Below are 54,839 nucleotides of genomic sequence, written 5' to 3' on the forward strand. Positions count from 1 at the left end.
TGCTTGCCTTTCAGCATGTCGCTGAGCGATTTCAGCGGACGCTTGTTGGCCCCCGTGATCACCCGACCACGACGGCCGTTGTCGAACAGAGCATCGACGGATTCCTGCAGCATCCGCTTTTCGTTACGGACGATGATGTCAGGTGCGCGCAGTTCGATCAGGCGTTTCAGACGGTTGTTCCGGTTGATCACCCGACGATAGAGATCGTTGAGGTCGGAGGTCGCAAAACGGCCACCATCCAGCGGCACCAGCGGGCGCAGCTCTGGCGGGATCACGGGGATCACGGTCAGCACCATCCACTCCGGGCGGTTGCCGGACTCGAGGAAGGATTCAACGACTTTCAGACGCTTGATGATCTTCTTGGGCTTCAGCTCGCCTGTCGCCTCTTTCAGATCAGCACGCAGCTGCTCTGCTTCGGCTTCCAGATCGATCGCCGCCAGCATTTCACGGATCGCCTCAGCGCCAATATTGGCGGTGAACGCGTCCATGCCATAGGCGTCCTGCGCGTCCATATACTCTTCTTCGGTCATCATCTGACCGTAGGTGAGGTCCGTCAGACCGGGTTCGATCACGACGTAGTTCTCGAAATAGAGCACCCGCTCCAGATCCCGCAGCGTCATGTCCAGCATGAGGCCTATCCGGGAGGGCAGTGACTTCAGGAACCAGATGTGCGCCACCGGCGAGGCCAGTTCGATATGGCCCATCCGCTCGCGGCGGACCTTTTGCAGCGTGACTTCCACACCGCATTTCTCGCAGACAACGCCGCGATACTTCATGCGCTTATATTTGCCGCAGAGGCACTCGTAGTCCTTGATCGGCCCAAAGATACGCGCGCAGAACAGGCCATCCCGCTCCGGCTTGAAGGTCCGGTAGTTGATGGTTTCCGGTTTCTTGATCTCCCCGAAGGACCAGCTCAGGATGCGCTCCGGCGAGGCCAGAGACACCTTGATCTCATCAAACACCTTGGGGGGTGTGAGCGGGTTAAACGGGTTGTTTGTCAGTTCCTGGTTCATTTTCAAATCCTTGAAAGGGGTGCGTTGAGAGCGAAGTAACGGGGATCAACCCGTCACTCATCCTCCTCCGCATCCAGGAGTTCCATGTTTAGGCCGAGGCCGCGGACTTCTTTGACCAGAACGTTGAAGCTTTCCGGTACGCCTGCTTCAAAGTTGTCCTCGCCCTTGACGATGCTTTCGTAGACTTTCGTCCGTCCAGCCACGTCGTCCGACTTCACGGTTAGCATCTCCTGCAGGGTGTAGGCGGCACCGTAGGCTTCCAGCGCCCAGACCTCCATCTCCCCGAACCGCTGCCCACCGAATTGCGCTTTACCGCCCAAAGGCTGCTGGGTGACCAGCGAGTATGGGCCGGTCGAGCGCGCGTGGATTTTGTCATCCACCAGGTGATGCAGTTTCAGCAGATACTTGACGCCGACGGTCACAGGGCGGGCAAACTGCTCACCTGTCCGACCGTCAAACAGCACCGACTGGCCCGAGCTGTCAAAGCCCGCGCGGGTCAGCGCGTCGTTCACGTCTGCCTCTTTCGCACCGTCAAAGACCGGCGTCGCAATCGGCACACCCCGTGTGACATTGCCCGCCGCTTCGATCAGCGTTTCCTCGTCGAGACCAACGATACCTTCGTCATAGACGTTCTCGCCATAGGCGTGGTGTAACGCATCGCGCACAGGCGTCAGATCGCCGGAGCGCCGGTATTCCTGCAACGCCTCGTCCACATTCAGACCCAGACCGCGCGCGGCCCAGCCCATGTGTGTCTCGAGGATCTGCCCGACGTTCATGCGCGAGGGCACGCCCAGCGGGTTCAGACAGAAGTCGACCGGGGTCCCATCCGCGAGGAATGGCATATCCTCCATCGGCACCACCTTGGAAATCACACCCTTGTTGCCATGACGTCCGGCCATCTTGTCGCCCGGTTGCAGCTTGCGCTTCACCGCGACGAAGACCTTGACCATCTTCATCACGCCCGGGGGCAGATCGTCGCCACGGCGGACCTTTTCGACCTTATCCTCGAAGCGCGCATCCAGCGCCCGTTTCTGGATCTCGTACTGCTCGTTCAGGGCTTCGACCACCTGCGCGTCAGCTTCGTCCTTGAGGGCCAGCTGCCACCACTGACCACGGGTCAGCATTTCCAGCAGTTCCTCATCGATCACGGCATTGGATTTGACCCCTTTGGGACCTTTCACAGCCACCTTGCCCATGATCATGGATTTCAGACGCGCGTAGATGTTGCGGTCGAGGATGGCGAGTTCGTCGTCGCGGTCACGCGCTAGACGTTCGACTTCTTCCCGCTCGATCTGCAGCGCACGCTCGTCTTTTTCCACCCCGTGGCGGTTGAAGACTCGCACTTCCACGACCGTGCCGAAGTCGCCCGGCTTGACGCGCAACGAGGTATCACGCACGTCGGAGGCTTTCTCACCGAAGATGGCGCGCAGCAGTTTCTCCTCCGGCGTCATCGGGCTTTCGCCTTTCGGGGTGATCTTGCCCACGAGGATATCGCCCGGCTCCACATCAGCACCGATGTAGACGATGCCCGCCTCGTCGAGGTTGCGCAGGGCTTCCTCGCCGACGTTCGGGATGTCGCGGGTGATCTCTTCCGGCCCAAGCTTGGTGTCACGCGCGGCGACTTCAAACTCCTCGATGTGGATCGAGGTAAAGACGTCGTCGCGGGCAATCCGCTCGGAGATCAGGATGGAGTCCTCATAGTTGTAGCCATTCCACGGCATGAAGGCGACGACGACGTTCTTGCCGAGCGCCAGTTCCCCCATATCCGTCGATGGGCCGTCAGCAACCACCTGACCTTTAATGACCGTGTCACCCACTTTTACCAGCGGACGCTGGTTGATGCAGGTGTTCTGGTTGCTGCGCTGGAACTTACGCATACGGTAGATGTCCACACCCGCGTCCCCCAGCTCCAGATCTTCGGTGGCCCGGATCACGATCCGCTGCGCATCGACCTGGTCGATGATGCCCGCGCGTTTCGCCATGATCGCCGCACCGGAATCGCGCGCCACAACCTCTTCGATGCCGGTCCCGACCAGCGGTGCCTCGGCCTGCAGAAGCGGGACCGCTTGACGTTGCATGTTCGAGCCCATCAGCGCGCGGTTGGCGTCGTCATTTTCCAGGAACGGAATGAGCGAGGCCGCAACCGACACCAGCTGTTTTGGCGAAACGTCAATCAGATCAACGCTTTCCGACGGCGACAAGGTATAGTCACCGGATTTCCGCGTGGACACCAGATCGTTCACGAACTTCATGCTGTCATCGAGGTTAGCGTTGGCCTGCGCCACGGTGTGACGCATTTCCTCGGTGGCGGACATATAGTGCACTTCGTCGGTGACCTTGCCGCCTTCAACCTTGCGATACGGCGTTTCGATGAAGCCGTATTTGTTTACACGGGCAAAGGTCGCCAGCGAGTTGATCAGACCGATGTTCGGGCCTTCCGGCGTTTCAATCGGGCACATCCGACCGTAGTGGGTCGGGTGTACGTCGCGAACCTCAAACCCGGCACGCTCACGGGTCAGACCCCCTGGCCCAAGTGCGGAGAGACGACGCTTGTGCGTGACTTCCGACAGCGGGTTGGTTTGGTCCATGAACTGGCTGAGCTGCGAGGAGCCGAAGAATTCACGCACAGCAGCTGCGGCCGGTTTTGCGTTGATCAGGTCCTGCGGCATCACCGTGTCAATCTCGACGGAAGACATCCGTTCCTTGATCGCGCGCTCCATGCGCAGCAGACCCACGCGGTACTGGTTTTCCATCAACTCACCAACGGACCGCACCCGGCGGTTACCAAGGTGGTCGATGTCATCGATATCACCGCGCCCATCGCGCAGATCCACCAGTGCCTTGATGCAAGCCACGATATCCTCGCGCCGCAGGGTCCGCTGGGTGTCTTCGGCATCCAAGGCCAGACGCATGTTCATTTTCACCCGACCAACGGCCGAGAGATCATAGCGTTCGCTATCAAAGAACAGCGTGTCAAAGAGCGCAGAGGCCGCTTCGACGGTGGGCGGCTCGCCCGGACGCATGACGCGGTAGATGTCCATGAGCGCGGTGTCGCGGTTCATGTTCTTGTCCTGCGCCATGGTGTTGCGCATGTATGGGCCGACATTCACGTTGTCGATGTCGAGCAGCGGGATCTCGGTGATCCCGGCATCGATCAGCTCTTTGGCCGTTCCGCCAATGAGCGTGCCGTCCTTGTCGTATTCCAAGGTCATTTCATCACCGGCTTCGACGTAGATCGCGCCGTTTTCTTCGTTGATGATGTCTTTGGCCACGAACTTGCCCGCGATGTGCTCATAGGGCAGCAGCAGTTCGGTCACCTTGCCGTCGTCGATCAATTGCTTGACCGCGCGTGGCGTGACTTTCTTGCCAGCTTCAAAGAGCACTTCGCCGGTTTTGGCGTCCACCAGATCATATGTCGGGCGGGTCCCGCGCACACGGTCCGGGAAGAACGGGGCGACCCAGCCTTTGTTCTTCTTCAACTTGTAGGTGACCGTGTTGTAATAGGCGTCCATGATCGCTTCCTGGTCGAGACCAAGCGCATAGAGCAGCGTTGTCACAGGCAGTTTCCGGCGGCGGTCGATCCGGGCAAAAACGATGTCTTTTGCGTCGAATTCGAAGTCCAGCCAGCTGCCGCGGTAGGGGATGATGCGGCAGGCAAAGAGGAGTTTACCGGAAGAATGCGTCTTGCCTTTGTCGTGATCAAAGAACACACCGGGGGAGCGGTGCATCTGGGACACGATCACGCGCTCGGTGCCGTTCACAACGAACGTCCCGTTGGGCGTCATCAGGGGCATATCGCCCATGAACACGTCCTGTTCCTTGATGTCTTTCACCGATTTGGCACCGGTATCTTCATCCACATCAAAGACGATAAGACGCAAGGTCACCTTGAGCGGCGCCGAGTAGGTCATGTCGCGTTGCTGACATTCCTCAACATCGTATTTCGGCTTTTCCAGCTCGTACTTCACGTACTCCAGAACGGAGGTTTCGTTGAAATCCTTCACCGGGAAGACGGACTGGAAAACGCCCGTGATGCCCTCACCATCGGTGGGGGTGTCGGCATCGCCGGAGTTCAGGAAGAGATCATAAGAAGATTTCTGGACCTCGATGAGGTTGGGCATATCCAAAACTTCACGGATTTTGCCATAATATTTACGTAGACGTTTCTGGCCAAGGAACGATTGAGCCATATCAGGTGTCACCTTTCAGAGTTCTCACCGGTCGAGGGAGCCGTCGGGCCACGGCACCTCGCCCATACGAGACGATACGCTTCGGTCTATTCGTGGTCACCGTCCCACCGGTGTCCTCCCGACCATTGAACCGCATCTTGGGAAAGGCCTCTGAGCCCAAAGGCCCTTGCCAAGACGGGTTAAGCTGGACCCGAAAATTCTCGGGCCCAGCTCATTTTTTGTACGGGGTGTCGGGGTTTGGCCCCCTCGCCGCACGCTAGTCGCGCGCGGCCCCCAGATCCGGCAACTTAGGCCAGCTCGACTTCCGCGCCAGCTGCTTCCAGCTTGGCTTTGACTTCTTCGGCTTCGGCTTTGTCGACGCCTTCTTTGATCTTGCCGCCCGCTTCCACGAGGTCCTTGGCTTCTTTCAGGCCAAGACCGGTGAGGCCGCGTACTTCTTTGATCACGTTGATTTTCGAGGCGCCTGCGTTTTTCAGGACAACGTCGAATTCCGACTTTTCTTCCTCAGCGGCACCAGCACCGTCTGCAGGACCAGCCATCATCACAGCACCACCAGCGGCGGGCTCGATGCCGTACTCGTCTTTGAGGATTGTTTTCAGTTCTTGTGCTTCAAGCAGGGTCAGACCAACGATCTCTTCTGCCAGTTTTTTCAGATCAGCCATGTTTAGCTCTTTCCGTTAACGATATGTGTGTTCCAACGTCGCGCTTAGGGCCCGACGCCAGTTTGACGATGTGCTTCAAGCAGCCGCCTTGTCCTCGATCGTGGACAAGATGGATGCAATATTGCTTGCAGGTGCGCCAATGGCCCCGGCGATGTTCGATGCAGGTGCGCCCAGCATGCCCGCGATGGTGGAGATAAGCTCCTCGCGCGATGGCATTTTGGACACGGCTTCGACACCGGCGACGTCCAACGCATTCTCACCCATGGCGCCACCGAGAATGACGAACTTGTCATTCCCCTTGGCGTAGTCCTGAGCCACCTTGGCCGCAGCCACAGGGTCCTCAGAATAGGTCAGAACGGTCATACCCGACAGAAGGTCAGCAATGCTTGCGCATGGCTTGCCCTCAAGGGCGATCTTGGCGAGCCTGTTTTTGGCAACACGCACAGACCCGCCCGCTTCGCGTGCTTTCGCGCGCAGGTCCTGCATTTCAGCAACTGTCAGACCGGCGTAGTGGCTTACCACAACGACGCCAGAGCTTTCAAAGATCTGGCCGAGTTCGTCGACCAGCTGTTCTTTTTGTGCTCTATCCACAGTTTCACTCCAAAATTGGGCAGGTTTCCCCACCCGGCTCAGTTTAGGAATGCGATGGTCTGCATCCCGTTTCGGGTCCAATTCAGGGTCCCGAGACCAAAACCGCCTTGATAGGCTGAATTTTCTCGTTTCCCATCTCAGGAAGGAATTATGTGAGCTACCTCACACCCTCCGTCTCGGACAGAAGCAAGGCCCGAAGGCCCTGCCTATCTGACGGGTCGCCCCGCCAAATTCTTATTCGGTGACCGCGTTGTCGACGGAAACCGAAACGCCAGGGCCCATGGTCGAGCTCAGCGCGATTTTCTTCATGTATGTGCCCTTAGAGCCCGTTGGCTTGGCCTTGGACACGGCACCGACAAAGGCGCGGATGTTTTCGACCAGCTTGGCTTCGTCAAAGCTGATTTTGCCAACACCTGCGTGCACAACGCCGCCTTTTTCCGCCTTGAACTGAACTTCGCCGCCTTTTGCTGCTTTCACAGCGGCTTCAACGTCCATGGTCACGGTGCCGACCTTGGGGTTCGGCATCAGGTTGCGGGGGCCAAGGACCTTACCCAGACGACCGACGATCGGCATCATGTCAGGGGTCGCAATGCAGCGATCAAACTCGATCTTGCCGCTTTGCACGGTTTCCATCAGGTCTTCGGCACCGACGATGTCTGCACCTGCCGCTGTGGCCTCATCGGCTTTCGGACCACGTGCAAAAACAGCGACGCGGACGGATTTGCCTGTGCCGTTGGGCAAGCCAACCACACCGCGGACCATCTGGTCGGCGTGGCGCGGGTCAACGCCCAGGTTCATGGCGATCTCGACGGTTTCGTCGAATTTCACCTTTGAATTGCCCTTGATCAGCGCAACCGCCTCTTCAACAGTCACATCATCTTTGCCAGCAAATGCTTCACGTGCGGCGCGGGTTCTTTTACCGAGTTTTGCCATCTTACTTCACCTCGATACCCATGGAGCGGGCGGAGCCCAGGATGATCTGCATCGCCGCTTCAATAGAATTGGCGTTGAGATCTTTCATTTTAGCTTCGGCGATTTCACGCACCTGCTTGGAGCTCACGGAGCCAACCATTTCGCGGCTGGGGTTGTTTGCACCGGATTTTACCTTGGCCGCCTTCTTCAGATAATAGGACGCAGGCGGCGTCTTGATATCCATGGTGAAGGATTTGTCCTGATAGTATGTGATCACGGTCGGGCATGGCGCGCCGGGCTCCATGTCTGCGGTCTTGGCGTTGAACGCCTTGCAGAATTCCATGATGTTGATGCCGCGCTGCCCCAGCGCCGGACCCACCGGTGGGGACGGGTTCGCCTGGCCCGCAGGCACCTGCAGCTTCATGCTGCCAACAAGTTTCTTGGCCATTGGCCTTCTCCTTTTCCAACCCCACCCCAGCGCGCCGGTTCGGGTTCATACGCAATCCCATGATCGCGATTGTTGTCGTGGTCCGGTCTGGATGCCGCGGCACCCTCGCCTCCCACGCTTTGAGCGCCGCACCTGCCATGCAGGGTGCAACGGCCACCTCAGGTCTGTTTGTTGACCTGCGTGTATTCCAGTTCGACCGGGGTCTCCCGGCCAAAGATCGACACCGTCACCTTCAGGCGTTGGTTTTCGTCATCCACTTCCTCGACCATGCCGTCGAAATCTTCAAACGGGCCGTCGGCCACTTTAACTTTTTCACCCACTTCAAAGTGAATGAGCGTCCGTGGGGCCTCTTCGCCTTCCTGAACGCGGTTCAGGATGGCGTTCACTTCGGCATCGCGCATCGGCATCGGGCGGCCTTGCGGGCCCAGAAAACCGGTAACCCGGTTGATGGAGTTGATCAGGTGGTACCCGCCGTCGGACATTTCCATGTGCACCAGAACGTACCCAGGCATGAACCGACGCTCGGTTGTCACCTTCTTGCCGCGGCGCACTTCGATCACTTCTTCGGTCGGCACCAGCACTTCGTCGATCTGATCTTCCAGGCCCTGTTCAGCCACGGATGTACGGATTTGTTCTGCGATCTTCTTTTCGAAGTTCGACAGCACACTCACCGAATACCACCGTTTTGCCATCTGATCTTAGGTCCCTGTCTCGTCCGACGCCTGCTCAACGCCGTAAATTTCACTATCTTTCAGACACTTAGCCCGCTGAGTTTAAACAAAAAATCGGCGCGCAACTCGAATCGCCGCACGCCCTGTTTCTGGTCAGGTGTGCGGCATACTCCGCACGGCCAAATGTTTCAAGGGGTTTGGTGCGTTTTTTGAACCGGTTCGTTCAGCCTCAGCCGAACATATTCAGAACCGCCTGAAGCCCGCCCCGGATGATGATATCAACAGTCGCAAAGAAAATCGCCGTGAGCGCCGCCAGGATAAACACCATCACGGTGGTCAACATCACCTCGCGCCGCGTCGGCCAAACAACTTTGGCGACTTCTGCTCGGACCTGCTGAATAAACTGGAGCGGGTTGGTCGTGGCCATGATCATCTTCCTGCACTATCGATGATGGCGACATAGCGAGGCCAGTGCCGGAATTCAAGGGCATGCATGCAGGCACGGAAGACGTGTTATGTGGTACCTTCATCGCGCAACCGGCTCAGGCGATCCGCCATGACCTCTGCATGCAATTTGTCGGCACGGGCAATCTGGCGCAGGTCTGGCGCGCGAAACCCATCTGTCCAGCGTCCCGGCAAGCGGTTCAGACAAGCATCCCACTTGCGCGCGGCGATCAGGCACCCCACGCGAAACCGCCTTGCAGGCCCGGGGCACCAACGCGCAAAAACCGCAAAGACTTCGAGAAGTCGGCGCCAAAATCGATCGCTACCCATTGTGAGATACCCACCCAGAAAGAGGACGGCACTCAACAATAGAGTGCCAAAAACAAGCACAGGCTGGAGCAACAACATCAGGATCAAGCTGGTCCATAGAACAGATTTTGTATTTGGCCGATATGCTCTGACGCGGCGCAGCAGCCGAAACAGAACAGGTCGTAGTACCGGCTTCCTGGTGGTGCGTGGCATTGCGGCTTTGACAGCGACAGGTTTCTCAGCATTGCGCCTCGCAGTCTCTGCCCGTGACTGTGTCGGCAACGTCTTCAGCCGGTTGAATTCCTTTGATGTGTTCTTTGGCACGACCTCGTCAGCCAGTAGTGCGCGAATGGCAACAATGTCCGCGTCAACGTCCTGTGTGTTTCCCATTTCTTCACCCAATCGTCTGGCCCCATCCCCAACACGGCATTTGTAAGGGATGAGTCGGGCGTTTCAGTGGCAGAAACATGGCGTAGATGTGGCGGAAAGGCTGGCAGGGGCTGAGGGACTCGAACCCACGACCCTCGGTTTTGGAGACCGATGCTCTACCAACTGAGCTAAACCCCTATGCCGGTTGCTGGCCTAGTCGGAAAAGCCGCAGGGTTCAAGAGGGATCGCGCCTCCGAGACCGAAAAAGAAAAGGCAACCTGACCTAAAGCGCTTCCAGCGCATCGATATCCGCCCCGGTGATCAGTGCCTCATGCGCCAGGATCTTTTCGATGGGCCAGTCCCACCAGGCGATCATCATCAACCGGGTGATTACATCGGGCGCAAAACGACGCCGAATGACCCGACCGGGATTGCCGACGACCACACTGTAATCCGGGACTGTCCCGCCGACAACGGCACCGGTCCCGATGATGACACCGGACCCGATTTGCGTCCCGGGCAGGATCCGCGCATCTGCGCCAATCCAGACGTCGTGACCGACAACCGTGTCGTTCCCTTTTGGCAGTGACGCCGGGTAGGCCATGAAACGGTCGGGATCATGAATGGCGAAAGGGAAGGTCGAAAACCCGCGCATATCATGGTTGGCGCTGTGGGTGATGAAACGCACCCCATGCGCAAACTGCCCGAACTTGCCGATGATGAGCCTGTCGCTGGACGGGGGAAACAGATAGGGCGCGATCCGCCCTGCCCAGCCCGCAGGGTCCGCCGGAGGATCAAAGTCATTGGCGTAAGTGTAATCGCCCACCTCGATCCGTGGGTGATCGATCACCGCTTTCAAAAACACGTTGTTGGGCAGCGCGGACCCATCTGGCAAAGTGACCGGGTGCACCGTGTCAGGGGATGGAAAAGTCATGAAGCTGTCTCCGCACAGATGCCTGATGGGGCCCTTGTACAGAAACAGCTGACAAAGAAAATGCGGCGTCCCAACCAAAAAGTTAATCAGGTGTGATCCTGTTCACTGACGTTGCGGCACCCGGCGCTTAATCAGGTGTCATGCCGCGCAATTTCGCGCCGCAAACCACCAAAGACCATTTTGATACGAGCCGGTTCAGATTTTCCGGCGATTGCAAGGAACGACGACATGCACATGAAATTCATCTCATTCATCGCGGGATCCGCCATCATCCTCGCCGGATGCGCCGGCCAGAACCATTACCCCCTGACCGGCAACGCCGCCTCGGTCGGCGATTCCGTCCAGTTCATGTCGGCGCCGCGCGTCGCTCGCTATTGAGGTGACGGGTCCCTTTTGCTGAACCTCTTAAGGACCCGGTGTTGCGCTTGACCTCGGAGGCCGCAGCACAAAAAAAGAGCCACCGGTCTGCTGGTGGCTCTTTTCTTTGATAGTCACGAGTTCAGCACGCGTCCGCATCGCGGCGCGTCAACGCTTACTCAGTGATCTTCGACACGACGCCGGCGCCGACGGTGCGGCCGCCTTCGCGGATCGCGAAGCGCAATCCGTTTTCCATCGCGATCGGCGCGATCAGCTCAACGCCAAAGCTCACGTTGTCGCCCGGCATCACCATCTCGGTACCCTCAGCCAGCTGAACCGTGCCGGTCACATCCGTCGTGCGGAAGTAGAACTGCGGGCGGTAGTTGGCAAAGAATGGCGTGTGACGGCCACCCTCTTCCTTGGTCAGGATGTAGGCTTCGGCTTCGAACTTGGTGTGAGGCGTCACCGAACCCGGCTTGCACAGAACCTGACCGCGCTCAACGCCGTCCCGGTCGATGCCGCGCAGCAGCGCGCCGATGTTGTCACCCGCTTCGCCGCGGTCCAGCAGCTTGCGGAACATCTCCACACCGGTGCAGGTGGTTTTCTGAGTGTCGCGGATGCCGACGATTTCGATCTCGTCGCCCACGTTGATCACGCCACGCTCGACACGGCCTGTCACAACGGTACCCCGACCGGAGATCGAGAACACGTCTTCCACAGGCATCAGGAACGGCTGGTCAATCGCACGCTCGGGCGTCGGGATCCACTCGTCGACGGCGGCCATCAGCTTCTTGATGGATTCTTCACCAATCTCAGGGTTGTTGCCTTCCATCGCCGCCAGCGCCGAGCCGGGGATCACGGGGATGTCGTCGCCAGGGTATTCGTAGGAGCTCAAGAGCTCGCGGATTTCCATTTCCACCAGTTCCAGCAGTTCGTCGTCGTCCACCTGGTCGACCTTGTTCATGTAGACAACCATCGTCGGGATGCCCACCTGGCGGCCGAGCAGGATGTGCTCGCGCGTTTGCGGCATCGGGCCGTCGGCGGCGTTCACCACCAGGATCGCGCCGTCCATCTGCGCCGCACCGGTGATCATGTTCTTGACGTAGTCCGCGTGGCCGGGGCAATCGACATGCGCGTAGTGGCGCGCGTCGGTTTCATATTCCACGTGGGCGGTGGAAATGGTGATGCCACGGGCTTTCTCTTCGGGCGCGCCGTCGATCTGGTCATAGGCCTGAAAATCGCCAAAATACTTCGTGATCGCCGCCGTCAACGTCGTCTTGCCGTGGTCAACGTGACCAATCGTGCCAATGTTTACGTGCGGTTTAGTACGTTCAAACTTTGCCTTTGCCATGGTGAGAGGCGCCCTTTTGCTTGCAAGGGGTCATAAGCGACCCGGTCTTTCATATGGCGCGCGATGTATTGTGATCAGCGCAGAAAATCAAGCACGACCTGCAATGGGCCGGTCATTCCGCCAGGGTGGCGTCAGATGGCAGGCTCTGTCCGTCTGCTGAGGCGTCACTCTGGGCCGCGCCGTCCAGCGCTGCATCCATGAACCAGCCTTCTTCGGCGTTCTTCTTAACGATGAAGTTTTCGATGGCCTGTGCGGCATTGCGCGACAGGTTGCGCAGCTGGGTCTCCTTGGTCTGGGTCCAGCCTGTGCCGATGATGCTGTCGCCATCAAGCGTTTCGAGCACGGTCAATTGCTCGGGTTCCTCGTTCAGCTTTTTACCCAGGGCGTCATCCCAGACCGTTACACGTAAGATCATGCCGGATTTCGGGGCCAGCACCACCGGCACGCCGGGTTTGGCCAGCACATAGCCCTCGACGCTCACGCCGAAATGATAGTCCTTGGAGCCGTCGTAGCGGTCAAACCGTTCCGCGATGGCAAGCTTGACGGCATCGGTCAGCTCTTCTTTGGTCACTTCGCGGCTGACGGTCGCCGTGGTCTCGACCTTCGGGGCGACAACGACATTGTGCCCGAGGCTGAAGTTGCCCAACGGTACAGGCGGTTCATTCAGATCTTTCGCGCCCGTGCAGGCCACCAGCCCGAATGCACCGGTAAGAACAATGATTTGCCTGAGCATACTGCACCTTTTCTTTTCTTGACCCTCTGCCTAGCCCAAGCGCCCCTGTCGCGCAATCCATCCTGCGTGTCATTGGTGGAAGCGCGCGCAGGTCGCACTAGATTATCGGTCAGCAAATGAGGGCCCTGATGACCCATAATCGCGCGATCATTGAACCAAACCTGCCGGTGCGCGTCGCTTTGGTACGCGAACCGCAAGGGGTGCTGCGCAGCTTTCAGTTGATGCGGGAAAACATCCTGAGCATCATCCCCGAGGTCGCGACGCAAGAACCCGTTGTTTCGGGCCGAACCGCCAGACGCTGGCACATGATCATGGACCCCACCGCCATCCGCCAGATGCTGTTGGATAGGGTGGAAGACTATCCCAAGTCGGTTGTGACCAAGAACCTTCTACGCCCGGCGGTGGGCGACTCGCTCATCATTGCGGAGGGCGCGCATTGGCGGTGGCAACGGCGCACCGCAGCACCCGCCTTTTCCCACCGGAATGTGCGCAACCTCGCACCGATCATGACCGCGGCCGCGGAACGCAGCGCCGACCGCATCGGACAAGCTGGTGCGCGGGCCGTCAATCTGCTGGACGAGATGACCACGGCAACATTTGATGTGATATCCGAGGTGACATTCAGCGGCGACGGCAGTTTCGATCAAGCGGCGGTGCACCGCGCGATTGATGCCTATATTGCCGAGGCCGGGCGGGTCTCCTTGCTGGACGTGCTGGGCGCCCCTGACTGGGTGCCCCGGCCCGGACGCATGGTCTCAACCGCCGCGATGAGTAATATGAAGGCGGATGCGAACAAGGCAATTGAGGCCCGCGCGGCCCGGGGCCCCGGCCCTATCCCGGACTTTCTGGACCTGTTGCTTGAGGGTCAGGACCCAAAAACCAAGCGCCGCATGACCATCGACGAACTTCGCGACAACCTGCTGACCTTCATTGTCGCGGGCCATGAGACAACGGCGCTGACCCTGGCGTGGTCGCTTTACCTTTGTGCCTTTGATCCATCTGTGCAGGAACGTGCCCGCGTCGAAGTGCACGATGTCCTGGGTAGTCGCGCCGCCACGGGGGACGACGTCGACAAGCTGGTATTTGTGCGTCAGATCATCGACGAGGCGCTGCGACTCTACCCGCCCGCCGGAATTGTGTCGCGCACAGCCCAGAAAGCCGATGATCTGGGCGGCGCGGATATTCAAGCGGGCGATACGGTGATGATCCCGATCTACGCCCTGGGACGGCACCAGAGGCTCTGGGACAACCCGGATCAGTTTGACCCTGACCGTTTCGCGGATCGCAAGTCGATTGATCGCTACGCCTATTTGCCGTTTGGCGATGGCCCCCGCATCTGCATCGGTGCGTCCTTTGCGTTGCAGGAAGCGGTGATCATTCTGGCGACCCTGCTGGGCCGTTTCAGGTTTTCGCCCGTAAAAGGGCGCGACCCCAAGCCGGTCATGATCCTGACTCTGCGCCCGGAAGGCGGTGTGTGGTTGATGGCGGAACCCGTCTGACGACCTGTTGGGGCGTCAGGTGAATTTATTGTCCCGCGGGAAACCGCGTGGGGCCATGCGGCCAGCACTGGCGCGTTTGCCGGTCCATTCCGCCAATTCCGTTTCGGTTCGCGTGCGCCCGGCAGGATCCAGCCAGCTCAGGCCGTCCGTACGGGTAAATGTGGTCGCATCACACAGCCCACCGTCCTTATATTTCTGCAATCGCACGCCCTTGCCCCGGCCCATTTCCGGCAGTTCATCAAGGTTGAAAACCAGTACCTTGCGGTTCTCACCGACCACCGCAATGCTATCGCCCTGAACCGGTTTGCACACCAGCGCGCGGGTGTCGCCGCGCACGTTCAGCACCTGTTTACCTGACCGTGTTTGCGCCACCACGTCATCTTCGGGCACAACAAAGCCATCCCCGGCATTTGACGCGACCAAAAGCTTGCGACCGGCCTGATGGGTCAGGATGGTGACAATCTCCGCTTCATTCGGCAGATCCACCATCAGCCGCAGCGGCTCCCCCATCCCGCGTCCGCCTGGCAAGTTGGCGGCGGACACCGTATAGAAACGGCCATTCGAGCCAAAGACCAACAGACGATCCGTGGTCTCGGCGTGGAAGATGAACCGCGGGCCGTCCCCGTCCTTGAATTTCAGCTCGCGCGTCAGATCGATATGGCCAGTCATCGCCCGGACCCAGCCCATTTGTGAGCAGACGACAGTGATCGGCTCGCGGTCGATCATGGCCTCAATCGGCACCTCTTCGATCACCGCCCCTTCGGCAAATGTGGTGCGCCGCGCGCCGCCCTCGTAATCCTTGCCGAACTGCTTTTTGGTCTCGCGCAGTTGTGCGGTGATGCTGTCCCACTGCAGCTGCGGGTTCTCAAGCAGATCCTCAAGTCCCGCGCGTTCCTCCATCAAGTCGGATTGCTCACGCAGCAATTCCATTTCCTCCAGGCGCCGCAAGGACCGCAACCGCATATTGAGGATGGCTTCGGCCTGCACCTCGCTCAGTTCGCCCTCGCCGTGCGGCGGTGAGACGTAATCCGCCTCGTCCATCGCCCGCACATGCGATTTTCCCCAATCCTCACGCATCAGCGCGGCCTTGGGGTCTTCGTCATAGCGAATGATATCGATCACCCGGTCGAGGTTCAGGAACGCAACGATGAAGCCTTCCAGCACTTCGAGCCGATGATCGATTTTCTCCAACCGGTGCGTCGACCGGCGGATCAGAACCTCCTGGCGGTGATCAAGGAAGGCGCGCAGTACCTCCTTCATCGAGCAGACCTTGGGCGTCAGCCCATCGATCAACACATTCATGTTCAGTGAAAACCGTACTTCCAGATCGCAATTGCGAAAGAGCATGCCCATCAGGACTTCTGGATCGACCGACCGTGAGCGCGGTTCGATGATCATCCGCACATCATCCGCAGATTCGTCGCGCACATCGCCAAGGATCGGGATTTTCTTGGTCTGGATCAGCTCGGCGATCTTTTCGATCAGCTTCGATTTCTGCACCTGATAGGGGATTTCCGTGACCACAATCTGCCATTGCCCACGCCCCAGGTCCTCGACCTCCCAGCGACACCGCAACCGGAACGACCCGCGCCCGGTCCGGTAGGCCGTGGCGATATTCTCAGGCGGTTCAACGATCACCCCGCCGGTCGGAAAATCCGGCCCGGGGACGTAGTTCAGCAGGGTATCATCGCGCGCATCCGGCGTTTTGATCAGGTGAATGCAGGCGTCACAGAGCTCCGCAATGTTATGGGGGGGAATGTTCGTGGCCATCCCCACCGCGATCCCACTGGAGCCATTGGCCAGCAGGTTTGGGAACTGCGCGGGCAGCACGGCGGGCTCGGTCAGCGTGCCATCATAGTTTTCCCGGAAATCGACGGCGTTCTCATTCAAACCTTCGAGCATGGCCTCGGCCACGGCGGTCATCCGCGCCTCGGTATAGCGGCTGGCGGCCGGGTTATCGCCGTCAATATTGCCGAAGTTACCCTGACCATCGACCAGCGGGTAGCGCACGTTGAAATCCTGCGCCAGCCGCGCCATCGCGTCATAGATCGCCGCATCCCCATGCGGGTGGTAGTTACCCATGACATCGCCGGAAATCTTGGCTGATTTCCGAAACCCACCGGTTGAGGTCAGCCGCAATTCACGCATGGCGTAGAGGATCCGGCGGTGCACCGGCTTCAGCCCGTCACGCGCATCTGGCAATGCCCGGTGCATGATCGTGCTGAGCGCATAAGTCAGATAACGCTCGCCCAATGCCCGACGCAAAGGTTCGGACAGGTCAGCGGGGGGCATGTCGGGAGTGTCTATATCGTCGGCCATCGGATGTTGTGTACCCCCCCGATACGCGCCGAACAAGCGCGATATGGCGTAAAACGCATCTCCTCGCCGTGGCACCGCCGCAACAGGTTCAAATTGACGATTGCAGAGCCAGTTTCCCACTCACGGAAACCAATTTGGATTGTTATGGACCCAAATGGCAGAGAAACGTGTTAGTCTGTCAGAAGTTTTACGAGGGTAATTAAATGAAGCGATTCATTCTGTTGAGTTTTGGTTTTATGGCATTGGCATTTTATGAACTAAGCGGCGGGGCCGATTTTGACCCGGTCGCGGCGCGCAACGCAGCCGTTATGGCGCGTACGGATGGCGCACTTCCCGCAGAACCCGTTGAGGTCGCGACGGCCGAGACCAATGCCCCCGAGGTGACGCGTATGTCGCTCAGCCTGACGTCTTTTGAGGATGTGCTGACCGAGAGAGACGTCCCCACACGCCCTGCGGCTGAAACGCCAGCCGCACCCGAGCCACAGGTGGCAGCACTGGAGACGCCGAACGTGATCGGCATCACGGCAGTGACCTTTGACGGTACGCCCGACGCGCAGGGTGTCGTGCCGAGCATCATTTTCCCCGGCACAAGCACGCAAGCCTCCTCTGCCGCTGTTTCCACCCCGCGCGACATCCGGTTTGTCTCGGCGGCGGTGGTGAACATGCGCGGCGGGCCGGGCACGGGCTTTGACGTGGTCACCAAGCTGAACCGCGACACACAGGTCGAAATCCTGCAGGATGACGGTACAGGATGGGTGAAACTGCGCCCGCTCACTGGTGGCCCCGAAGGCTGGATCGCCGACTATCTTCTGACCAACGGATAAGCTTGCGCCCTAGCGCTCAAGTTGCCATTCCTGAGGGTGGCAACAGCGGAGAAGCCCTTGGCACAAAAAACGATACTGATCACCGGCTGCTCATCCGGCATCGGGTATAGCTGCGCGATTGGCCTGAAAGCCCAGGGCTGGCGCGTTTTTGCAGCCTGCCGCAAGCAAGAAGATTGTGACAGGCTGAAAGCCGAGGGGTTCGAAAGCCCGCGGCTGGACTACACAGACAACGGAACAATCGACGCAGCCCTTGCAGAGGTGCTCGCGGCGACCGATGGCACGCTGGACGCGCTTTTTAACAATGGGGCTCATGGCACTCCCGGTGCCGTGGAAGATTTGCCAACAGACGCGCTGCGCGCCATTTTCGAGGCTAATTTCTTTGGCTGGCACCACCTGACCCGCGCGGTGATACCGGTCATGAGGGCGCAGGGGCACGGGCGCATCGTGCAATGCTCCTCCGTCCTTGGTTTCGTGACACTGCCATGGCGCGGTGCTTACAATGCGACCAAATTCGCGCTGGAAGGGCTCACCGACACGATGCGGATCGAAATGCGCGACACACCGATTGACGTCATCCTGATCGAGCCCGGCCCGGTCACGTCCAAAATTCGGCAAAACGCCATTCCACATTACGAACGCTGGGTGGATTGGCGCACCTCTGCGCGGCGCGCGCAGTATGAAACCGGACTGAACAAAAGGCTATACGAAGATCGCGGGCCCGACCCTTTTGAACTACCTGCAAATGCGGTTCTGGCCAAACTGATCCAGGCGTTGAATGCCGCGCACCCTCGCCCGCGCTATTACGTCACAACGCCAACCTACATCATGGGCACATTGCGCCGGATCTTGCCCACACGCGCGCTGGATTGGGTGCTGTCACGCGGCTGAATGACGCCCGTCACAAAAAACCGGTTCGCTTTTTCAGGATGTCCGCCTACATGTGCGGCTGTGGAAGAAAAGGAAAAATGCTGTGGGTGACCCCCTATTCGTGATCGCCGTTCTGGCCTGCCTTGCGGTTGTGGTTGTGTTGATGTTGGGCCTTGGGGGCTTTGCCAAAGGCGGTGCGTTCAACAAGAAAAACGCCAACAAGCTGATGCGCTACCGGATCGGGGCGCAGTTCATCGCCGTATGTCTGATCCTTGCCTATGTCTTTTTCCGCAGCCAAGGGGGCCAGTGAAATGGTTGTATTGAACAAGATTTACACCAAGACAGGCGATGCCGGTGAAACGGCGCTTGGCAACGGCGCACGCGTCGCCAAACACGCGTTGCGCGTCACCGCTTATGGCACGTCGGACGAGCTGAACTCCTTTGTTGGCGTTGCGCGGCTGGAAGCGACGGGTGAGGTCGATGGCGCGCTAAGCCGGATCCAGAATGACCTTTTTGATCTGGGCGCGGACCTCTGCCGCCCCGACATGGAACAGGACGCCGAAGCCGAATACCCGCCCCTGCGGATGATCGATGCGCAGGTGACGCGGCTGGAAAACGAGATTGACGCCATGAATGCCGAGCTTGATCCGCTGCGGAGTTTCATTCTGCCCGGTGGGTCCGCGCTGGCCGCGCATCTGCATGTTTGCCGCACGGTGTCGCGCCGGGCCGAAAGGCTTTGCGTGGAACTCGCGACGATGGAAGCGATCAACACCTCGGCCGTCAAATACCTCAATCGCCTCAGCGATTGGTTCTTCGTTGCCGCGCGCATGGCCAACAATGGCGGCAAGGACGATGTGTTGTGGGTGCCGGGCGCGAACCGCTGAAAGCGGCGCTGCCCCCGGTCGCGACGGCAGGCTTTTGAAAAAGAGAACCACCTATATTGCCACGGGGTGCCCCGGCGAACCGTTCGTGCGCGTGATTTGTCGCCCTTGCATTGCATCTCATCGGAAATTTTTGCTCCAAACCGGGAAATTCGTTAAAAACGCGGCGTTCCTGTGCGCGGGCGTGACGATTTTACACTGTTTCATGCAGCTAAGCTTGGTTAAACCACACCTCAGATAAAAATCTGGCTTGCGCATCGCGTGAGTCGCCATCCTAAGGAGAGAGACGCCAATGAAGGTTCTGGTACCTGTCAAACGCGTGATCGATTACAACGTGAAAGTGCGCGTCAAAGCGGACGGATCGGGTGTTGATCTTGCCAATGTGAAAATGTCGATGAACCCGTTTGACGAGATTTCCGTCGAACAGGCCATCCGCCTCAAAGAAGCAGGACAGGCCGACGAAGTGGTCGTGGTCTCCATCGGCGTGAAGCAAAGCCAGGAAACACTGCGCACAGCCCTGGCGATGGGCGCGGACCGGGCCATTCTGGTGGTCGCCGCGGATGACGTGCATCAGGACATTGAGCCGTTGAGCGTGGCCAAAATTCTCAAAGCCATTGTGGACGAAGAGCAGCCGGGCCTCGTGCTCTGCGGAAAGCAGGCGATCGACAACGATATGAATGCTACCGGTCAGATGCTGAGCGCTCTGATGGGCTGGAGCCAGGCAACCTTTGCTTCCGAAGTCGCGATTGAGGGCGAGCATGCGGTTGTCAGCCGCGAAGTGGACGGCGGCATGCAAACCATTAAGGTGACCATGCCAACCGTGATCACCGTTGATTTGCGCCTCAATGAGCCGCGTTATGCGTCGCTGCCGAACATCATGAAAGCCAAGAAAAAGCCACTGGATGAGAAATCCGCAGCGGATTACGGCGTTGATGTAGCCCCGCGCCTTGAAATCGTGAAAACAGTGGAGCCCGAAGCGCGCGCGGCAGGCATCAAGGTTGGCTCGGTTGAAGAACTGGTATCGAAACTCAAAGAAGCGGGGGCTGTGTAATGGCTGTTCTACTCCTTGCAGAAGTAACCGATGGCGAGCTGGCGATGGATGCCACGGCAAAAGCTGTGACCGCTGCCAAGATGCTGGGTGATGTGACCGTTCTGGCGGCTGGCGGATCTGCCGCCGCAGCTGGAGAGGCAGCATCCAAGATCGAGGGTGTAAGCAAAGTGCTGGTCGCCGAAGATGCAACGCTGGGTCACCGCCTTGCGGAATCCACGGCCGCATTGATCGTTTCGCTGTCAGGCGATTATGAGCACATTGTCGCCCCTGCGACCACCGACGCCAAAAACGTCATGCCGCGTGTGGCGGCATTGCTGGATGTCATGGTGATTTCAGACGCCTCCGGTGTTGTCGATGGCAACACATTCGAGCGCCCGATCTATGCCGGCAATGCGGTTCAAACCGTGAAATCCGCAGACGCCAAGAAGGTCGTGACCTTCCGGACATCGACCTTTGACGCTGCGGGTGAAGGCGGATCGGCTGCCGTTGAAGCGGTCTCGGCTGCCGACAACCCTGGCCTCAGCGAATGGGTTGAGGACAAGGTGGCTGCAAGTGATCGCCCTGAACTGACCTCGGCTGGCGTCGTTGTTTCCGGTGGCCGCGGTGTGGGCTCCGAAGATGACTTTGCCCTGATCGAAAAGCTGGCTGACAAGCTGGGCGCCGCTGTGGGTGCATCCCGCGCCGCGGTAGACTCAGGCTATGCCCCCAACGATTGGCAGGTTGGTCAGACCGGTAAAGTGGTTGCACCCGATCTTTATGTAGCGGTTGGCATCTCGGGCGCCATCCAGCACCTGGCTGGCATGAAGGATTCCAAGATCATCGTGGCCATCAACAAGGACGAAGAGGCACCTATCTTCCAGGTCGCCGATTATGGTCTTGTGGCGGATCTCTTTTCTGCGGTTCCAGAGCTGATCGAAAAGCTCTGATCCCTCGAACATGCTTTTAACAACCAAGGCCGCGCTTTTTTTTGCGCGGCCTTTTCGTTAAATCATATCGTGCAGCACTTCTCCCAGTTGACGGGCAACCTCGCCGTGCGCTTTGGGGCCCAGCATTTCCGCCGCTGCCATGGCTTCCATTTGGCTGAACACCATACCGTCGGTGCCTGCAGCCAAGGCCTCAGGCGTCACAACAACTTCAACGAAGCTGTTGGCCCAGGGCTTCAACTCATCCAGCATTTGCCGGGTCACAAAGAGCGGCGTCTTGGCCTTCGCCGGATCCAGCCCGATCGGTTCTTCGCTTAACGGCGCGTGATCGGCAAACCAAACCAATACCGTTTTGCCGGAAATACGCTTGAGCAAGAGCTGCATGCGGGCCAACCACGCCTTTTGCAGCTCACCGCGCACAACGGCAAAGCGATCTTTGGAAACCTGATAGAGGCAGCTCAGCATGTGTTTGGTAAAATGAAACTCTGCAAAATCGACCTCCGGATACACGGCGGACAAGAGCGGCGAAGCCGTCACAAACCGGTCGTTGCGACGCGGATGTACCGTGTAAAATCGGTTTGAAAGATTCTGCGCGCCGATAACCTGAACGACCGTTGCAACGGACCCGTTGCACGCATCACCGATCAAGGCGTCATTTACGAGCACATCAACACCCGCGTTCGAGACACCGAAATTGACGCAATTCACACCCAAATCGCTTTCCACAAGCGCCGGAAACGGGCTCTTGATAAATTTTCCATATGTTGCAGTGCCACCAAGGAACGCGACATAGGGCGCGTCCAGCCGTCGTTGTGGCCCTCTAAACAACAATTTCGAATTGCCATAACGACATGGCGCATAGTCGAGAGCCCCCGCCCCCAGAACGTCATAGGTCATAAAACCCACCTCTTTTGAATCACCCAATACGCAATGTGCACACCGAACCCTTAGATTCTGTTAAACGGCGAATTTGCCCCGTATTTTAAGCAGCATGCGGCCTTGCGGCTCACCGAGCAGGCACCGTAGAGTGCAGGAAATCTAGAAGGGGCGTCCGATGGACATCAAAGCGATCGGAATTGTGGGTGCGGGTCAGATGGGCAACGGCATTGCCCACGTCATGGCGCTCGCCGGATATGATATTCTGCTGAATGACATCAGCCAGGACGCTCTGGATGCCGCGATGGCCTTGATGACCAAGAATATGGAGCGGCAGGTATCGCGGGGCAAAATAACCGGGGAGGACCAGGCTCAGGCCCTCGCGCGGATCAAGACCACTCAGACCCTGACGGAGCTGGGACAGACGGACCTGATCATCGAGGCGGCGACAGAGCGCGAAGCCGTAAAACAGGCGATCTTCGAAGATCTTGTCCCACATTTGCAGCCGCACACGATTTTGACCTCCAATACATCTTCCATTTCGATCACGCGACTGGCCAGCCGCACCGACCGGCCAGAGAAATTCATGGGCTTTCATTTCATGAACCCTGTGCCCGTGATGCAATTGGTTGAGCTCATTCGCGGCATCGCCACGGATGAGCCAACCTTTACCGCCTGCAAGGAAGTGGTTGATCGGCTGGGAAAGACAGCCGCTTCGGCAGAGGACTTTCCCGCATTTATCGTCAATCGGATTCTGATGCCGATGATCAACGAGGCCGTATATACGCTCTACGAGGGCGTCGGCAGCGTTCAGTCCATCGACAGCTCAATGAAACTGGGCGCGAACCATCCGATGGGACCGCTGGAGCTTGCTGACTTTATTGGCCTGGATACATGTCTTGCGATCATGAATGTGCTGCACGATGGGTTGGCGGATACCAAGTATCGCCCTTGCCCCCTGTTGACCAAATATGTGGAAGCAGGCTGGCTTGGGCGCAAGACTCAGCGTGGTTTCTACGATTACCGTGGCGAAACGCCTACACCAACGCGCTGAACGCAGCGACGGTCGACCATGCGGCCACAGTGTTCGATATTGATTTGGCTTAGCCTTCCAAAGAAAGCGTGTGGTCCCGCAACCAGGCCATGAACCCGCGCGGGTCATCGTCCCATTTGCTCAAGTCCTCATGGGATAACGGGTGTCCCACAATTGGAGCCTGCGGTTTGTTGAGCGAATGCACGATTTCATGCAGCAAGAGCCCCTGCCGCAGCATTGGAGACACCTTGTTGGCAATTTGATAGGCACGCGAGTTCTGCCCCAGAAATTTGATCGGCACGACTGTCGCGCCCGACCGCCGGATCAGCTTTGCGGTAAAGACGTTCCACTCACCCTCGACCGCGGGCCCGAAATAGGTTTCGGACGCGGCAACACCGCCTGACGGGAAGAGCGCAACAACACCGCCCTCTTTCAAATGCGTCATCGCTTTGGCGCGCATTTCGACGCCTTTGCGTTGCGCGTCAGGATCATGCGGAAACGGTACCGGGATCATATAGGACCCGGCGACCTCATCGATCACTGTCAATAACGAGCGGGTCAGGATCCGATAATCCGGGCGCACGCGGCCAATCAGATCGGCAAAGATCATGCCGTCCACCATGCCATGAGGATGGTTTGAAACGACAATCACCGGCCCCGTTTTCGGGATCCTGTCCAACTGCACTTGCGGTGTGAGCAGATCGATCCCCATCACATCCAGCGCCGCGCGCCAGAATGCCTGACCCTTTGGCGCGCCCCGCCGTTCAAATTTCTTGACCAGCCGCAGAATGGTGAGCTTGCCCGTGAAAGCCTCGATTACCCTGATAACGGTCGATTTCCAGGGATCCTCGAAGGTCGACGCATAGGACAGGCTTCTGCGGTCATATTGATTAAAATTGACCGGATCAGCCTCACCTGTGGCTATGTTGACGTCTTGTGTGCTCTCTACCAAGACCCGTTACCTTGTTTCATGCGCTGAACGCCGATGTGTTACGTCACTGACCTTCGCCAAACTTTTCTGCCACAAGCGTTCTCAGCGCAGCTGCCAACGCATCGGCGTCTGGACCGGAGGTCGTCACGTCAATAATGCTTCCCTTGGACGCTGCCAACATCAAAAGTCCCATAATACTGTCACCTGATGCAGTCATGCCATCCTTGGAAATCTCGGCGCTCGCGTCAAATCCTTCGACAACTTCCACCAATTTCGCGGATGCGCGGGCGTGAAGACCCTTTTCGTTTACGATTTCTAGCGTGCAGTCGGTCATAGTCTCGTTTAGCTTTCCTGATCGGCGCTGATATTCTGGCTGTCGATGTACTTCTTACCGGCTTCGAGAGCCAGCCGCACCGCGTCTGATACGGTTTTCTGACGACTCTTTGCCAGTTTAATCAACATCGGCAAATTGGCCCCATAAAGAATGCGCCGATCACCTGGCTGGCATGCTAGAAGGCTCAGATTCGAGGGCGAGCCGCCATAGAGGTCGGTGACAACAACCACGCCACCGCCCTGATCCACAGCATCCGCCGCGCTGCAAATCTCACGCTCTTTGGAGGATCGATCGTGATCTGCTTCGATGGAAATCGCCCTGATCCCGATTTGGCGACCAACGACGTGTTCAACTGCTGCTAGATATTCTTTTGCCAAACCGCCATGTGCAACAATCACGATACCGATCACGGCTTATGCCTCTTCTTTCTTACGCAGGTCCAACTCGCGGTGTCTTATAGACACCTGCCAGCCAGCCTCCGCAAGCTGCAAAGCATGCCTTTCCGCCATAACCACCGAGCGATGCTGGCCGCCAGTACACCCAAAGGCGATTGACAGGTAAGATTTTCCCTCCTCGCGATAAGCAGGCAAAAGCAACAGGCTCAGGTCCAGCACTTTTTCGGCGAATGCGCCGAATCTCGGATCCGCCGTAACATGCGCCTCAACTGCTTCTTGCGTCCCGTTCAATGCGCGCAGCTCAGGGACCCAATAGGGATTTGTCAGAAACCTGCAGTCAAACACTGTATCCACACTGCGCGGCAAGCCACGCTTGTAGGAAAATGACTGTACAGAGACCGTCAACTTGCGTTGCCCGCCCGGCGCAAACCAATGCTCCACCTCGGCGCGCAATTGATGGACGTTCAGGTCACTCGTATCGATCAATATATCTGCCCGCGCCCGCAAGGGGGCAAGTATCTCCAGTTCTCGCATGATGCCTTCCGACGGGCGGTCATCTGGCGCAAGCGGGTGTCGACGCCGCGTTTCCGAAAATCTGCGCAGCAAAACATCCGTCGTGCAATCCAGATACAAAAGTTCGGGCGCAAGCCCTGGAACACCAGTCAGCCGCCCCAGCAAATCGATGATTGTATTGGTAGAAAAATCTCGGTTACGTGGATCAATGCCCAGCGCAAGCGGGCGCTCCTGATGCGCCCCTTCGACCAGATGCGACAAAAGCCGCAGCGGCAGGTTATCCACCGTCTCGAAACCGGCATCCTCAAGGACGTTGAGTGCACTGGACCTCCCGGCGCCCGATGGGCCGGAGACAAAAACAATTCTGCGCGCTGTTGGTTCGCTATCGGCCATTACGGATCTCTTCGCCCGCCCTTTAAGTATTGCAAAATCGCCGCAGGGAAATGGGGGCTGTCTACTTTGTGAAGACAGGGCACTTCGACACCCGCCAAAGTGATCATATGTCTGCTGGGCAGACGCTGCATTTCCTCCCGATCCATATCGACAGCGACGGTCACGGGCACGTTTGTTACGTTCGCGACCTTGAGCAGCCCGACACCCCGCGCCTCGATCAAGCCCTTGATTGTCGGTGGCGGTGACGCAAGCAAAGTGCCGCTTTGCATTGTCAGGACAGTCTGATCATCGGCGACCAACGCGGCACCATATGCCATCATTTGGAGCGCCAAGCTGGATTTGCCGGACCCCGCAGCGCCCAGGATCAGCGCGGCCCGACCGTCATACGCGACGCAGGTTGCGTGAATTGTTATGGCTGCGTCTTCTTTGTAGGGCGTCGACAGACCAGCCTCCATCGGTCAGATCGGGAGCCCCACAACAAACCGCGCACCCAAGGGATCAGAGGTGATATCGGCCTCGGTCGGGCGGATGTTCTCTGCCCAGATCACCCCGCCATGCGCTTCGACAATCTGCTTGGAGATCGCGAGACCAAGGCCCGAATTGTTCCCGAAATGCTCATCCGGGCGCTGTGAATAGAAGCGTTTGAAAATCTTCGCCAAGGCTTGGTCTGGAATGCCCGGCCCGGTGTCTTCGACAACAATCAATACGCGATTTTCCTTGGTGCGCGCCCAAATCCGTATTGCGTCTCCATCCTCGCAGAAGGAAATCGCATTTGTGATCAGGTTGACAAACACCTGTGCCAGGCGCGCTTCCAAACCATGCACCATGATCGATGTGTTGGGGAAATCAGTGATGAAATCGATGCCCTTTGACCGTGCGTCTTCGCCAAGATACTGACCCAGGTTTGACAGGGTCGTCACAACGTCAAATGCCTCTTCTTCTTCTTTGACCAGCTCACTGTCGAGCCTTGAAGCATTGGAGATATCACTGACCAAACGGTCCAGCCTGCGCACATCGTGGTCGATTACATCCAGCAGCTTTTCGCGCTGATCATCCCGTTTGACCATTCGAAGCGTGCCAACCGCGGATCGCAAGGAGGCCAGTGGGTTTTTGATTTCATGCGCTACGTCCGCTGCAAACTGCTCGTTGCCATCGATCCGGTTGTAGAGCGCCGAAATCATGCCGCGCAACGCCCCGCTCAGACGGCCGATCTCATCGGGACGCGCAGTCAGGTCGGGAATACGGATACGACCGGGGTTCATCTTACGAGCGTTCTTGTCGCGTCCCAACTCGGCCGCCGCGGCCAGATCAGAGAGCGGATTGGCAATCGTCGAGGCCAGTACCAAACTCAACCCGACAGAAACCACCGTTGCGATGAGAAACATCTGAAGCACGCTTTCAAGCTCGCCCCGCACAAGGTTGTCAATCTCACCCGCCGCCGTGGCAACAGCCACAGCGCCAATGGCTCGGTCATCCTGCAGGATCGGTGTCACAACGGTGAAGAGCTTGCCGCCTGCGACATCCAGTTCGTTCCGGATTTGTGTGCCATTGACCATGCTGTCAACGATCCAGGGCTTCAGTTTGTCGGTGAGAGGGGTTTGGTCTGCCACAGTAGGCTCAGAAAACGGGCCTGAAATTGTTGACCACAGCCAACCCAGGCCATCGGTCAGATAGGTTCGCGTGCTGGCACCACCGGCGATTGTACCAGCCGTCAGCCTGCCTTCTGTATTTGCCACCAGTGTTTCCGATTGATCAAAAACGAAAACTTCGACACCACCCCGCAAATCTAGGCGATCCAGTGTGGCCAAAACGTCAACGCCATCGCCCGTGGCAAGATTGACCGGGGCGCCCGCAGGCAATTTGGCTTCGATGACGTCAGCGATCAGCTCGGCTTCAGATACAAGCGATGCCGCGCGCTGCAAGGCCAGGCTATCGCGAGAGGAACTGAGATAGGTGAACCCGGCGAACAGGAAAATCAGCGCAATCAGGTTCAAAGTAATGATTTTACGCGTCAGCGGTGACGCGCGCAGAGACAAAAGACCGCGACGCTCGCGGGTGGCGCGCATCTCGGTTTCGGTCGCATTTTCAGGTGCCACCCAGTCTTCACCCAGGACAACATCGCCGTCCCGGGAAGGAGGTGGGGTCAGATCCCGCACAAAGTTCCTCTCGGCCAGAGCCATCTCTCCGGTTATTCTTCGTTATATCTGTAACCGATACCGTAGAGGGTCTCAATCGCGGAAAACTCATCATCAGCGGTACGCATCTTCTTGCGCAAACGCTTGATATGGCTGTCGATGGTGCGGTCATCGACATAGACCTGATCATCATAGGCCACGTCCATCAACTGGTCGCGTGACTTAACAAAACCGGGCCGTTGCGCGAGCGCCTGCAGCAGCAGAAATTCGGTAACCGTCAGCGACACATCCCTGCCCTTCCAGCTCACGGCATGGCGCAACGGATCCATTCGCAAATCGCCGCGTTCCATCACCTTTGTCTCTTCGCTGTCCGCAACCACATCGCCCGCAACCGCATCCTGACGGCGCAACAGGGCTCGGATACGTTCCACCAGCAACCGCTGCGAAAAGGGTTTCTTGACGTAATCATCGGCGCCCATGCGCAACCCCAGAACCTCATCGATCTCGTCGTCTTTCGAGGTCAGGAAGATCACCGGCATCGCGGTTTTCTGACGCAGGCGCTGCAGCAGGTCCATCCCATCCATGCGCGGCATCTTGATATCGAGCACTGCCATGTCCGGCAGTTTCTTGTTGAACGCATCCAGCGCAGCCTGCCCGTCATTGTAAGTTTCGACCTCAAAACCTTCGGCTTCGAGTGTCATGGATACAGACGTCAGGATATTCCTGTCGTCGTCCACCAATGCAATCTTAGACATTACCCGTTTCCTTGTACTGCTCGTTTATTAGATTTTTTTGGGCAATTGATCATTTTTTCGCCCTCCGAATCAATCCTTAAGTGCGAATCAGCACGGCACTCCGCGGTATTTGCATCATAATTTGATTACTAATGGCTAAATTGCCGCACATTCCTGCTGTCGTCATGACGCAGTCCTGACAGGAAAACAGGGGGTCTGAGACCGCCCTGAGACAAAGTTTGCTATGGTGGCGCTAACTGCATCAAAGCGTCCTGTTCAACAACAAAAACGTCATGTTAAGAGGCCTCTGCGCCTATGGCGAAAGCGCTGAAAAGGAGAACGACGGATGACACATGGACGGGTAAACCCGGACTTCACGCTCGAAGATCAAGGGATCAAAGGGGCGGGAACCGTCTATTACAATCTGATCGAACCCGATTTGATCCAATACGCCCTCAAGCGCGGCGAAGGTGCTTTGGGCAAGGGCGGTGCATTTCTGGTGACCACCGGTAAATTCACCGGCCGCTCGCCAAAAGACAAACATGTGGTGAAAACAGACAGCGTTGCCGACACGATCTGGTGGGAAAACAACGCGGCCATGAGCCCGGAGGGGTTTGATGCGCTGCATGCCGATATGCTGGCGCATATGGAAGGGCGCGACTACTTCGTGCAGGATCTGACCGGCGGCGCCGATCCCAAACATGCGATCAACGTGCGCATGGTCACGGAACTGGCGTGGCACGGTCTCTTCATCCGCCATATGCTGCGTCGTCCGGATCGCGAAGACCTGGATGACTTCATCGCCGATTTCACCGTGATCAACTGCCCCAGCTTTCAGGCGGATCCGGCGAAACACAACTGCCGCTCTGAGACCGTGATTGCCATGAACTTCGACAAGAAGCTTATTTTGATCGGCGGCACGGAATACGCGGGCGAAAACAAGAAGTCAGTATTTACCCTGCTGAACTACCTGCTGCCCGAAAAAGGCGTGATGCCGATGCACTGTTCGGCCAACCACGCGATGGGCAACCCGGTGGATACGGCTGTTTTCTTTGGCCTGTCGGGCACCGGCAAGACAACCCTCTCCGCGGATCCCGCTCGCATGCTGATCGGCGATGACGAACACGGTTGGTCGGATACCGGCACCTTCAACTTCGAAGGCGGTTGCTATGCCAAGACCATCAGCCTGAGTGCGGATGCCGAGCCAGAGATTTACGCGACCACCGAAAAATTCGGCACCGTGATCGAAAACATGATCTACGACGAGGAAACCAAGGATCTGGATTTCGAAGACGATAGCCTGACCGCGAACATGCGCTGCGCCTACCCGCTGCACTATATCTCCAATGCCTCCGCCTCGGCGCGCGGCGGGCACCCCAAGAACATCATCATGCTGACCTGCGACGCCTTCGGTGTCCTGCCGCCCATCTCGCGGCTAACCCCGGCGCAGGCGATGTACCACTTCCTGTCGGGCTTTACGTCCAAGGTCGCGGGCACCGAACGGGGAGTGACCGAGCCGGAGCCGACGTTTTCCACCTGTTTCGGCGCGCCGTTCATGCCCCGCCGCCCGGAAGTTTACGGCAATCTGCTGCGTGAAAAGATCGCCACCCATGGGGCAACCTGCTGGCTGGTGAACACCGGGTGGACCGGCGGCGCTTATGGGACCGGCAGCCGGATGCCGATCAAGGCGACACGTGGCTTGCTCACGGCGGCGCTGGACGGATCATTGGCCGATGCGGCGTTCCGCAAGGATCCGAATTTCGGGTTTGACGTGCCGGTGGACGTGAAAGGGGTACCGAATATTCTACTCGACCCGCGTCGCACCTGGGACGATGCAGAGAGCTATGATCGTCAGGCGGCCAAGCTGGTCAAAATGTTCTCCGACAATTTTGAACAATACCTGCCCTTCATTGACGACGATGTAAAAGCAGCGGCGATCAGTTGATCACCGCTGCAAAATGGCTTGGCGCATTTGAAGGCATCAGGCCGCCTTGCGACGACGCTCTGGTACCTCGACAACGTCCACCACAGGCACTTCCAGCATGTAGCGGGCGTCCTCGTTGCTCAGATAGCTAAGAAACCCTTCAAACGGCATGTCACTGCCTTTGCGAAACCAGCGCACGGCACCGGGCTCATTGTGCATGTAACCCATACGCTCGGCGAACCCTTTGAAGGCCACCGTCCGGGCCATGAACCCGAAAATATGGTCAGGGTTCCAGCGGCACATCGCTTCATGGATGCCATAGCGCGCCAGAACGGTAGAGAGGCCGGTGCCGCGATAGGGACCCGTGTCACCCATCCAGACTTCTCCATGATACACCACGTTGCCGGTGATACGGCCAGCGCCGGGGCTTGCACGGTACCGCGACCGTTCAAGATCGAGGTCAGGCAGGGGGGGCGGGAAGTCGCGAAACTTCTTCAACAGATACCCGCTCAGCTTCTGTTTCCGCAGGTTCAGAAGCCGTGACGCCTGCGTATGCATCAACTGCCCATCCGCGTCGCGCGCGACCAGCCAGAACGCGTTTTTATCGTTAAGATTGTGGATGTCAGGATCGAATGGCGCGCCCATCATTTGCTGCGGACGTTCCTCTCTGAGGAGCTTGCGATAGGCGAGGAAATTTGTCCCAATTGTGACCGTAATTTGATTTTGGCGCAAAATATCGCGACTGGTTGCGACGAATTGTGCCCCCTCGTTCATACTATGAAATGACATGCCAAAACTCCTTTGCCGAGCATCCTCTGGCAAAGGCTATCCTAAATAACTGATTAACGCTCGTATTTTGCGTTAATTTGGTTAAAATGCACCATAATTTCAGGCGAAGGCTGCACAATTTTGCCATGATCTAGACCAACTATCTCAACATCTGCTGATGGCTCAACCAGGGCATAAAGTGCCAGACTGCCGTCAGGGAATCGTCCCCCAAGCATTAGGCGCTGATAGTTAACAGGCTGCAAAGTTCCGTCGGATTCGCGCGGAACCAGCGTAAAGACGTGATCCAGGCGCATGCTTTGCGTTGTTTGCACTTCGTGGAAGGGTTCATCGAGCATGCGGGCGAAGTCGTCGCCACCTGGCATGCGGCCGAGAGACCGGCCAACGCTGCTGCGCGCCTTGGCCCATCCGAACCACTTCACAAAAAAGGACTCCTCCCCAAATTCCACGCAGATCCACCCAGCGATCGTGTGGCGGTAAACGATAAGATAGGGACGCACATGTTCCATGCAGGGTGATTCGAGATCGCCCCCTGCCATGGCCCAACTGCGGAGCGTCTCCCGCATCAGGCAGGATGGCGCATTCCAAATCCGGCTAAGCGAGTGCTGCTGTTGCCAAAAACACCAACCGTTCGGCAGGCTCGCACTGAAAAGCTGCAGCCCGTGGACATGGCTGACGTTGCTGTTCAACCAGGCATTCCCCCGCGCCAGAAGGTCCTGCGCTTCTGGCAATGCGCGCTCCCCTTCTTCGGTCAGACGGTATTGCCGATCCTCCACCGTGAAGAGCGCCGCACCCTTCGCCTCTTCGAGCTGTGTGATGTGGCGACGCACGGTCTGCCGGGTGCTGCCCAGCTCCTTAACCGCGTGGCTGAGGTTCAGCGTCTTGGCGAGGGTTGTAAACGACCGGATCATCTCATGCAGAAGGCCATGCGTTTCGGCAGGCTTCTTCACTGCCTGGGTTGTTTCTGAAGGGGCCACGATCTGGTTCATCGGGATCGATGGTAAATAAATCATCCAGTAACGCAACATTTTTCATACATCACCGGAACATTTTTAGTCAAAAAAAAGAAAAAGGTACTCAGTTGAACGATTCGCCGATTCCCGCGATGAGTGAGGGCAGTCACAACCAGAGGTGTTAAATAGTTATGTCCCATCCAGTTGATGTTCACGTTGGTCGCAAATTGAAGCAAATCCGCACGATGCGCCGTCTGTCCCAGACAGATGTTGCACGGGAATTGGATCTGTCTTTTCAGCAGATCCAGAAATACGAAATCGGGTCCAACAGAATTGCTGCCAGCAGACTTTACGAGTTATCGCGCATCCTTGATGTGCCCACGTCTTACTTCTTCGAAGGCCTTGATGCGTCAATGGAAAAATCCGAACGACGCGATCCCGGTCTCGAAATCGTCACGGCACTGGCTGCCATCCGTGATGATACAATCAAGACACGCATCGTAACGTTTATTGAAGACGTTTCCGGTGTGACAGTCGCACGTCAGGGCTAGTCCCTGGTCTTCGGCGTATCAGAAGACAGGCTCTCCTGCCTTCTGACACGCCAAATGTATCCCTTAGAATCGTTAATCAGTATGTGACTGGGCAGCGCCGCACTAGCGGCGTTTTTCCCGTTTTAGGGGTGTTTTTTGATCTTGTGCCCTGTGCTAAAAGCACAAAGCACGTTTTCCGCCACGTCATCAATAAACTTGTCGCGCAATTTTCGTCCAAATTGCCGCATCTCTTGGTATTTTTGTTGCGCTGCAGGTGCGAAAGAATTACACCGCTGGCGATGTATAGAGGAAGCTTATGATGCCCCATGATGGACAGACACAACCGATGCACAGCCCGGTTATTCTGGAAAACCTTCTCGATCTGACGTCAGCGGCACTGGCCCCCGTGGATGCCGTACTAGAAACCGCGACATCGCGGGTACGGGAGCTTGTATCCGACGCCGGGCGGGTGTCGGGCGCGTTGATTGAAACGCACCAGACCGCGGCACATGGGTTGGCCTGGTTGGCGACCTACGCGCAAGCACTGCGGCAAATGCAACGCTGGGCAGAAGACCTGAATGCAAAGGGGTCATTTGGCGAAACGGAGCAATTGCTGCATCAGATCGCCTTTGGCGAATACCTCTGGCAGATTTACGGTGGCATCCAGATGAACCAGGGCGAAATGCTGCGGTTGCAGGATCTGGGCCTTGATCAATCCGACATGCGCGCGCTGATGGAACCGGCCATCATGACGCTGACCCAGGGCGGCAACACCCAAGCCGCGCGCACGCGGCTTGTCGAGCTGATGCAAGAGCACTCCGCCGACATCACGGTCGGCGCTTCAGGGCTTGAAGATGAGCTGGAAATGATCCGCGAACAGTTCCGTCGTTACGCCGTCGAAAAAGTCGAACCCTTCGCCCATGATTGGCACCTCAAGGACGAGCTGATCCCGATGGAAGTCATCGAAGAGCTCGCTGAAATGGGGGTCTTTGGCCTGACGATACCGGAAGAATACGGCGGTTTCGGGCTCTCCAAAGCCTCTATGTGCGTGGTCTCAGAGGAGCTTTCGCGCGGCTATATCGGGGTCGGCAGCCTGGGCACCCGGTCGGAAATCGCGGCGGAATTGATCCTCGCGGGCGGCACCGATGCGCAAAAAGAGAAATGGCTGCCGCGTCTGGCGTCGGCTGAAACGTTGCCCACAGCCGTGTTCACAGAACCGAACACCGGCTCCGATCTGGGCAGCCTGCGCACCCGCGCCGTCAAGGACGGTGATGACTACCGGATCACAGGCAACAAAACCTGGATCACCCATGCGACACGCACCCAGGTCATGACTTTGCTTGCCCGAACCGACCCGGAGACCTCCAACTACAAGGGCCTGTCGATGTTTCTGGCCGAAAAGACACCCGGGGATGATGCCAATCCTTTCCCTACCGAGGGCATGACCGGTGGTGAGATCGAGGTCCTGGGTTACCGGGGCATGAAAGAATACGAGCTTGGCTTCGACAATTTCCACGTTAAAGGTGAAAACCTTCTGGGGGGCGAAGAGGGCAAAGGCTTCAAACAGCTGATGGAAACCTTCGAATCCGCGCGCATTCAAACGGCGGCCCGTGCCATTGGGGTGGCCCAATCCGCGTTGGACATTTCGATGCAATATGCAGAGGACCGCAAGCAATTTGGCAAAGCCTTGATCAATTTCCCCCGCGTGTCAGGTAAGCTGGCGATGATGGCCGTTGAGATCATGGTCGCGCGTCAGCTGACCTATTTCTCCGCATTCGAGAAGGACGAAGGGCGGCGGTGCGATGTAGAAGCCGGCATGGCCAAGCTTCTGGGTGCACGGGTCGCCTGGGCCGCGGCGGATAACGGTTTGCAGATCCACGGCGGCAATGGCTTCGCGCTGGAATACAAAATCAGCCGTGTGCTGTGTGATGCACGGATTCTCAACATCTTCGAGGGGGCCGCTGAAATCCAGGCCCAGGTCATCGCCCGCCGCATACTCGGGTAGCAAAAGCCGGCAAAAACCTGCTCGATTTGAGGGCACCGGCGGGCCTCTGCTGCGCCGGGCTCAAGTTGCCGCGCGATTTTGCCACCTGCGCTCTCTTCGCACTTGCAGCATTGTGGGCAGCTACCTATGCCTAAGGCATGAAACACCAGCGACTCACCCGCCAATCATGGATCGATGCCGGCCTTGCGGAGCTGATCGAAAAAGGTGCCTCCGCCTTGGCTGCGGAACCTCTTGCGCGCAAGATCGGCACCACCAAAGGGTCTTTCTATTGGCATTTCAAGGATGTGCCCGCCTTTCAGGACGCAATCATCTCCGACTGGCAGTCCCGTGCCTTTGCACAAGTGCTGGCCGCACTTGCCGAAGACGGCACCTCAGAACAACGTCTGCGCCGCTTTGGGTCTCTGATTCTGTCAGACGCGCAAGACCCGGCCTTCCGAGCCTGGGCGCAAAAGTCGCCCACGGTCGCCGCCGCCATCTCCCAGGTTGACGCCGAACGCCTCACCTATCTCACTAACCTGCTGCGACAGCTCGGCGTGACCAATCCCGGTTTCGCGCAAAGCTGCCTGGGCGCGCTGATCGGCCTGCCGCAACTGAAGGATCAAGCAGATCCCGCAACCGCCTTTGACACGATGATTGACCTCGTGCTGGCGTTGAAATGATGGCCCGAAAGCGACTGGCGTCGGCTGCGCTGGCGTCTTTGCTCTTCGTCGCGGGATGCTATCAGGACGAAACTGTGAATGCCTATGGTGCGGCGGGGGAAACCTGGCGGTTGGTCGAAGTTGATCAGTCGGTAGTCGACTATGCAGCAACGCTGATTTTTCCGGAGCCCGGGCAAGTCACCGGCAAGGCCCCCTGCAACAGCTATACAGGCAGTATGACAGCGCCCTATCCGTGGTTCGAGATGGGCCCAATTGCGGCGACGCGCATGGCCTGCTCCGATCTGGAGGCCGAGACAGCCTATTTCTCGGCCCTCTCCGAGATGAGCCAATCCGAGGTTTTGGGCGACACGCTGATCCTGTCAACCGAAGAGGGCAGAACGATGATTTTCAAAGCTGACGAGTAAAAGCTTCGACAAAACGGCTGCGCGCCTCTGGCAGCGGCTTGTTGCCCAGATCTTGCGCCAGATGTGCCGTCAAAAAATACCCGGTGGTCACCAGACCCTGAGCAATCTGGTCATTGTCAGCATCTCCCTGCCCTCTCAGGACATCCGGCAACGGCAACAACCTGTCCGCCCATACGCCCGCTGCCGCTCTTGAAACGGCACGCCCCGATTTTGGCGAGACATAGACCAGATCGTCCTGCGTGCCCGTCACCGCGCAGGTCTCAAGCTCCAGCGCATAGCCCATCTCTTCCAATAGGCACATTTCCCACCGCAGATAGGCCAGCGGCCACAACTCCGCCTGATCCAGCAGATCCAGCAATTGTTCCGACCGCTGATATAGGCGGGGATGCGGCTCCCGCTCCGGCAGACAAAACGCCAGCAATGCGGTCACGGCATTCAGCCCGGCCAGGGCAAGTCGGTCACTCAGGGCCACCGCAGCACGGCTGCGCACCGGCTCAACCTGAAAACTGCCGATGTGGTCTTCCAACCGCGCCCGCCACGCCACATCCAGCTGCGCGCCGGGCTGCAGGATCGGTGCGATTTTTCGACTGGTGCCACCTCGCACAACACCCGCGTGCCGCCCATGTTCCGGTGTAAAGACTTCGATGATCGCGGAGGTTTCGCCGTGACGCCGGGTGTTCAGCAAAATGCCCTCGTCACGCCACTCCATCAGGTCATCCCGGGTTGATCGAGCAGGTGCCGTCCCTGCCGATCCTCAACCTCAACCACCCAGATATCCGGATCGAACCCCCGTTGCCGGGTGATACTGGCATCGACCTGCACCTCATCCCCCTGTTCCAGAATGGCCCAGGAGTGCTTGTCATCCAACAGATTGTAACTGCGCTGATACACCGTGGCCTGTCCATCCAACTGGTTCACCTTGACCAGAACACTGCCCGCGGTGTCATCCCCATGGGTGACGATGAACGCAGGAATGTCCTGGGTCCGCAACCGCGCCAGATAGGCATCAATCCAGAACCGCGCCGTCAGCCGGGCCATTGCGCCGCCACCTTCTTCTGGCCAAAAACATCCCCGCCGGAGGCTCCCACACGCGCAACCCGCTCAGGTGTTGCCATCTTTGAACTCCAGCCCCATTTCCGAATAGCGCTCGGCCTCGTCCAGCCAGTTTGGCCGCACTTTGACCTGAAGAAACAGATGAATCTTGCGGCCCAGAAATTCCTCCAGCTCCTCACGCGCGGCTTTGGACACGGCTTTGATGGTCTCCCCCTTGTGGCCCAGAACGATCCCCTTGTGCCCGTCCCGCACAACATAGATCAACTGATCGATCTTGGCGGATCCATCCTTGCGCTCTTCCCAGCCTTCGGTTTCGACCGTCAGCTGATAGGGCAGCTCCTGATGCAGCCGTAGCGTCAATTTTTCGCGTGTCATCTCGGCGGCAATCATCCGCATCGGCAAATCCGCGATCTGATCTTCGGGGTAAAGCCAGGGACCTTCGGGCACCTCTGCCGCCAGCCATTGCCGCAACATATCCACGCCGTGCCCGCGCTCCGCGGAGATCATGAAGGTCTCCACAAACGGATAGCGGTCGTTCAGATCCTTGCTCAGCCCCAGCAACACCTCGGCCTGCACCCGGTCGATCTTGTTGATCGCAAGCGCAACTTTCCGGCCCTGCCCAATATCGACCAGCCCTTCGAGAATGCGCTCCACGCCCTCCGTCACGCCCCGCTGTGCCTCGACCAGCAAAACAACAACATCGGCATCCGCCGCCCCGCCCCAGGCCGCAGCAACCATGGCGCGGTCCAGGCGGCGGCGCGGCTGAAACAATCCCGGCGTATCCACAAAAACGATCTGGCTCTCGCCCTCCATCGCCACGCCGCGAATGCGCGCACGTGTGGTTTGCACCTTATGGGTCACGATCGACACCTTGGCCCCGACCATGCGGTTCAGCAGCGTGGATTTCCCCGCATTCGGCTCCCCAATCAGAGCGACAAAACCGGCGCGTTTGCTCATGGCGATTTCTCCAGTTCGGCCAACAGATTACCGGCAGCCGCCTGTTCCGCCTGCCGTTTGGAGCCAGCAGTGGCTTTCTGGCTTTGGCCGGTTTCGAGTTCTGCCGCGATGGTAAAGACCGGCGCATGGTCCGGCCCGGTGCGCGCAACTTCGACATAGGCGGGCGGGGACAGCCCACGGGCCTGCGCCCATTCCTGCAATGCGGTCTTCGCATCCCGCGCGTCTTCCTCCACTTCGTGCACGCGTGTGCCCCAAAGGCGCAGGATCAGCGCGCGCGCCACTTCAAACCCGGCATCCATGTAGACCGCCGCAATCACCGCCTCGATGCCATCTCCCAACAGGGCCTGCTTGCGCCTGCCGCCCGACAGCATCTCCGACCTGCCCAGACGCAGAACCGCGCCCAGATCAATCTCGCGGGCCACATCGGCGCAGGTTTCCTTGCGTACCAACGCGTTGAAACGCGGGGCCAATTGCCCCTCGGTCGCGGATTTATCCAGGGACAGCAGGGCCTCTGCCATGACCAGACCCAGCACCCTGTCGCCCAGAAACTCAAGACGCTGATTATCATCCCGATTGGCCGATGACATCGAGGCGTGGGTGACGGCCTGCGCCAAGAGCTCCGGGCGCGCGAACCTGTGCCCCAAGCGGTCCTGAAAGGACCTCAATTCCGCAGAAAGCTTCACTCCACCGCCTTGAAGAAACGATCACCTCGCCATGTCCAGAAAAAGAGCATGGAGCGACCACCGGAGGAAAACATGATACGGTCCGCCCGACCAATCAGATTTTCAAAGGGTACAAACCCGACGCCCTGCACCTGCTGCGCCAAACGGCTGTCGGCAGAGTTATCCCGGTTGTCCCCCATGAAGAAGTAATGACCTTCGGGCACCTGGTAGACGCCTGTGCGGTCCGAGGCCTGCAACCCGATGTCCAGCACCACATGTTTGGTGCCACCGGGTAAGGTTTCGATCGCACGCGTCTTCTGGCAGGTACCACCATCGCCCACGGGCCCGTTGCCACAACGTGGGCGGCGGCCTTCCGGTCCCTGTGGCTCCATGATTTCCTCGAAAACACCCGCGGGTTCCTGCGGTGCGGCCACCCCGTTGATGAAAACAACACTGTCACGCATCTGAATGCTGTCCCCGGGCATCCCAATCAATCGCTTGATGTAGTCACGACCGGAGACGGGATGGCGGAAAACCACGACATCGCCCCGCTCAGGCTCACCGCCAAGGAAACGGGTGTTGTCGCCATCGAAAAACCCACAGATGTCTTTTGCGTCCACATTCACGCCAAATCGCGGCATGATCAGGCTGGGGCAGGATGCATAGGAATAGCCATAAGCCATCTTGTTCACGAAAAGGAAATCGCCCACCAAAAGCGTTTCCTTCATGGACCCTGACGGGATCCAGAACGGCTGGAAAAACAGGGTGCGGAACACACCGGCAATGAGCAGCGCATAGACGATGGTTTTGATCGTCTCAAGAAAGGCGTTCTGCTGCTTTTTTTCTGTGGCGGCCATCTGGCGCTCCCATGATTTGGTCTGCGCCTAAATGCGGGGGCGCGGGGGGCAAGTCAAGGCGGGGTCACGCGGCGTCGGACAGTCTTGGCTGATGGTATTCTGCAAATTGCAGGGCTGGTCGCCAATTTGGCGCGGGCGGGCTTTCGACATCACATGGATGTGACGCGAGTGATGTGTCGGGTCAGGTGGCTTTTGGCAGCGCCTCGATCACCACGAAGGCCTGCGCCCAGGGATGATCATCCGTCAGCGTCACATGAATGACCGCCTCATGCCCTTCCGGTGTCATCGCCTCCAGACGATCCTTGGCCCATCCGGTCACATGCATCACCGGTTGGCCGCTGCGCAAATTGGTGACGGACATATCCTTCCAGGCAATCCCCATCGCGAGGCCAGTGCCAAGCGCCTTGGAACAGGCCTCCTTGGCGGCCCAGCGTTTGGCATAGGTGCCCGCCACATCCTTGCGCCGCTCCGCCTTGCGTTGTTCGATGTCGGTAAAGACCCGGTTACGAAAGCGATCCCCAAAACGGTCGAGCGTACCCTGAATACGTTCGATATTCGCAAGATCGGTGCCGATGCCGAGGATCATACCAACCTTGCCGTCAGAATTTTGAAACTGGCCGCGCCGAAGAGAAGGCCGAATGTCAGTTCGAATACACGGCGCGCGCGCACGTAGGCCCGCGCAATCGGCCCCCATGAAAAGAGCAGCGCGTAGCCAAAAAAGACCACCATGGAGCAACAGATCAGCGCGGCAAACAGGCTCCAGACCGCGGCAGGGCCTGATCCAGGTGCGAGGGCAATCGCGTAAATCGCGCCCCACCCGAGGATCGCTTTGGGGTTCGTCAGATGGAGCAACAGACCTTTTGCAAAGAGCCGGTTGTGTGGCACCGGCAGGGCCGTAACCCCGGCACCTCGCCATGCGGATCGCAGGGATTTGAACGCAAGATAGAGCAGATAGGCGGCCCCAAGATAGCGGATCACCTCAAAGAGCCAGACATTGGCCATCATCACCGCTGAAAATCCCAGCGCTGCTGCAATCCCCCAACTGGCGGAGCCCACAACGATGCCCGCCGCCAACGTCAGACCTGCAAGGCGCCCCTGCTGCATGGAGGTGCCGGAAATCGCGAGCGTCGCCGGCCCGGGACTGCCGCCCATCACCATCCACCCCAGCAGTACCGCCGAGAGCGGGAGCAACAGATCAACGCTCTGCACGGGCTTCATCCATCAAGCGGCGCATTTCGGTGATCGCCGGTTCAAGGCCCAGAAAGATGCTCTCACCAATCAGAAAATGACCGATGTTGAGTTCCATCACCTCGGGGAAGGCCGCAACCGGCATTACCGTGTCATAGGTAAGGCCGTGTCCCGCATGCACTTCGAGCCCCAGCGAATGGGCGTATGTCGCCATCTCGCGCAGGGCGTCGAGTTCATCGTGGTGGGTGTCGAGTTCACCATCCGCATAAGCATCGCAATAGGCGCCGGTGTGCAGCTCGATCACCTGTGCCCCGATGCGGTGCGCGGCGTCGATCTGGCGTTTGTCCGCTGCGATGAAAATCGACACGCGACAGCCCGCGTCCCGAAGCGGGGCGATGAAATGCGCGAGCTTGTTTTCCTCGCGCGCCACTTCCAGGCCACCCTCGGTGGTGCGCTCCTCGCGCTTTTCTGGCACGATGCAGACCGAATGCGGTTTGTGGCGCAGGGCGATTTTCTGCATTTCATCCGTGGCAGCCATCTCGAAGTTCAAAGGCACGTTCAGCACCTCCATCAACCCTTCGATATCTGCGTCCGAGATGTGGCGGCGGTCTTCGCGCAGGTGCGCCGTGATCCCATCCGCCCCCGCTTTTTCGGCGATACGCGCCGCGCGCAGTGGATCCGGGTAGGCCCCGCCGCGCGCATTGCGCACCGTTGCCACGTGGTCAATGTTTACGCCAAGGCGCAGTTTTTCGGTATTGGCCATATCAGCCCCCAATTAGTCCCCGGTTGAGTGTTCCGCTTTGCGTTTTGCATCTGCTTTTGCAGCAGCTTTGGCTTTTATGGCGTCAAATTTCGATTTGATCATCCCCTTGCGTCGTTTTTGATACACGCGGATGACCGGCACGGAAAGATAATAACAAAGGCTCGCAAAAAAGATGCCCGGCAGCACACCGCCGACCATGTATGGAAAGAAAATCTCGTCATAAAAGACCGATAGCCGGGACCAATCCGCTGTGGCTTCGGTGAACATGGCCATGAAGTTGTCCTTGAGGTCGGCACCTGCGTCGACGAATTTACCACCGAAGGAACGGGGGATCCGCGCGTCCATGTCATCGCCCAACAACCAGTGGCCGGTCGAAAGCGCCGCGACACCAATCGGAACGTAGGTCAGCGGATTGCCGAAGAACGTCGCCATGAGCGACGCAATCACATTCCCGCGCATCAGCGTCGCAAGCCCGGCCGCGATGAAAAAGTGAAATCCGTAAAAGGGTGTGAAGGAGGCAAATACGCCAGCCCAGATGCCGCGCGCGATACGTTCCGGGCTGTCCGGCAAGCGCCGCATCCGATGTTTGACGTAGTGGAACGCACGCGCCCACCCCCCGCGCGGCCAAAGCAGCTCGACCAGGGCGCGAGGCCAACTTTTGGGATCGCGGCGTTTAAAAACCAACGGGCGGGGTCCTTTTCAATCCTTGAGAGGCATTTGCCCGTGCAAAAACCCCAAAATTATGACCTCTAAATGGCCGGGTCGCGGCATCAGGCAGGTGTTTCGACCGATCCCTGCGGCAGATTGCGGGAGCGCGATATTGCCGCCACATCGTTTTCTGCCTCAAGTGTCAGCATCAACGAATGCAGATGTGCCACATCTCTGAGTTCCACATAGATCAGAAGACGGTAAAAGTCAGGTTTCCTATCGATAAATTGCAAATCCGAGATATTCGCGCGAGATTCCCCGATCAAGGTGCAAATACGCCCCAGTGTCCCGGCGTCATTATTGAGCGTGACATCGAGTGTCGCACCGTAAATTGCGGAATGCGGGCCCTCATGCCAGCGCAGATCCAGCCAGCGGTCGAGCTGGTCTTCATAGGCGCTCAGACGGTCGCAATCGATGGCGTGCACCACGACGCCGCGGCCCTTGAAGGTGATGCCGACAATCCGCTCGCCGGGCAGTGGCTGGCAACAGAACGCCCGTTCAAACGACTGCCCCTGTGACAGGCCGATCACAGCACGGCGCGCATCGACCTTTTCACCGGCTTTTGGCGCAAGATCAGGGTAGACCGCCTGCACCACTTCGCGACCGGTGATCTCGGCACTGCCCAGGCGCGCCAGCAGATCGTCGCGATTCTCAAATCGCATATGACGCGCGGCCGTGGCCAAGGCCTTGTCGGTGGCTTTTCTGCCCACGTGCTCAAAGGCGGAGCGGGCCAGTTCGCGCCCCAGTTTGACAAAACGTGCGCGGTCCTCATCGCGCAGCGCACGGCGGATCGCGGAGCGCGCCTTGCCCGTCGTGGCAATATCAAGCCATGTGGCCTGCGGGCTTTGCCCTTCGGCGGTGATGATCTCGACGCTCTGGCCGTTTTTCAAACGGGTCCAGAGCGGGACGCGCATGTGATCAACCTTGGCGCCCACGCAGGCGATGCCGATCCGGGTGTGGATGGCAAAGGCGAAATCAATCGGCGTCGCACCGCGCGGCAGCTTGACCACTTCGCCCTTGGGGGTGAAGCAAAAGACCTGGTCCGAATACATCTCCAGCTTGACCGCTTCGAGGAAATCCTGGTGGTCGACTTCTGCGTCAAACTGCTCAGATAGCTGCGTGATCCATTTCGCCGGATCGACGGCAAAGGGGTTCTGGCTGCGCACACCATCCCGGTAGGACCAATGTGCCGCCACGCCGGTTTCGGCCACATCGTGCATCTGGCCGGTGCGGATCTGAACCTCCACCCGTTTACCATCCCGCCCCGACACGGTGGTATGGATCGAGCGATACCCGTTGCTTTTGGGTTGGCTGATGTAATCCTTGAACCGTCCCGGCACCGCGCGCCAGCGCTGGTGGATCGCTCCCAATGCACGGTAACAATCCTCTTCGCTCTCAGTGAGGATCCGAAAGCCGTAGATGTCACTCAGACGCGAAAAGGTCTGCTCCTTCTCCTGCATCTTGCGCCAGATCGAATAGGGTTTCTTGGCGCGGCCAAAGACTTCGGCCTCCACCCCGGCCTTGTCGAGTTCCAGCCGCATGTCGCCGGTGATCCGCTGGATCACATCGCCGGTTTCGCGCTGCAGGTTGATGAAGCGGCGGATGATGCTGGCGCGTCCCTCGGGGTTGAGCACCCGGAACGCAAGGTCTTCCAGTTCCTCGCGCATCCATTGCATGCCCATCCGGCCCGCCAGCGGGGCAAAGATATCCATGGTTTCCCGCGCCTTTTGCGCCTGTTTCTCCGGGCGCATCGCCTTGATCGTGCGCATGTTGTGCAAACGGTCACTGAGCTTGACCAGGATGACCCGCAAATCCTTGGACATCGCCATAAATAGCTTGCGGAAATTCTCGGCCTGCTTGGTTTCGCTGGAGTTCAGTTGCAGGTTGGTCAGCTTGGTGACGCCGTCGACCAATACCGCCACCTCTTCGCCAAACAGCTTGGACACCTCGCCATAAGAGGCTTTCGTATCCTCGATCGTGTCATGCAGCAGTGCGGTGATGATGGTGGCGTCATCCAGCTGCTGCTCCGTCAGGATCGCGGATACGGCAACCGGGTGATTGAAATAGGGCTCGCCCGAGTGGCGAAACTGACCGTCATGCATGTCGCGACCATAATCGTAGGCCGCGCGGATCAGCGCTTCGTTTGTCTTTGGATTGTATTTGGTGACGAGACTGACCAGATCGTCCGCGGAAATGTCGAGCTGGTCAGGCGGTGTCATTCATCTGCCCTCAGGGCGGGGAAGCTAGTGTCAGCTTTGCCCTTGCGCTGCCATCAGCTGCCGTAAAAGCATCTCTTCGGACATGCTGTCCTCTTCGGGCTTGTCCTGCTCTGCCCCCATCAGCAACGCCATTGCGTCCTCTTCGGGCTCATCCACCTCGATCTGATTCTGATTGCTCTCGATCAGGCGCTCGCGCAGCTCGTCGGCGCTTTGTGTCTCGTCCGCGATCTCACGCAGCGATACAACCGGGTTCTTGTCGTTGTCGCGGTTCACGGTGATCGCCGCACCGGCAGAGATTTCGCGCGCACGGTGTGCCGCAAGCATGACCAGTTCAAACCGGTTGGGTACTTTATCGACGCAATCTTCAACGGTGACGCGGGCCATGGAACACTCCATAAATCGGGGATTTGTCAGAAGTGCGGTATTTAGGCCCCTTTTTCGAGATTTACAAGCGCCTATTCGAGCGCAACGACCTCTTCTTTCACCGCATCCGGCAGCGCTGCGAGCATCTGATCCACCGACAGACCAAGCGCCGGGTGCACCCAATCGGGCGCGACGTCTGCCAGCGGCACCAGAACAAAGGCACGCTCCTGCACGCGGGGATGCGGCAGGATCAATGTATCCGGTGCTTGGGTCATTTGCCGGCTCAAGGGCAGATCGCGCCAGGCCAGATGCGTTTCGGCATCCGGCATCACATAATCACCCAGCGCGATGAGGTCGAGGTCCAGCGTTCTGGGTCCCCATCTCGTTTTGCGGGTGCGTCCCATCCCCTCCTCGAGCTGATGAAGTTTTTTTATCACTTTTTCGGGAGGGTCATCGGTCTCCACCGCGACCACTGCATTGACGAAATCCGACCCGCTGCCTGGGGGGAAAGCAGGGGTCCGATAGAGCCTGCTAACCCCGCGAATCACTTGGAAAAATTCAACCAGTGCTAGAATAGCTTTTTCGATAGTTTCCCTAGGGTCACCCTGCGCCGAAGGGCTATTTGACCCTAGGGCAACCAGCCCGATTGACCGGATTTGTGGCAGCATTTCGCCTGTTTTCGTGCTCAGTAACTCTTGCGGCACCAATAAAAACCCCTATTTTCAACGTGTCAGCTCGCTGCTTATTAAGTCATGTCGTTTTTTTAAACGCTAGCGTCTGGCCAATCGGAAGGACAACAAATGTTTTATAAGGACGAACGGCTAGCGCTGTTCATCGACGGTTCGAATCTCTACGCGGCAGCCAAGTCTCTTGGCTTTGATATCGACTACAAACTGCTGCGCCAAGAATTCATGCGTCGAGGCAAGCTCTTGCGGGCGTTCTACTACACCGCGCTGCTGGAGAATGACGAATATTCTCCGATCCGTCCGCTGGTGGACTGGCTGAACTACAACGGCTTCACGATGGTGACCAAACCGGCCAAGGAATATACCGACAGCATGGGTCGCCGGAAGGTGAAGGGCAACATGGACATTGAACTGGCCGTGGATGCGATGGAGCTGGCCCCGCGGGTGGATCACATTGTGCTGTTCTCCGGAGATGGCGATTTCCGACCGTTGGTGGAAAGCTTGCAGCGATCCGGCGTGCGCGTTTCGGTGGTCTCGACCATCCGCAGCCAGCCGCCAATGATTTCCGATGACCTGCGGCGTCAGGCTGACAATTTCATCGAGCTCGACGAGCTCAAGGATGTGATCGGCCGCCCGCCCCGTGAATTCCCGGAAGCGGCTGCAAACGGCTGAGGCCGGGGAGGATGGCGCCGTGATTGCCCGACAAGTTGGGCACGCGGCGACACGACACTCTGGACGCTGACAAAGCAAAGCCTTACCTCTGGGGACATGAACCGGAGCTAAGCTATGACAAAACCGCCGCTGACCCTGTATCTTGCCGCCCCGCGCGGTTTTTGCGCGGGCGTGGACCGCGCCATCAAGATCGTTGAGATGGCGCTGGAAAAGTGGGGCGCGCCCGTCTACGTCCGCCATGAGATCGTGCACAATAAATTCGTCGTCGACGGGTTGCGTGACAAGGGCGCGGTCTTTGTCGAAGAACTCGATGACTGCCCCGATGACCGTCCGGTAATTTTCTCCGCCCATGGGGTGCCCAAGGCGGTGCCCGCCGCCGCCGCCAAGCGTGAGATGGTCTATGTCGATGCCACCTGCCCGCTGGTGAGCAAGGTGCATATCGAGGCGCAGCGCCATTCCGACAACGGCTTGCAGATGATCATGATCGGCCACGCGGGTCACCCCGAAACCGTCGGGACCATGGGGCAGTTGCCCGAAGGCGAGGTGTTGCTGGTCGAAACCCCCGCCGATGTGGCCACCGTCGAGGTCCGCGACCCGGAGCGGCTGGCCTATGTCACCCAAACGACCTTGAGCGTGGATGACACTGCAGAGGTGGTCGCCGCCCTGCAGGCACGGTTCCCCGCCATCGTCGGCCCACACAAGGAAGACATCTGCTACGCCACCACCAACCGGCAAGAGGCCGTGAAGGCGATGGCACCCAAGTGCGATGCGATGCTGGTGGTGGGCGCGCCCAATTCCTCGAACTCCAAACGGCTGGTCGAGGTGGGCGCACGCGCGGGCTGCAAGTATGCGCAGCTGGTGCAACGGGCGACCGATATCGACTGGCGGGCGCTGGAGGGCATCCGCAGCATCGGCATCACCGCCGGGGCCTCGGCACCAGAAGTGTTGATCAACGAGGTGATGGACGCCTTTTCCGAGCATTACGACGTGACGCGCGAGTTGGTGGAGACTGCGGTCGAAAACGTCGAATTCAAAGTCCCACGCGTTCTGAGGGAGCCCGCATGATCTCGCTGCAATTTCTGGTGACGGCGATTGTCGTCGTGCTCGCCCCCGGCACAGGGGTCATCTACACGCTGGCTTTGGGTCTGGGGCAGGGGCGCATCGCTGCGCTCTGGGCCGCTTTGGGCTGCACCTTCGGGATCGTGCCGCATCTGGCTGCGGCGACGCTGGGGCTGGCAGCGGTGCTGCATACCTCTGCCGTGCTCTTTACAGTCGTGAAGTTCGCAGGTGTCGCATATCTTTTGTATCTGGCGTGGCAATCGCTGCGCTCCGGAGGCGCTTTGGCCATCTCGGCGGACCGCAAGGTCGAGAACGGCTGGCGCATCGCCCGGCGCGGCGCGCTGATCAATATCCTGAACCCGAAGCTGTCGATCTTCTTTCTGGCGCTGCTGCCGCCTTTCCTGTCAGGCAACCCGGCTACGGCAACGCTGGAAATGACCGTGCTGGGCGGCATTTTCATGGCGCTGACCTTCGCAGTCTTCGTGCTCTACGGTCTCTTTGCCGCACAGGCCCGCGCCTGGCTCCTGGGTTCGGAGGCAGTAATGCGCTGGCTCAACCGCTCCTTTGCCGCGATCTTCGCTGCCCTCGCGGGGCGTCTTGCACTTGAACGTGCATGAGCAATGGGATGACGGGCAAAGCGACCATCTCACCGGCGGCATGTGTCAAGGACATCGACGCCTTAAGACACCGATCCGCTGACCTGATCGACGGGCTGGCGACAACGCGCGCGCACCACATCACCGCCTCGGTGCCGGGTCTGTGACGCGCATCCCCACCGCACCTCTGGTTCTGGGGCTGGCGGGGCTGATCCCCTTTGTCTGGGGCGCGGCCACCACGCTCAATGGCGCATTGGCCGATTGGGGCATCTCCGCCCTCGGGCCGCGCTTCATCGGTCCTTACGTACAACTCTTTTACGGCTCGGTGATCCTGTCGTTCATGTCGGGCGTGCTCTGGGGCTTTGCCACAAAAACCAGCGGCAGCAAGGCCGCGATGGGCTATGTGCTGTCCGTCATCCCCGCGCTCTGGGCGTTTTTCATGACTGGCGGCGGGCCGGTCTCGGCGGGGACCAATCTGATCTTCGGGTTTCTGGGGCTGCTGGTGCTGGATTATGCCTTCTGGCAGTGGGGCCTGACGCCGCGGTGGTGGATGTCGCTGCGCCTTCTGCTCACGACAATCGTGGTGATCTGTTTGGGCGTGGGGGTGATCTGATGAGCGACCCCGAAACCCTGAAGGTCTATGGCGCCAAGGCGCAGGACTATGACCAGATGACCGATGATTTCAACAAGACCGATCACAGGTTGCGCACCTTCATGACGGCCCTGCCCCAGGGCGCGCATGTGCTGGATCTGGGTTGCGGCCCCGGGGCATCGGCGGCGCTGATGGCGGATCACGGCTTGCAGGTTACGGCCATGGACCCTGTGCCCGAAATGATCGCGCTGGCCAGACGCCACCCGCATGTCGATGCGCGCTTGGCAGGTTTCGATGATCTGAGCGGTACAGATGTCTACGATGGCATCTGGGCGAATTTCTCCCTGCTGCACGCCGCGCGCGCCGAGATGCCGCGCCACCTGGCCGCCATCGCGCAAGCCCTGAAACCCGGCGGGCGGTTCCACATCGGCGTGAAAACTGGCACCGGCAGCAAGCGCGATCCCATCGGGCGGCTTTACACCTATTACACCGACGCCGAACTGACCGGATTGCTGAAGAATGCCGGGTTGTTCGTCACCGCGCGGGAGACCGGTGTGACAACCGGCCTTGACGGGGTGGAGGCCCCCTATATATGCCTCGCGGCTCATGGCTGAGCTTTTCGCATATACCGACGGCGCCTGCTCCGGCAATCCCGGCCCCGGCGGCTGGGGGGCCTTGCTGCGCGCGATGGACGGCGAGACCGTGGTCAAGGAGCGCGAGCTGAAGGGCGGCGAGCCCGAAACCACCAACAACCGGATGGAGCTGCTGGCGGCGATCCACGCGCTGGAATCGCTCAACCGTCGCAGCACGATCACCATCGTGACCGACAGCAATTACGTCAAAAACGGGATCACCTCCTGGATTCACGGCTGGAAGAAAAACGGCTGGAAGAATGCGGCGAAAAAGCCCGTGGCCAATGCGGAGCTGTGGCAGCGGCTGGATGCGGCAAACGCGGCCCATGATGTGACATGGAAGTGGGTCAAAGGCCACGCGGGCCATCCGGAAAATGAGCGCGCGGATGAGCTGGCGCGCGCGGGCATGGCCCCCTTCAAGAAGGCTGGCAATGCGTGAGGTCGCCTGCCCGGTCGCGCTGCACCTTGACGGGGTGCCGCGCCGGATCGCCGGTTTTGAGCACCCGCAGGCCGGTCTGCAATTGGTGAAAGGTAGCATTAAGCCAGGGGAGCGGCCCGAACAGGCCGCCGCACGGGAGCTCTATGAAGAAAGCGGGCTGGAGACACGCGCGGCGATCCATCTGGGTCAGAGCACAGAGATCGCTGCAGACAGCCGCTGGCATTTCAGCCTTTGCCGTCTGGCGGGGCCACTGCGTGAGCAATGGCAGCACCGCTGCGCAGATGACGGCGGGCATCTTTTCCGCTTTTTCTGGATCGACCTTGATGCGCCGCTCCCCAAGGGGTTCGCCACACCGTTCCAGCGCGCCTGTGACTGGATCAGAGGCAGCCTATGAGCCTGATTGCGCTGCTGGATTATGCATCTGTCTTTATCTTTGCACTAACGGGGGCACTGGTGGCGAGCCGCCAGCAGCTCGACATCGTGGGCTTTGCCTTTGTTGCTTGCCTCACGGCAGTGGGCGGCGGCACGGTGCGCGACGTGCTCCTGGACCGTAATCCGATCTTCTGGATCGCGCAGCCCAGCTATATCGGCGTGGCCTGTGCGGCGGCGTTGCTGGTCTTCCTGACCGCGCATCTCTTTGAAAGCAGGCTGAAAACGCTGATCTGGCTGGATAGTTTCGCGCTGGCCGTGGCCGTGCCCGCGGGCACGGGCGTGGCGCTGTCACTGGGCCAGCCGGTGCTGGTGGTTGTGCTGATGGGCACGATCACCGGATGCATGGGCGGGCTCTTGCGCGACGTGGTGCTGGACGATGTGCCGCTGGTGCTGAAACAGGGTGAGCTTTACGTGACGGCGGCCTTTGCCGGGGCGACGGTTGCGGCCTTCACACGGCCTTATTTCCCGGATGCGCTGGTGCCGCTGATGCTTTGTGCGGTTGCAACATGGGCCTTGCGCGCGGGCTCGTTGGCGTTTGGCTGGCGCCTCCCCGTCTACAAAAGCCGTCCGCCGCGCAGCTAGTCCTGCATGATCGAGCTGACCCAGCTGCGCAGGAACGTATCGCGCCGCATCCGGTCCAGAAACACCAAGAGCCCCGGCCCGAGGCGGATCGGGCGGATGACCCCCTTGTCCTCTCCGGAGGCGGAGACCACGGGGGGCAGGCCCGTCTGCGCCACCAGCTCAGGCCGCAGCCGCATGTTGGCGAGGAAATCGATCATCAAGCCAGCTGCTTCGGGGGCCTTTGCCGTTTGGGGGATTAGCGCGGTGCGCAGCATGACGGAAACAAAGTCATCCATTTCGACCACCAGTACGCCGGGTGTATCGGCCAGCCGCGCCCGCGCGTAGCTGCCCAACACGTTGTAGGCCAGCAGGAGCCGGCCCGAGGCCACCGCGTTGATCATGTCGCTGGAGCAGCAAAAAAGCTGTGTGTTGAGCCGCCCCATCACTTCCGTCATGCGCCAGAAGCTTTCGGTATTGCGCGAATCCTGCGTGGCAAAGAGATACCCCGCCCCAGACACCCGCACGTCATATGTGCCGATGCGCCCGTCGAAAACCTCCGGATGATCGCGCAGGAGCGCAATCAGCCCTTCGCGGTTTGTCGGCACCTCCAGGGCCTCGAAGGCGGCGGCGTTCAACACCAGAACCGCAGGCTCCTGCGTGAAGGCAAAGATCTGATCGCGCCATTTCGCCCAGGGCGGCAACAGCGCCGTCGCATCGGAGGTATAGGTCTGCGCCAGACCGTCATTGGCCAGTTTGGTCTGCAGATCCATCGCCGAGGAGATGGCCAGATCGTATTCCGCGCCCTCGTCGTAGAGCGCGATCATGACCTGCGCGGAACTCGCCACATCATAGGTGATCGACACAGCATGCCGGGCCTGAAACGCGTGGATGATGGGCTCGAACACATCCACATCAGCAGTGGACAGGATGCGCAAATGACCAGGGCCGGTGGCGGGGTAGCTGCGGCTTTCCTCAAGCTCGAAGGCCGGGGCCAGCGAGGCCGCGACGCTCAGTAAGAGGGCAAGACAAGCGAGACGCATGCGCCACCTCCTTCCGGGTTAGCGCCGATTTCCAGCGCGCCGCCATGGGCCTGTGCGACGTCGCGCACGATGGTCAGGCCAAGGCCCGAGCCGATCACGTCATCAACATTGGTGCCGCGCGAAAAGCGATCCGGCAGGCGGGCGATGTCTTCGGCGGCAAAGCCCCGGCCCTGATCGCAGACCTGCAACCGGCAGGGGATGCCGGGCACGAGCCGCACAGTGATTTCCGTATCCGCAGGAGAATACTTAATGGCGTTGTCGAGGATGTTGCGGACCGCGTTCTGCAACAGGATCGGATCCCCCTGCACGCGCAGAGCCTCTTGTGGCAGGTCCAGCGTGATCGCGATGTCCTTAAGATCGGCAGTGGGCGACAGGCGGCTGATCGCGTCGCGCAACAGGTCTGCCGGATCAATCTCTTCGGTCTCCAGCTGGTCGGAGCGCAGAGTGACCATCGCGTGATCGAGGAGTTGGCCTGCGGAACGGGAGCTTTCATCCACCGCACGAATCATCTGGCGCAGGGCCTGCCGGTTGTGGGGCTTTTCCATCTGCAAATGCATCACCTCGGCCTGCGTGCGCACCGTGGCCAGCGGCGTGCGGACGCGGTGCGCCGCCTCAACGATCAGGTCTTCGGAGCGGGTAAGCGCTGCACTCAGCCGCGCGATAAATCCGTTGAGCCCTCCCACCAGCGGCGCCAGTTCGGTGGGCGTTTCAGCGGTCACGGGGCGCAGGTCCTTGGGCCCGCGCCGCGCCACCGCCTCGGCCAGACGGCTGAGCGGTGAGAGCGCATTTTGCGCAGCCAGCGTACTGAGCGCCGTGGCGGTGAGAAAGAAGGCCACGCCGATGGCCGTGGCCGTAGTGGTAATCCGCGAGGAGATCGCCGCGAGCCCCAGCCGGGTCTGCGCCACCACCACCTGTACCCGGCGCGGCTGGTTCGCGACACTGAGCGCACGGCTCACCACCACGGCGCGGAAGGTGTCATCACGGTAGCCATAGGTGGCAAAGAGTGGCTGGTTCCGGGAGCTTCGGCCCTCGGGCACGGGCAGGTCGTCATACCCAGTCAGCGTCTCTCCGTTCACGATGACGCGGTAGAACACCCTGTCCTCGCTGACCGTGCCCAGCATCGACAGCGCCGAATAGGGGATTTCGACCCGCACTACGCCCGCGTCAGTGTAAACCGCATCGGCAATGGAGGTGGCGGAGGCGGCAAGGATGTTGTCCTGCGTGGCCTCCGTCGCGCCCTCGGCCACCACCCGCAGGGAGAAAAAGAACGCGACCGACAGAAGCGCCGCAACCAGCGCCAGTTGCACAACAAGACGCCTCCGTATGGAAACAGGGGCGACCACCCTGCTCATTCGCGTTTCACCATGCGGTAGCCCAGCCCGCGCACCGTTTCGATATGCGCCTGCGTCTCACCCAGTTTACGACGGAGCCGACCGACATAAACCTCGATCGCGTTCTCCGAGACGTCATCAGAGAAGGAAAACAGACGGTCCATCAGGTGAGATTTAGAGAAAATCTGCCCCGGCGCGGCAAAGAAAACCTCCAACAACCGCATCTCGCGATTCCGCAATCGCTCGGAACGCCCCCCTGTCGTGATCGTGCCCGCATTCGAATCGAATATGAGCCCTGCGAATTCCTTTTTATTGTCCGCCGAGCCCCCCAGACGCCGCATCACGGCCCGCGCGCGGGCCTCAAGCTCGGCAAAATCAAAAGGTTTCGTGATGTAATCATCGGCCCCAAGGTCGAGCAACCCAACCCGGTCAGACACCTCCGAGCGCGCCGTCAGCACGATCACCGGCGTGGGGTCATCCTGCGCCCGGTGACGGCGCAGAAATTCACGCCCATCGCCATCGGGCAGCATAATATCCAGCAAAATCATATCGTAAGCGACCGTACGCGTCGCCAGCTCCGCATCGCCAAGACAGGTCGCGTGGTCGACCACATGACCCTCCACGGCAAAACGACCGGTCAATGCGCGGGCCAGATCGGCGTTGTCCTCCACCAGTAAAAATCTCATGTGCGGCGTATGTTCTTCCTACGTGACAGGTTGGTGTCAGGTTCCTACAGTCCTGTGACCACATGAAACGGGTGGAGACCCGTGTGTCAAATGGGAGGAACCAATGACAAAACGCTTTTTCAAGGCGCTCATGACGGGTGCCGTGCTTTCCGTGGGTGTGACCGGTGGCGCATACGCCGCAGAATGCATCGCGCCCGCGAACCCCGGCGGCGGCTGGGATTTCACCTGCCGCCAGATCGGCAAGATCATGTATGACATCGGTGTGGTCGACCAGCCAGTGCAGGTCACCAACATGGCCGGTGCCGGTGGCGGTCTTGCCTACAACCATGTCGTGGCTGAGCGCGGATCAGACGAAGACCTTATCGTTGCCGCCTCTACGGCAACTTCGACCCGTTTGGCGCAAAACGCCTACGCGGGCATGACCGCAGATCAGGTCCGTTTTGTCGGTGCCATCGGGGCAGACCCGGGCGTGATCGTCGTGGCCGCAGACAGCCCATACCAGTCGCTGAACGATCTGGTGGATGCGATCAAGGCAGACCCAGGTTCCGTTGCTTTTGCGGGCGGTTCGGCGGTAGGCGGATTTGACCATATCAAACCGCTGATGATCCTGCAGCGCGCGGGCTTCACCGACATCAAGAAGGTGAAATACATCGGCGTTGACGGTGGCGCGGACGCAATCACCCAGACGGTGGGCGGTTTCACCCAAGCCATGACCGGCGACATGTCCGAGGTTGTGGGCTTTCTGAAAGCGGGCGAGGTTCGCGTCATCGCGGTTCTGACCGAAGAACGTATCCCGGGTTTCGAGGATATCCCAACTGCCAAGGAGCAGGGGCTTGACGTGGTTGCGGTCAACTGGCGCGGGCTCTACGTGCCCAAGGACATCTCGGACGCCAAGTTCGACGAATGGGCCGGCAAGCTGCAACAGGTGGCGGACAGCGACGAGTGGAAAGAAGCCATGGTCGCCAACGGTCTGGCCCCCTTCACCAAAGTGGGCGGCGATTTCCAGTCGTATGTTGATGGCCTCGTGGCCGAAATCAACACCATGTCCAAAGAGCTGGGGGTCATCCAGTAATGGCCAGTGACCGGATTTTCGGTCTGGTCACGCTCTTTGTGGCGCTCGGGTATATCGCGAGCGCCACGCAGATCCAGACCAGTTTTCTGACCGACCCCGTGGGCCCCAAGGCCTTTCCGATGCTGATCGGCGCGGTTGCGGCGCTCTGTTCGCTGGTCATGATCGTCAAACCCGATCCCGATCCCGATTGGCCCATGCTACGCACCTGGGGTGCGCTGGCCATCGCCGTGATCGTGCTGATCATCTATGCTTACGCCCTGAAACCGCTGGGCTTTGTGATCCCAACCGTCTTTGCGGCGGGCATCCTCAGCTATCAGA

At 59.1% G+C, this 54,839-nt stretch carries 63 protein-coding genes and 1 tRNA gene (2 of these 64 running past the window's edge); 25 read left to right on the plus strand and 39 right to left on the minus strand.

Translation table 11 applies throughout. The annotated features are described in order from the left end of the window. From rpoC to Q1A20_RS11650, 11 genes are all read right to left on the minus strand, one after another. Nucleotides 1-1,013: the 5' portion of a DNA-directed RNA polymerase subunit beta' gene (gene rpoC, locus Q1A20_RS11600; protein ID WP_299407824.1), read on the minus strand. Its footprint begins 3,232 nt before the window's first position; 1,013 of the gene's 4,245 nt are visible here — the first part of the coding sequence; the start codon lies at nt 1,011-1,013; its stop codon lies off the left edge, out of view. Nucleotides 1,014-1,066: 53 nt separating this feature from the next. Further along, complete coding sequence (gene rpoB / locus Q1A20_RS11605; protein WP_298974872.1) at nt 1,067-5,203, minus strand: DNA-directed RNA polymerase subunit beta; 4,137 nt, start codon at nt 5,201-5,203, stop codon at nt 1,067-1,069. A 287-nt stretch (nt 5,204-5,490) separates the two neighbouring features. Further along, on the minus strand, nt 5,491-5,865 hold the full coding sequence (gene rplL / locus Q1A20_RS11610) for a 50S ribosomal protein L7/L12 (RefSeq protein ID WP_298974871.1): 375 nt from the start codon (nt 5,863-5,865) through the stop codon (nt 5,491-5,493). 75 nt (nt 5,866-5,940) lie between these two features. Continuing rightward, nucleotides 5,941-6,456, minus strand: a complete 516-nt coding sequence (rplJ, locus tag Q1A20_RS11615) for a 50S ribosomal protein L10 (RefSeq protein ID WP_298974870.1) — start codon at nt 6,454-6,456, stop codon at nt 5,941-5,943. A 234-nt stretch (nt 6,457-6,690) separates the two neighbouring features. Then, complete coding sequence (rplA, locus tag Q1A20_RS11620) at nt 6,691-7,389, minus strand: 50S ribosomal protein L1 (RefSeq protein ID WP_299407828.1); 699 nt, start codon at nt 7,387-7,389, stop codon at nt 6,691-6,693. Between the two features lies 1 nt (nt 7,390). Next, nucleotides 7,391-7,816 (minus strand): 50S ribosomal protein L11, encoded by a 426-nt coding sequence (gene rplK / locus Q1A20_RS11625; RefSeq protein ID WP_298974868.1) that lies wholly within the window; start codon nt 7,814-7,816, stop codon nt 7,391-7,393. Nucleotides 7,817-7,974: 158 nt separating this feature from the next. Beyond that, nucleotides 7,975-8,508, minus strand: coding sequence for a transcription termination/antitermination protein NusG (gene nusG, locus Q1A20_RS11630; RefSeq protein WP_298974867.1), 534 nt, complete (start codon nt 8,506-8,508; stop codon nt 7,975-7,977). 208 nt (nt 8,509-8,716) lie between these two features. After that, a complete protein-coding gene (gene secE, locus Q1A20_RS11635; RefSeq protein ID WP_195819712.1) occupies nt 8,717-8,914 on the minus strand; it encodes a preprotein translocase subunit SecE in 198 nt (65 codons plus the stop codon). An 86-nt stretch (nt 8,915-9,000) separates the two neighbouring features. Next, nucleotides 9,001-9,174, minus strand: a complete 174-nt coding sequence (locus tag Q1A20_RS11640) for a hypothetical protein (protein WP_299407832.1) — start codon at nt 9,172-9,174, stop codon at nt 9,001-9,003. Nucleotides 9,175-9,731: 557 nt separating this feature from the next. Then, a tRNA-Trp gene (locus Q1A20_RS11645) sits at nt 9,732-9,807 on the minus strand. Between the two features lie 85 nt (nt 9,808-9,892). Next, nucleotides 9,893-10,543 (minus strand): CatB-related O-acetyltransferase, encoded by a 651-nt coding sequence (locus Q1A20_RS11650; protein ID WP_299407835.1) that lies wholly within the window; start codon nt 10,541-10,543, stop codon nt 9,893-9,895. A gap of 228 nt (nt 10,544-10,771) precedes the next feature. Here Q1A20_RS11650 and Q1A20_RS11655 point away from each other — a divergent pair, with 228 nt between their 5' ends. Beyond that, nucleotides 10,772-10,921 (plus strand): hypothetical protein, encoded by a 150-nt coding sequence (locus tag Q1A20_RS11655; RefSeq protein ID WP_298974862.1) that lies wholly within the window; start codon nt 10,772-10,774, stop codon nt 10,919-10,921. 154 nt (nt 10,922-11,075) lie between these two features. Here the strand turns inward: Q1A20_RS11655 and tuf are convergent, their stop codons facing one another. Beyond that, nucleotides 11,076-12,251 (minus strand): elongation factor Tu, encoded by a 1,176-nt coding sequence (gene tuf / locus Q1A20_RS11660; protein ID WP_298974861.1) that lies wholly within the window; start codon nt 12,249-12,251, stop codon nt 11,076-11,078. A gap of 112 nt (nt 12,252-12,363) precedes the next feature. After that, entirely contained in the window at nt 12,364-12,984 is a 621-nt protein-coding gene (locus tag Q1A20_RS11665) for a hypothetical protein (RefSeq protein WP_299407837.1), read from the minus strand. A gap of 128 nt (nt 12,985-13,112) precedes the next feature. On the opposite strand from Q1A20_RS11665, the gene Q1A20_RS11670 reads away from it, so the two are divergent. Continuing rightward, nucleotides 13,113-14,483 (plus strand): cytochrome P450, encoded by a 1,371-nt coding sequence (locus Q1A20_RS11670; protein WP_299407840.1) that lies wholly within the window; start codon nt 13,113-13,115, stop codon nt 14,481-14,483. 15 nt (nt 14,484-14,498) lie between these two features. Here Q1A20_RS11670 and Q1A20_RS11675 read toward each other — a convergent pair whose 3' ends face one another. Next, nucleotides 14,499-16,802, minus strand: coding sequence for a DNA topoisomerase IV subunit A (locus Q1A20_RS11675; RefSeq protein WP_299916980.1), 2,304 nt, complete (start codon nt 16,800-16,802; stop codon nt 14,499-14,501). 203 nt (nt 16,803-17,005) lie between these two features. Here Q1A20_RS11675 and Q1A20_RS11680 point away from each other — a divergent pair, with 203 nt between their 5' ends. The 6 genes from Q1A20_RS11680 (at nt 17,006) to Q1A20_RS11705 (ending at nt 21,351) form a co-directional block, all read left to right on the plus strand. Then, nucleotides 17,006-17,626 (plus strand): SH3 domain-containing protein, encoded by a 621-nt coding sequence (locus Q1A20_RS11680; protein WP_299916981.1) that lies wholly within the window; start codon nt 17,006-17,008, stop codon nt 17,624-17,626. A 57-nt stretch (nt 17,627-17,683) separates the two neighbouring features. Beyond that, nucleotides 17,684-18,514: an SDR family NAD(P)-dependent oxidoreductase gene (locus tag Q1A20_RS11685; RefSeq protein ID WP_299916982.1), complete on the plus strand. Its 831-nt coding sequence runs from the start codon at nt 17,684-17,686 to the stop codon at nt 18,512-18,514. A gap of 82 nt (nt 18,515-18,596) precedes the next feature. Continuing rightward, a complete protein-coding gene (locus Q1A20_RS11690) occupies nt 18,597-18,803 on the plus strand; it encodes a twin transmembrane helix small protein (protein ID WP_298974855.1) in 207 nt (68 codons plus the stop codon). A 1-nt stretch (nt 18,804) separates the two neighbouring features. Next, a complete protein-coding gene (locus Q1A20_RS11695) occupies nt 18,805-19,377 on the plus strand; it encodes a cob(I)yrinic acid a,c-diamide adenosyltransferase (RefSeq protein WP_298974854.1) in 573 nt (190 codons plus the stop codon). Nucleotides 19,378-19,666: 289 nt separating this feature from the next. After that, nucleotides 19,667-20,425 (plus strand): electron transfer flavoprotein subunit beta/FixA family protein, encoded by a 759-nt coding sequence (locus tag Q1A20_RS11700; protein ID WP_299916983.1) that lies wholly within the window; start codon nt 19,667-19,669, stop codon nt 20,423-20,425. Beyond that, nucleotides 20,425-21,351, plus strand: a complete 927-nt coding sequence (locus Q1A20_RS11705) for an FAD-binding protein (RefSeq protein WP_299407854.1) — start codon at nt 20,425-20,427, stop codon at nt 21,349-21,351. Before Q1A20_RS11700 ends, Q1A20_RS11705 begins: the two co-directional genes overlap by 1 nt. 57 nt (nt 21,352-21,408) lie before the next feature. Here Q1A20_RS11705 and Q1A20_RS11710 read toward each other — a convergent pair whose 3' ends face one another. Then, nucleotides 21,409-22,245, minus strand: a complete 837-nt coding sequence (locus Q1A20_RS11710; protein WP_299407857.1) for a DUF6473 family protein — start codon at nt 22,243-22,245, stop codon at nt 21,409-21,411. 157 nt (nt 22,246-22,402) lie between these two features. On the opposite strand from Q1A20_RS11710, the gene Q1A20_RS11715 reads away from it, so the two are divergent. Further along, nucleotides 22,403-23,278, plus strand: coding sequence for a 3-hydroxybutyryl-CoA dehydrogenase (locus Q1A20_RS11715; RefSeq protein WP_298974850.1), 876 nt, complete (start codon nt 22,403-22,405; stop codon nt 23,276-23,278). Between the two features lie 49 nt (nt 23,279-23,327). Here Q1A20_RS11715 and Q1A20_RS11720 read toward each other — a convergent pair whose 3' ends face one another. The 7 genes from Q1A20_RS11720 to Q1A20_RS11750 are packed head-to-tail and all read right to left on the minus strand — an operon-like array spanning nt 23,328 to nt 28,713. After that, nucleotides 23,328-24,209 carry a lysophospholipid acyltransferase family protein gene (locus Q1A20_RS11720; RefSeq protein ID WP_299407859.1) on the minus strand — a complete coding sequence of 294 codons (882 nt, stop codon included), beginning with the start codon at nt 24,207-24,209 and terminating at the stop codon, nt 23,328-23,330. Between the two features lie 43 nt (nt 24,210-24,252). Then, nucleotides 24,253-24,522 (minus strand): HPr family phosphocarrier protein, encoded by a 270-nt coding sequence (locus tag Q1A20_RS11725; protein WP_298974848.1) that lies wholly within the window; start codon nt 24,520-24,522, stop codon nt 24,253-24,255. An 8-nt stretch (nt 24,523-24,530) separates the two neighbouring features. After that, nucleotides 24,531-24,932 (minus strand): PTS fructose transporter subunit IIA, encoded by a 402-nt coding sequence (locus tag Q1A20_RS11730; RefSeq protein ID WP_298974847.1) that lies wholly within the window; start codon nt 24,930-24,932, stop codon nt 24,531-24,533. Nucleotides 24,933-24,935: 3 nt separating this feature from the next. Beyond that, a complete protein-coding gene (rapZ, locus tag Q1A20_RS11735; protein WP_298974846.1) occupies nt 24,936-25,823 on the minus strand; it encodes an RNase adapter RapZ in 888 nt (295 codons plus the stop codon). Further along, entirely contained in the window at nt 25,823-26,278 is a 456-nt protein-coding gene (locus Q1A20_RS11740) for an HPr kinase/phosphorylase (protein ID WP_299407862.1), read from the minus strand. The genes rapZ and Q1A20_RS11740 overlap by 1 nt, the downstream gene beginning before the upstream one ends. A 3-nt stretch (nt 26,279-26,281) precedes the next feature. Beyond that, nucleotides 26,282-28,003 (minus strand): sensor histidine kinase, encoded by a 1,722-nt coding sequence (locus tag Q1A20_RS11745; RefSeq protein WP_299916984.1) that lies wholly within the window; start codon nt 28,001-28,003, stop codon nt 26,282-26,284. Nucleotides 28,004-28,011: 8 nt separating this feature from the next. Continuing rightward, on the minus strand, nt 28,012-28,713 hold the full coding sequence (locus Q1A20_RS11750; protein WP_298974843.1) for a response regulator transcription factor: 702 nt from the start codon (nt 28,711-28,713) through the stop codon (nt 28,012-28,014). Nucleotides 28,714-29,038: 325 nt separating this feature from the next. Between Q1A20_RS11750 and Q1A20_RS11755 the strand changes: the two genes are divergently transcribed. Then, nucleotides 29,039-30,637, plus strand: coding sequence for a phosphoenolpyruvate carboxykinase (locus tag Q1A20_RS11755; protein WP_299407867.1), 1,599 nt, complete (start codon nt 29,039-29,041; stop codon nt 30,635-30,637). Nucleotides 30,638-30,673: 36 nt separating this feature from the next. Here the strand turns inward: Q1A20_RS11755 and Q1A20_RS11760 are convergent, their stop codons facing one another. Together Q1A20_RS11760 and Q1A20_RS11765 are read right to left on the minus strand one after the other, a co-directional pair. After that, entirely contained in the window at nt 30,674-31,405 is a 732-nt protein-coding gene (locus tag Q1A20_RS11760) for a hypothetical protein (protein WP_298974841.1), read from the minus strand. Nucleotides 31,406-31,458: 53 nt separating this feature from the next. Then, a complete protein-coding gene (locus Q1A20_RS11765; protein ID WP_299407869.1) occupies nt 31,459-32,430 on the minus strand; it encodes a LysR family transcriptional regulator in 972 nt (323 codons plus the stop codon). Between the two features lie 116 nt (nt 32,431-32,546). Between Q1A20_RS11765 and Q1A20_RS11770 the strand changes: the two genes are divergently transcribed. The 4 genes from Q1A20_RS11770 to Q1A20_RS11785 all read left to right on the plus strand — a co-directional run bounded on the left by Q1A20_RS11770 (nt 32,547) and on the right by Q1A20_RS11785 (nt 35,953). Then, entirely contained in the window at nt 32,547-32,906 is a 360-nt protein-coding gene (locus Q1A20_RS11770) for a helix-turn-helix transcriptional regulator (RefSeq protein ID WP_298974839.1), read from the plus strand. A gap of 298 nt (nt 32,907-33,204) precedes the next feature. Then, nucleotides 33,205-34,890 (plus strand): acyl-CoA dehydrogenase family protein, encoded by a 1,686-nt coding sequence (locus tag Q1A20_RS11775; protein ID WP_299916985.1) that lies wholly within the window; start codon nt 33,205-33,207, stop codon nt 34,888-34,890. Nucleotides 34,891-35,027: 137 nt separating this feature from the next. Then, on the plus strand, nt 35,028-35,549 hold the full coding sequence (locus tag Q1A20_RS11780) for a TetR/AcrR family transcriptional regulator (RefSeq protein ID WP_299407874.1): 522 nt from the start codon (nt 35,028-35,030) through the stop codon (nt 35,547-35,549). Further along, nucleotides 35,546-35,953: an META domain-containing protein gene (locus Q1A20_RS11785; protein WP_299407877.1), complete on the plus strand. Its 408-nt coding sequence runs from the start codon at nt 35,546-35,548 to the stop codon at nt 35,951-35,953. Before Q1A20_RS11780 ends, Q1A20_RS11785 begins: the two co-directional genes overlap by 4 nt. Here Q1A20_RS11785 and recO read toward each other — a convergent pair. The 12 genes from recO to folK form a co-directional block, all read right to left on the minus strand. Beyond that, nucleotides 35,937-36,662 (minus strand): DNA repair protein RecO, encoded by a 726-nt coding sequence (gene recO, locus Q1A20_RS11790; protein ID WP_299407879.1) that lies wholly within the window; start codon nt 36,660-36,662, stop codon nt 35,937-35,939. The two genes, Q1A20_RS11785 and recO, sit on opposite strands and share 17 nt — an antisense overlap. Then, nucleotides 36,662-36,991, minus strand: a complete 330-nt coding sequence (locus Q1A20_RS11795) for a DUF1491 family protein (RefSeq protein ID WP_298974834.1) — start codon at nt 36,989-36,991, stop codon at nt 36,662-36,664. The genes recO and Q1A20_RS11795 overlap by 1 nt, the downstream gene beginning before the upstream one ends. 63 nt (nt 36,992-37,054) lie before the next feature. Then, on the minus strand, nt 37,055-37,963 hold the full coding sequence (gene era, locus Q1A20_RS11800) for a GTPase Era (protein ID WP_299407882.1): 909 nt from the start codon (nt 37,961-37,963) through the stop codon (nt 37,055-37,057). Next, nucleotides 37,960-38,646, minus strand: coding sequence for a ribonuclease III (gene rnc / locus Q1A20_RS11805; protein WP_298974832.1), 687 nt, complete (start codon nt 38,644-38,646; stop codon nt 37,960-37,962). The genes era and rnc overlap by 4 nt, the downstream gene beginning before the upstream one ends. Beyond that, nucleotides 38,643-39,482, minus strand: coding sequence for a signal peptidase I (lepB, locus tag Q1A20_RS11810; protein ID WP_298974831.1), 840 nt, complete (start codon nt 39,480-39,482; stop codon nt 38,643-38,645). Before lepB ends, rnc begins: the two co-directional genes overlap by 4 nt. A 181-nt stretch (nt 39,483-39,663) precedes the next feature. Then, nucleotides 39,664-40,068 carry a holo-ACP synthase gene (acpS, locus tag Q1A20_RS11815; RefSeq protein ID WP_299407886.1) on the minus strand — a complete coding sequence of 135 codons (405 nt, stop codon included), beginning with the start codon at nt 40,066-40,068 and terminating at the stop codon, nt 39,664-39,666. After that, nucleotides 40,065-40,640 (minus strand): LysE family transporter, encoded by a 576-nt coding sequence (locus Q1A20_RS11820; protein ID WP_299408463.1) that lies wholly within the window; start codon nt 40,638-40,640, stop codon nt 40,065-40,067. The genes acpS and Q1A20_RS11820 overlap by 4 nt, the downstream gene beginning before the upstream one ends. Before the next feature lie 37 nt (nt 40,641-40,677). Next, nucleotides 40,678-41,433: a pyridoxine 5'-phosphate synthase gene (locus Q1A20_RS11825; RefSeq protein ID WP_299407889.1), complete on the minus strand. Its 756-nt coding sequence runs from the start codon at nt 41,431-41,433 to the stop codon at nt 40,678-40,680. A 12-nt stretch (nt 41,434-41,445) separates the two neighbouring features. Beyond that, nucleotides 41,446-42,117: a DUF2062 domain-containing protein gene (locus tag Q1A20_RS11830; protein ID WP_298974828.1), complete on the minus strand. Its 672-nt coding sequence runs from the start codon at nt 42,115-42,117 to the stop codon at nt 41,446-41,448. Between the two features lie 86 nt (nt 42,118-42,203). After that, on the minus strand, nt 42,204-44,360 hold the full coding sequence (locus Q1A20_RS11835; RefSeq protein WP_298974827.1) for a bifunctional (p)ppGpp synthetase/guanosine-3',5'-bis(diphosphate) 3'-pyrophosphohydrolase: 2,157 nt from the start codon (nt 44,358-44,360) through the stop codon (nt 42,204-42,206). A 30-nt stretch (nt 44,361-44,390) separates the two neighbouring features. Further along, the gene (gene rpoZ, locus Q1A20_RS11840; protein WP_298974826.1) at nt 44,391-44,744 is read right to left on the minus strand and encodes a DNA-directed RNA polymerase subunit omega; all 354 of its coding nucleotides are present in this window, start codon (nt 44,742-44,744) and stop codon (nt 44,391-44,393) included. A gap of 71 nt (nt 44,745-44,815) precedes the next feature. Next, on the minus strand, nt 44,816-45,391 hold the full coding sequence (gene folK, locus Q1A20_RS11845) for a 2-amino-4-hydroxy-6-hydroxymethyldihydropteridine diphosphokinase (RefSeq protein WP_299917088.1): 576 nt from the start codon (nt 45,389-45,391) through the stop codon (nt 44,816-44,818). A 132-nt stretch (nt 45,392-45,523) separates the two neighbouring features. On the opposite strand from folK, the gene Q1A20_RS11850 reads away from it, so the two are divergent. The 9 genes from Q1A20_RS11850 to Q1A20_RS11890 all read left to right on the plus strand — a co-directional run bounded on the left by Q1A20_RS11850 (nt 45,524) and on the right by Q1A20_RS11890 (nt 50,413). After that, a complete protein-coding gene (locus Q1A20_RS11850; protein ID WP_298974824.1) occupies nt 45,524-46,081 on the plus strand; it encodes an NYN domain-containing protein in 558 nt (185 codons plus the stop codon). Nucleotides 46,082-46,195: 114 nt separating this feature from the next. Beyond that, entirely contained in the window at nt 46,196-47,146 is a 951-nt protein-coding gene (gene ispH, locus Q1A20_RS11855) for a 4-hydroxy-3-methylbut-2-enyl diphosphate reductase (protein ID WP_299916986.1), read from the plus strand. After that, on the plus strand, nt 47,143-47,757 hold the full coding sequence (locus Q1A20_RS11860; protein WP_299916987.1) for a LysE family translocator: 615 nt from the start codon (nt 47,143-47,145) through the stop codon (nt 47,755-47,757). Before ispH ends, Q1A20_RS11860 begins: the two co-directional genes overlap by 4 nt. Nucleotides 47,758-47,765: 8 nt before the next feature. Further along, on the plus strand, nt 47,766-47,903 hold the full coding sequence (locus Q1A20_RS11865; RefSeq protein ID WP_299502056.1) for a hypothetical protein: 138 nt from the start codon (nt 47,766-47,768) through the stop codon (nt 47,901-47,903). Beyond that, entirely contained in the window at nt 47,900-48,349 is a 450-nt protein-coding gene (locus Q1A20_RS11870) for a DUF3429 domain-containing protein (RefSeq protein WP_299407904.1), read from the plus strand. Before Q1A20_RS11865 ends, Q1A20_RS11870 begins: the two co-directional genes overlap by 4 nt. Then, on the plus strand, nt 48,349-48,942 hold the full coding sequence (locus Q1A20_RS11875; protein ID WP_299407906.1) for a trans-aconitate 2-methyltransferase: 594 nt from the start codon (nt 48,349-48,351) through the stop codon (nt 48,940-48,942). The genes Q1A20_RS11870 and Q1A20_RS11875 overlap by 1 nt, the downstream gene beginning before the upstream one ends. Continuing rightward, the gene (gene rnhA / locus Q1A20_RS11880) at nt 48,935-49,399 is read left to right on the plus strand and encodes a ribonuclease HI (RefSeq protein WP_298974812.1); all 465 of its coding nucleotides are present in this window, start codon (nt 48,935-48,937) and stop codon (nt 49,397-49,399) included. Before Q1A20_RS11875 ends, rnhA begins: the two co-directional genes overlap by 8 nt. Beyond that, a complete protein-coding gene (locus Q1A20_RS11885) occupies nt 49,392-49,793 on the plus strand; it encodes an NUDIX domain-containing protein (RefSeq protein WP_299407909.1) in 402 nt (133 codons plus the stop codon). Before rnhA ends, Q1A20_RS11885 begins: the two co-directional genes overlap by 8 nt. After that, complete coding sequence (locus Q1A20_RS11890) at nt 49,790-50,413, plus strand: trimeric intracellular cation channel family protein (RefSeq protein ID WP_299407912.1); 624 nt, start codon at nt 49,790-49,792, stop codon at nt 50,411-50,413. The genes Q1A20_RS11885 and Q1A20_RS11890 overlap by 4 nt, the downstream gene beginning before the upstream one ends. Here the strand turns inward: Q1A20_RS11890 and Q1A20_RS11895 are convergent. Genes Q1A20_RS11895 through Q1A20_RS11905 form a run of 3 tightly spaced genes read right to left on the minus strand, consistent with a single transcriptional unit; the run spans nt 50,410 to nt 53,449 of the window. After that, nucleotides 50,410-51,432, minus strand: coding sequence for a substrate-binding domain-containing protein (locus Q1A20_RS11895; protein ID WP_299407916.1), 1,023 nt, complete (start codon nt 51,430-51,432; stop codon nt 50,410-50,412). The genes Q1A20_RS11890 and Q1A20_RS11895 overlap by 4 nt on opposite strands. Then, nucleotides 51,402-52,784: a sensor histidine kinase gene (locus tag Q1A20_RS11900; RefSeq protein ID WP_299407919.1), complete on the minus strand. Its 1,383-nt coding sequence runs from the start codon at nt 52,782-52,784 to the stop codon at nt 51,402-51,404. Before Q1A20_RS11900 ends, Q1A20_RS11895 begins: the two co-directional genes overlap by 31 nt. Continuing rightward, nucleotides 52,781-53,449 (minus strand): response regulator transcription factor, encoded by a 669-nt coding sequence (locus Q1A20_RS11905; RefSeq protein ID WP_298974806.1) that lies wholly within the window; start codon nt 53,447-53,449, stop codon nt 52,781-52,783. The genes Q1A20_RS11900 and Q1A20_RS11905 overlap by 4 nt, the downstream gene beginning before the upstream one ends. Nucleotides 53,450-53,552: 103 nt before the next feature. Between Q1A20_RS11905 and Q1A20_RS11910 the strand changes: the two genes are divergently transcribed. After that, nucleotides 53,553-54,521 carry a tripartite tricarboxylate transporter substrate binding protein gene (locus tag Q1A20_RS11910; protein WP_299407923.1) on the plus strand — a complete coding sequence of 323 codons (969 nt, stop codon included), beginning with the start codon at nt 53,553-53,555 and terminating at the stop codon, nt 54,519-54,521. Then, nucleotides 54,521-54,839 carry the 5' portion of a tripartite tricarboxylate transporter TctB family protein gene (locus tag Q1A20_RS11915; RefSeq protein WP_299407926.1) on the plus strand. 119 nt of this gene lie beyond the right edge of the window, so only the first 319 of its 438 coding nucleotides appear in the window; its start codon is at nt 54,521-54,523; its stop codon lies off the right edge, out of view. The genes Q1A20_RS11910 and Q1A20_RS11915 overlap by 1 nt, the downstream gene beginning before the upstream one ends.

This window comes from uncultured Roseobacter sp. (assembly GCF_947501835.1).
In the GTDB taxonomy this organism is placed as follows: Bacteria; Pseudomonadota; Alphaproteobacteria; order Rhodobacterales; family Rhodobacteraceae; genus Roseobacter.

What these genes read in the sequence shown, in the direction of transcription:
- rnhA (WP_298974812.1), top strand. Translation starts at nt 48,935, where the DNA reads ATGGCTGAGCTTTTCGCATATACCGACGGCGCCTGCTCCGGCAATCCC.
- Q1A20_RS11725 (WP_298974848.1), bottom strand. Translation starts at nt 24,522, where the DNA reads ATGACCGACTGCACGCTAGAAATCGTAAACGAAAAGGGTCTTCACGCC.
- Q1A20_RS11650 (WP_299407835.1), bottom strand. Translation starts at nt 10,543, where the DNA reads ATGACTTTTCCATCCCCTGACACGGTGCACCCGGTCACTTTGCCAGAT.
- Q1A20_RS11705 (WP_299407854.1), top strand. Translation starts at nt 20,425, where the DNA reads ATGGCTGTTCTACTCCTTGCAGAAGTAACCGATGGCGAGCTGGCGATG.
- Q1A20_RS11835 (WP_298974827.1), bottom strand. Translation starts at nt 44,360, where the DNA reads ATGACACCGCCTGACCAGCTCGACATTTCCGCGGACGATCTGGTCAGT.
- Q1A20_RS11695 (WP_298974854.1), top strand. Translation starts at nt 18,805, where the DNA reads ATGGTTGTATTGAACAAGATTTACACCAAGACAGGCGATGCCGGTGAA.
- folK (WP_299917088.1), bottom strand. Translation starts at nt 45,391, where the DNA reads ATGCTGCCACAAATCCGGTCAATCGGGCTGGTTGCCCTAGGGTCAAAT.
- Q1A20_RS11765 (WP_299407869.1), bottom strand. Translation starts at nt 32,430, where the DNA reads ATGTTGCGTTACTGGATGATTTATTTACCATCGATCCCGATGAACCAG.
- Q1A20_RS11890 (WP_299407912.1), top strand. Translation starts at nt 49,790, where the DNA reads ATGAGCCTGATTGCGCTGCTGGATTATGCATCTGTCTTTATCTTTGCA.
- Q1A20_RS11770 (WP_298974839.1), top strand. Translation starts at nt 32,547, where the DNA reads ATGTCCCATCCAGTTGATGTTCACGTTGGTCGCAAATTGAAGCAAATC.
- era (WP_299407882.1), bottom strand. Translation starts at nt 37,963, where the DNA reads ATGAGCAAACGCGCCGGTTTTGTCGCTCTGATTGGGGAGCCGAATGCG.
- ispH (WP_299916986.1), top strand. Translation starts at nt 46,196, where the DNA reads ATGACAAAACCGCCGCTGACCCTGTATCTTGCCGCCCCGCGCGGTTTT.
- recO (WP_299407879.1), bottom strand. Translation starts at nt 36,662, where the DNA reads ATGGAGTGGCGTGACGAGGGCATTTTGCTGAACACCCGGCGTCACGGC.
- Q1A20_RS11740 (WP_299407862.1), bottom strand. Translation starts at nt 26,278, where the DNA reads ATGGAGGCTGGTCTGTCGACGCCCTACAAAGAAGACGCAGCCATAACA.
- Q1A20_RS11905 (WP_298974806.1), bottom strand. Translation starts at nt 53,449, where the DNA reads ATGAGATTTTTACTGGTGGAGGACAACGCCGATCTGGCCCGCGCATTG.
- lepB (WP_298974831.1), bottom strand. Translation starts at nt 39,482, where the DNA reads ATGGCCGCCACAGAAAAAAAGCAGCAGAACGCCTTTCTTGAGACGATC.
- Q1A20_RS11900 (WP_299407919.1), bottom strand. Translation starts at nt 52,784, where the DNA reads ATGAGCAGGGTGGTCGCCCCTGTTTCCATACGGAGGCGTCTTGTTGTG.
- Q1A20_RS11795 (WP_298974834.1), bottom strand. Translation starts at nt 36,991, where the DNA reads ATGGCCCGGCTGACGGCGCGGTTCTGGATTGATGCCTATCTGGCGCGG.
- rplA (WP_299407828.1), bottom strand. Translation starts at nt 7,389, where the DNA reads ATGGCAAAACTCGGTAAAAGAACCCGCGCCGCACGTGAAGCATTTGCT.
- Q1A20_RS11825 (WP_299407889.1), bottom strand. Translation starts at nt 41,433, where the DNA reads ATGGCCAATACCGAAAAACTGCGCCTTGGCGTAAACATTGACCACGTG.
- Q1A20_RS11865 (WP_299502056.1), top strand. Translation starts at nt 47,766, where the DNA reads ATGACGGGCAAAGCGACCATCTCACCGGCGGCATGTGTCAAGGACATC.
- Q1A20_RS11665 (WP_299407837.1), bottom strand. Translation starts at nt 12,984, where the DNA reads ATGCTCAGGCAAATCATTGTTCTTACCGGTGCATTCGGGCTGGTGGCC.
- rpoB (WP_298974872.1), bottom strand. Translation starts at nt 5,203, where the DNA reads ATGGCTCAATCGTTCCTTGGCCAGAAACGTCTACGTAAATATTATGGC.
- Q1A20_RS11755 (WP_299407867.1), top strand. Translation starts at nt 29,039, where the DNA reads ATGACACATGGACGGGTAAACCCGGACTTCACGCTCGAAGATCAAGGG.
- Q1A20_RS11715 (WP_298974850.1), top strand. Translation starts at nt 22,403, where the DNA reads ATGGACATCAAAGCGATCGGAATTGTGGGTGCGGGTCAGATGGGCAAC.
- Q1A20_RS11655 (WP_298974862.1), top strand. Translation starts at nt 10,772, where the DNA reads ATGCACATGAAATTCATCTCATTCATCGCGGGATCCGCCATCATCCTC.
- Q1A20_RS11785 (WP_299407877.1), top strand. Translation starts at nt 35,546, where the DNA reads ATGATGGCCCGAAAGCGACTGGCGTCGGCTGCGCTGGCGTCTTTGCTC.
- Q1A20_RS11860 (WP_299916987.1), top strand. Translation starts at nt 47,143, where the DNA reads ATGATCTCGCTGCAATTTCTGGTGACGGCGATTGTCGTCGTGCTCGCC.
- Q1A20_RS11700 (WP_299916983.1), top strand. Translation starts at nt 19,667, where the DNA reads ATGAAGGTTCTGGTACCTGTCAAACGCGTGATCGATTACAACGTGAAA.
- nusG (WP_298974867.1), bottom strand. Translation starts at nt 8,508, where the DNA reads ATGGCAAAACGGTGGTATTCGGTGAGTGTGCTGTCGAACTTCGAAAAG.
- Q1A20_RS11885 (WP_299407909.1), top strand. Translation starts at nt 49,392, where the DNA reads ATGCGTGAGGTCGCCTGCCCGGTCGCGCTGCACCTTGACGGGGTGCCG.
- Q1A20_RS11670 (WP_299407840.1), top strand. Translation starts at nt 13,113, where the DNA reads ATGACCCATAATCGCGCGATCATTGAACCAAACCTGCCGGTGCGCGTC.
- Q1A20_RS11675 (WP_299916980.1), bottom strand. Translation starts at nt 16,802, where the DNA reads ATGGCCGACGATATAGACACTCCCGACATGCCCCCCGCTGACCTGTCC.
- Q1A20_RS11875 (WP_299407906.1), top strand. Translation starts at nt 48,349, where the DNA reads ATGAGCGACCCCGAAACCCTGAAGGTCTATGGCGCCAAGGCGCAGGAC.
- tuf (WP_298974861.1), bottom strand. Translation starts at nt 12,251, where the DNA reads ATGGCAAAGGCAAAGTTTGAACGTACTAAACCGCACGTAAACATTGGC.
- rplK (WP_298974868.1), bottom strand. Translation starts at nt 7,816, where the DNA reads ATGGCCAAGAAACTTGTTGGCAGCATGAAGCTGCAGGTGCCTGCGGGC.
- secE (WP_195819712.1), bottom strand. Translation starts at nt 8,914, where the DNA reads ATGGCCACGACCAACCCGCTCCAGTTTATTCAGCAGGTCCGAGCAGAA.
- Q1A20_RS11760 (WP_298974841.1), bottom strand. Translation starts at nt 31,405, where the DNA reads ATGTCATTTCATAGTATGAACGAGGGGGCACAATTCGTCGCAACCAGT.
- Q1A20_RS11780 (WP_299407874.1), top strand. Translation starts at nt 35,028, where the DNA reads ATGAAACACCAGCGACTCACCCGCCAATCATGGATCGATGCCGGCCTT.
- rplL (WP_298974871.1), bottom strand. Translation starts at nt 5,865, where the DNA reads ATGGCTGATCTGAAAAAACTGGCAGAAGAGATCGTTGGTCTGACCCTG.
- Q1A20_RS11820 (WP_299408463.1), bottom strand. Translation starts at nt 40,640, where the DNA reads ATGGTGATGGGCGGCAGTCCCGGGCCGGCGACGCTCGCGATTTCCGGC.
- Q1A20_RS11895 (WP_299407916.1), bottom strand. Translation starts at nt 51,432, where the DNA reads ATGCGTCTCGCTTGTCTTGCCCTCTTACTGAGCGTCGCGGCCTCGCTG.
- Q1A20_RS11775 (WP_299916985.1), top strand. Translation starts at nt 33,205, where the DNA reads ATGCCCCATGATGGACAGACACAACCGATGCACAGCCCGGTTATTCTG.
- acpS (WP_299407886.1), bottom strand. Translation starts at nt 40,068, where the DNA reads ATGATCCTCGGCATCGGCACCGATCTTGCGAATATCGAACGTATTCAG.
- Q1A20_RS11910 (WP_299407923.1), top strand. Translation starts at nt 53,553, where the DNA reads ATGACAAAACGCTTTTTCAAGGCGCTCATGACGGGTGCCGTGCTTTCC.
- Q1A20_RS11710 (WP_299407857.1), bottom strand. Translation starts at nt 22,245, where the DNA reads ATGACCTATGACGTTCTGGGGGCGGGGGCTCTCGACTATGCGCCATGT.
- Q1A20_RS11745 (WP_299916984.1), bottom strand. Translation starts at nt 28,003, where the DNA reads ATGGCTCTGGCCGAGAGGAACTTTGTGCGGGATCTGACCCCACCTCCT.
- Q1A20_RS11750 (WP_298974843.1), bottom strand. Translation starts at nt 28,713, where the DNA reads ATGTCTAAGATTGCATTGGTGGACGACGACAGGAATATCCTGACGTCT.
- rpoZ (WP_298974826.1), bottom strand. Translation starts at nt 44,744, where the DNA reads ATGGCCCGCGTCACCGTTGAAGATTGCGTCGATAAAGTACCCAACCGG.
- Q1A20_RS11850 (WP_298974824.1), top strand. Translation starts at nt 45,524, where the DNA reads ATGTTTTATAAGGACGAACGGCTAGCGCTGTTCATCGACGGTTCGAAT.
- rapZ (WP_298974846.1), bottom strand. Translation starts at nt 25,823, where the DNA reads ATGGCCGATAGCGAACCAACAGCGCGCAGAATTGTTTTTGTCTCCGGC.
- Q1A20_RS11680 (WP_299916981.1), top strand. Translation starts at nt 17,006, where the DNA reads ATGAAGCGATTCATTCTGTTGAGTTTTGGTTTTATGGCATTGGCATTT.